41 protein-coding genes and 1 riboswitch are annotated in these 57,671 nt (G+C 71.8%); of the genes, 16 read left to right on the top strand and 25 right to left on the bottom strand.

Annotation, left to right across the window (positions count from 1 at the left end):
• Window positions 1-126 precede the first annotated feature (126 nt).
• The 3 genes from IEZ06_RS13910 (at window position 127) to IEZ06_RS13900 (ending at window position 3,862) form a co-directional block, all read left to right on the top strand.
• On the top strand, window positions 127-2,493 hold the full coding sequence (locus IEZ06_RS13910; RefSeq protein ID WP_189237110.1) for an ExeM/NucH family extracellular endonuclease: 2,367 nt from the start codon (window positions 127-129) through the stop codon (window positions 2,491-2,493).
• Window positions 2,494-2,648: 155 nt separating this feature from the next.
• Complete coding sequence (locus IEZ06_RS13905) at window positions 2,649-3,275, top strand: ClpP family protease (RefSeq protein WP_189237109.1); 627 nt, start codon at window positions 2,649-2,651, stop codon at window positions 3,273-3,275.
• Window positions 3,272-3,862: a ClpP family protease gene (locus tag IEZ06_RS13900; protein ID WP_189237108.1), complete on the top strand. Its 591-nt coding sequence runs from the start codon at window positions 3,272-3,274 to the stop codon at window positions 3,860-3,862. The genes IEZ06_RS13905 and IEZ06_RS13900 overlap by 4 nt, the downstream gene beginning before the upstream one ends.
• 27 nt (window positions 3,863-3,889) lie before the next feature.
• Here IEZ06_RS13900 and IEZ06_RS13895 read toward each other — a convergent pair whose 3' ends face one another.
• Window positions 3,890-4,246, bottom strand: coding sequence for a helix-turn-helix domain-containing protein (locus IEZ06_RS13895; protein WP_189237107.1), 357 nt, complete (start codon window positions 4,244-4,246; stop codon window positions 3,890-3,892).
• 234 nt (window positions 4,247-4,480) lie between these two features.
• On the opposite strand from IEZ06_RS13895, the gene trxA reads away from it, so the two are divergent.
• Window positions 4,481-4,852, top strand: coding sequence for a thioredoxin (gene trxA / locus IEZ06_RS13890; RefSeq protein ID WP_189237106.1), 372 nt, complete (start codon window positions 4,481-4,483; stop codon window positions 4,850-4,852).
• A 303-nt stretch (window positions 4,853-5,155) separates the two neighbouring features.
• On the opposite strand, the gene IEZ06_RS13885 is transcribed toward trxA, so the two are convergent.
• On the bottom strand, window positions 5,156-6,487 hold the full coding sequence (locus IEZ06_RS13885; protein WP_189237105.1) for a class II 3-deoxy-7-phosphoheptulonate synthase: 1,332 nt from the start codon (window positions 6,485-6,487) through the stop codon (window positions 5,156-5,158).
• Window positions 6,488-6,497: 10 nt separating this feature from the next.
• Window positions 6,498-7,766 (bottom strand): FAD-dependent oxidoreductase, encoded by a 1,269-nt coding sequence (locus tag IEZ06_RS13880; RefSeq protein WP_189237104.1) that lies wholly within the window; start codon window positions 7,764-7,766, stop codon window positions 6,498-6,500.
• Between the two features lie 154 nt (window positions 7,767-7,920).
• On the opposite strand from IEZ06_RS13880, the gene IEZ06_RS13875 reads away from it, so the two are divergent.
• Window positions 7,921-8,475 carry a GNAT family N-acetyltransferase gene (locus tag IEZ06_RS13875; protein WP_189237103.1) on the top strand — a complete coding sequence of 185 codons (555 nt, stop codon included), beginning with the start codon at window positions 7,921-7,923 and terminating at the stop codon, window positions 8,473-8,475.
• 55 nt (window positions 8,476-8,530) lie between these two features.
• On the opposite strand, the gene IEZ06_RS13870 is transcribed toward IEZ06_RS13875, so the two are convergent.
• Entirely contained in the window at window positions 8,531-9,505 is a 975-nt protein-coding gene (locus IEZ06_RS13870) for a DMT family transporter (protein WP_189237102.1), read from the bottom strand.
• Window positions 9,506-9,683: 178 nt separating this feature from the next.
• On the opposite strand from IEZ06_RS13870, the gene IEZ06_RS13865 reads away from it, so the two are divergent.
• The gene (locus tag IEZ06_RS13865) at window positions 9,684-9,959 is read left to right on the top strand and encodes a hypothetical protein (protein WP_229798094.1); all 276 of its coding nucleotides are present in this window, start codon (window positions 9,684-9,686) and stop codon (window positions 9,957-9,959) included.
• Between the two features lie 189 nt (window positions 9,960-10,148).
• On the opposite strand, the gene IEZ06_RS13860 is transcribed toward IEZ06_RS13865, so the two are convergent.
• From IEZ06_RS13860 to IEZ06_RS13820, 9 genes are all read right to left on the bottom strand, one after another.
• A complete protein-coding gene (locus IEZ06_RS13860; RefSeq protein WP_189237101.1) occupies window positions 10,149-11,123 on the bottom strand; it encodes a phosphotransferase family protein in 975 nt (324 codons plus the stop codon).
• A 4-nt stretch (window positions 11,124-11,127) separates the two neighbouring features.
• On the bottom strand, window positions 11,128-12,069 hold the full coding sequence (locus tag IEZ06_RS13855) for an aldose 1-epimerase family protein (protein ID WP_189237100.1): 942 nt from the start codon (window positions 12,067-12,069) through the stop codon (window positions 11,128-11,130).
• A 55-nt stretch (window positions 12,070-12,124) separates the two neighbouring features.
• Window positions 12,125-13,132 (bottom strand): LacI family DNA-binding transcriptional regulator, encoded by a 1,008-nt coding sequence (locus IEZ06_RS13850; protein ID WP_189237188.1) that lies wholly within the window; start codon window positions 13,130-13,132, stop codon window positions 12,125-12,127.
• Window positions 13,133-13,163: 31 nt separating this feature from the next.
• A complete protein-coding gene (locus IEZ06_RS13845; RefSeq protein ID WP_189237099.1) occupies window positions 13,164-14,588 on the bottom strand; it encodes a GH1 family beta-glucosidase in 1,425 nt (474 codons plus the stop codon).
• Entirely contained in the window at window positions 14,585-15,466 is an 882-nt protein-coding gene (locus tag IEZ06_RS13840; RefSeq protein WP_189237098.1) for a carbohydrate ABC transporter permease, read from the bottom strand. Before IEZ06_RS13840 ends, IEZ06_RS13845 begins: the two co-directional genes overlap by 4 nt.
• Window positions 15,463-16,443 (bottom strand): carbohydrate ABC transporter permease, encoded by a 981-nt coding sequence (locus IEZ06_RS13835; protein WP_189237097.1) that lies wholly within the window; start codon window positions 16,441-16,443, stop codon window positions 15,463-15,465. The genes IEZ06_RS13840 and IEZ06_RS13835 overlap by 4 nt, the downstream gene beginning before the upstream one ends.
• A gap of 83 nt (window positions 16,444-16,526) precedes the next feature.
• On the bottom strand, window positions 16,527-17,879 hold the full coding sequence (locus tag IEZ06_RS13830; protein WP_189237096.1) for an ABC transporter substrate-binding protein: 1,353 nt from the start codon (window positions 17,877-17,879) through the stop codon (window positions 16,527-16,529).
• A gap of 425 nt (window positions 17,880-18,304) precedes the next feature.
• Window positions 18,305-19,144, bottom strand: a complete 840-nt coding sequence (locus tag IEZ06_RS13825) for a CHAP domain-containing protein (protein ID WP_189237095.1) — start codon at window positions 19,142-19,144, stop codon at window positions 18,305-18,307.
• A 19-nt stretch (window positions 19,145-19,163) separates the two neighbouring features.
• Window positions 19,164-19,299: riboswitch (cyclic di-AMP (ydaO/yuaA leader) on the bottom strand.
• A gap of 195 nt (window positions 19,300-19,494) precedes the next feature.
• Window positions 19,495-20,322, bottom strand: a complete 828-nt coding sequence (locus IEZ06_RS13820) for an aldo/keto reductase (RefSeq protein WP_189237094.1) — start codon at window positions 20,320-20,322, stop codon at window positions 19,495-19,497.
• Window positions 20,323-20,526: 204 nt separating this feature from the next.
• Between IEZ06_RS13820 and IEZ06_RS13815 the strand changes: the two genes are divergently transcribed.
• The 3 genes from IEZ06_RS13815 to IEZ06_RS13800 all read left to right on the top strand — a co-directional run bounded on the left by IEZ06_RS13815 (window position 20,527) and on the right by IEZ06_RS13800 (window position 25,723).
• Complete coding sequence (locus IEZ06_RS13815; RefSeq protein ID WP_229798092.1) at window positions 20,527-21,504, top strand: hypothetical protein; 978 nt, start codon at window positions 20,527-20,529, stop codon at window positions 21,502-21,504.
• 11 nt (window positions 21,505-21,515) lie between these two features.
• Window positions 21,516-22,949, top strand: coding sequence for a DUF6716 putative glycosyltransferase (locus tag IEZ06_RS36275; RefSeq protein WP_229798090.1), 1,434 nt, complete (start codon window positions 21,516-21,518; stop codon window positions 22,947-22,949).
• 101 nt (window positions 22,950-23,050) lie between these two features.
• Window positions 23,051-25,723 carry an ATP-binding protein gene (locus tag IEZ06_RS13800; protein ID WP_189237092.1) on the top strand — a complete coding sequence of 891 codons (2,673 nt, stop codon included), beginning with the start codon at window positions 23,051-23,053 and terminating at the stop codon, window positions 25,721-25,723.
• Window positions 25,724-25,798: 75 nt separating this feature from the next.
• Here IEZ06_RS13800 and IEZ06_RS13795 read toward each other — a convergent pair whose 3' ends face one another.
• From IEZ06_RS13795 to IEZ06_RS13775, 5 genes are all read right to left on the bottom strand, one after another.
• Window positions 25,799-27,148, bottom strand: a complete 1,350-nt coding sequence (locus IEZ06_RS13795) for a polysialyltransferase family glycosyltransferase (RefSeq protein WP_189237091.1) — start codon at window positions 27,146-27,148, stop codon at window positions 25,799-25,801.
• On the bottom strand, window positions 27,145-28,071 hold the full coding sequence (locus IEZ06_RS13790) for a glycosyltransferase family 2 protein (protein WP_189237090.1): 927 nt from the start codon (window positions 28,069-28,071) through the stop codon (window positions 27,145-27,147). The genes IEZ06_RS13795 and IEZ06_RS13790 overlap by 4 nt, the downstream gene beginning before the upstream one ends.
• Window positions 28,072-28,235: 164 nt before the next feature.
• Entirely contained in the window at window positions 28,236-30,305 is a 2,070-nt protein-coding gene (locus tag IEZ06_RS13785; protein ID WP_189237089.1) for an N-acetylneuraminate synthase family protein, read from the bottom strand.
• 350 nt (window positions 30,306-30,655) lie between these two features.
• Complete coding sequence (locus IEZ06_RS13780) at window positions 30,656-30,853, bottom strand: CsbD family protein (protein WP_189237088.1); 198 nt, start codon at window positions 30,851-30,853, stop codon at window positions 30,656-30,658.
• 200 nt (window positions 30,854-31,053) lie between these two features.
• The gene (locus IEZ06_RS13775; protein ID WP_189237087.1) at window positions 31,054-32,025 is read right to left on the bottom strand and encodes an alpha/beta hydrolase; all 972 of its coding nucleotides are present in this window, start codon (window positions 32,023-32,025) and stop codon (window positions 31,054-31,056) included.
• A 125-nt stretch (window positions 32,026-32,150) separates the two neighbouring features.
• Here IEZ06_RS13775 and IEZ06_RS13770 point away from each other — a divergent pair, with 125 nt between their 5' ends.
• Window positions 32,151-32,684 (top strand): SecDF P1 head subdomain-containing protein, encoded by a 534-nt coding sequence (locus tag IEZ06_RS13770; protein ID WP_189237086.1) that lies wholly within the window; start codon window positions 32,151-32,153, stop codon window positions 32,682-32,684.
• A 115-nt stretch (window positions 32,685-32,799) separates the two neighbouring features.
• On the opposite strand, the gene IEZ06_RS13765 is transcribed toward IEZ06_RS13770, so the two are convergent.
• Both IEZ06_RS13765 and IEZ06_RS13760 read right to left on the bottom strand, forming a co-directional pair.
• Window positions 32,800-34,194 (bottom strand): ABC transporter substrate-binding protein, encoded by a 1,395-nt coding sequence (locus IEZ06_RS13765; protein WP_229798088.1) that lies wholly within the window; start codon window positions 34,192-34,194, stop codon window positions 32,800-32,802.
• Complete coding sequence (locus tag IEZ06_RS13760; RefSeq protein ID WP_229798127.1) at window positions 34,191-35,777, bottom strand: methyl-accepting chemotaxis protein; 1,587 nt, start codon at window positions 35,775-35,777, stop codon at window positions 34,191-34,193. Before IEZ06_RS13760 ends, IEZ06_RS13765 begins: the two co-directional genes overlap by 4 nt.
• Before the next feature lie 985 nt (window positions 35,778-36,762).
• Between IEZ06_RS13760 and IEZ06_RS13755 the strand changes: the two genes are divergently transcribed.
• Window positions 36,763-36,948, top strand: coding sequence for a hypothetical protein (locus tag IEZ06_RS13755; RefSeq protein ID WP_189237084.1), 186 nt, complete (start codon window positions 36,763-36,765; stop codon window positions 36,946-36,948).
• Between the two features lie 92 nt (window positions 36,949-37,040).
• Here IEZ06_RS13755 and IEZ06_RS13750 read toward each other — a convergent pair whose 3' ends face one another.
• The 5 genes from IEZ06_RS13750 to pulA form a co-directional block, all read right to left on the bottom strand.
• Window positions 37,041-37,568 (bottom strand): hypothetical protein, encoded by a 528-nt coding sequence (locus IEZ06_RS13750; RefSeq protein ID WP_189237083.1) that lies wholly within the window; start codon window positions 37,566-37,568, stop codon window positions 37,041-37,043.
• Window positions 37,565-43,573 (bottom strand): RHS repeat-associated core domain-containing protein, encoded by a 6,009-nt coding sequence (locus IEZ06_RS13745; RefSeq protein WP_189237082.1) that lies wholly within the window; start codon window positions 43,571-43,573, stop codon window positions 37,565-37,567. The genes IEZ06_RS13750 and IEZ06_RS13745 overlap by 4 nt, the downstream gene beginning before the upstream one ends.
• Window positions 43,549-44,163 carry a hypothetical protein gene (locus IEZ06_RS13740; protein WP_189237081.1) on the bottom strand — a complete coding sequence of 205 codons (615 nt, stop codon included), beginning with the start codon at window positions 44,161-44,163 and terminating at the stop codon, window positions 43,549-43,551. Before IEZ06_RS13740 ends, IEZ06_RS13745 begins: the two co-directional genes overlap by 25 nt.
• Before the next feature lie 418 nt (window positions 44,164-44,581).
• On the bottom strand, window positions 44,582-46,351 hold the full coding sequence (locus IEZ06_RS13735) for a carbohydrate-binding module family 20 domain-containing protein (RefSeq protein WP_189237080.1): 1,770 nt from the start codon (window positions 46,349-46,351) through the stop codon (window positions 44,582-44,584).
• A 101-nt stretch (window positions 46,352-46,452) separates the two neighbouring features.
• A complete protein-coding gene (gene pulA, locus IEZ06_RS13730) occupies window positions 46,453-52,335 on the bottom strand; it encodes a pullulanase-type alpha-1,6-glucosidase (protein ID WP_189237079.1) in 5,883 nt (1,960 codons plus the stop codon).
• 363 nt (window positions 52,336-52,698) lie between these two features.
• Between pulA and IEZ06_RS13725 the strand changes: the two genes are divergently transcribed.
• The 5 genes from IEZ06_RS13725 to IEZ06_RS13705 form a co-directional block, all read left to right on the top strand.
• Window positions 52,699-53,994 carry an extracellular solute-binding protein gene (locus IEZ06_RS13725; protein WP_189237078.1) on the top strand — a complete coding sequence of 432 codons (1,296 nt, stop codon included), beginning with the start codon at window positions 52,699-52,701 and terminating at the stop codon, window positions 53,992-53,994.
• 24 nt (window positions 53,995-54,018) lie between these two features.
• Window positions 54,019-55,014 (top strand): carbohydrate ABC transporter permease, encoded by a 996-nt coding sequence (locus IEZ06_RS13720; RefSeq protein ID WP_229798085.1) that lies wholly within the window; start codon window positions 54,019-54,021, stop codon window positions 55,012-55,014.
• Window positions 55,011-55,877: a sugar ABC transporter permease gene (locus tag IEZ06_RS13715; RefSeq protein ID WP_189237076.1), complete on the top strand. Its 867-nt coding sequence runs from the start codon at window positions 55,011-55,013 to the stop codon at window positions 55,875-55,877. The genes IEZ06_RS13720 and IEZ06_RS13715 overlap by 4 nt, the downstream gene beginning before the upstream one ends.
• A gap of 61 nt (window positions 55,878-55,938) precedes the next feature.
• Window positions 55,939-57,561: a glycoside hydrolase family 13 protein gene (locus IEZ06_RS13710; RefSeq protein ID WP_189237075.1), complete on the top strand. Its 1,623-nt coding sequence runs from the start codon at window positions 55,939-55,941 to the stop codon at window positions 57,559-57,561.
• The coding region (locus IEZ06_RS13705; protein ID WP_189237074.1) for a LacI family DNA-binding transcriptional regulator at window positions 57,551-57,671 on the top strand (121 nt) is incomplete at its 3' end. The genes IEZ06_RS13710 and IEZ06_RS13705, both read left to right, overlap by 11 nt.

Genomic DNA, 57,671 nt, shown 5'->3' with positions numbered 1-57,671 from the left:
TCCAGACCAAGGGCAGCCAGTGTTGCCATGGACTACTCGACACGATCTGCCAACATTTTCCCATTTCATCATCCGTCCACCTATAGAGGGACGTTGAGGAATCAAAAGACCTCTACGCTCCTGCCCATGCGTGCTTTATCCCGGGCGCTCGCCGCCCTCGCGGCCGTCGGCGTCACCGCCGCCGGTGTCGCGACCCTCACCACGACCCCGGCCCTGGCCGCGCCGGGCACCGTCGTCATCAGCCAGGTCTACGGCGGTGGCGGCAACGGCGGCGCGCCGTTCGCCAACGACTTCGTCGAACTGTTCAACCGCAGCGCGGCGCCCGTCTCCCTGGACGGCTGGTCCGTCCAGTACGGCAGCGCCACCGGCACCGGCACCTTCGGTGCGAACCTGGTACCCCTGTCCGGCACGCTCGCGCCCGGTCAGTACCACCTGCTCCAGCTCGCCGGCGGCGCGACCGGCGCCGCGCTGCCCGCCCCCGACGGCACCGGAACCGTCAACATGAGCGGCAGCGCGGGCAAGGTCGTCCTGGCCCGCTCGGCCGACGGCCTGGCCTGCAACGGCGGTTCGGTGCCCTGCACCCCCGAGCAGACGGCGCTCATCGCCGACCTCGTCGGCTACGGCACCGCCAACTACGCCGAGGGCGCCGCGGCCCCCGGCCTGTCCAACACCACGGCGGGGATCCGCAGGGACCACGGCTGCACCGACACCGACGTCAACGCCGCCGACATCGAGGCCGCCGCCCCCGCCCCGCGCAACCGGGCCACCGCCCCCGCCCCCTGCGGCGACGCGGAGCCCACCCCGACCGCGACGCCGACGGTGACGCCGACCGTCACGCCGTCCCCGACGCCGACGACCGCGCCGTGCGAGACCCCCGCCACCCACCAGATCGCCGAGGTGCAGGGGAGCGGCGACGCGAGCCCGCTCGCCGGCCGGACGGTCCGGGTCGAGGGCGTGGTGACCGGGGACTTCCAGGAGACGAACCAGCTCAGCGGGTTCTTCCTGCAGGACCCGACCCCGGACGCCGACCCGGCCACCTCCGAAGGTCTGTTCGCCTTCGCCCGCTCGTCCTTCAAGGACGTCAAGGTCGGCGACCGCGTCCTGGTCACCGGCAGGGCCGTGGAGTTCAACGGCTGGACCGAGCTGTCGCCGGTCACCGCCGTGGACGTCTGCGGCACCGGCACGATCACTCCGGTGAGGCAGAGCCTGCCGCGCCCCGAGGGCGTGACCTTCGAGCGCGTCGAGAACATGCTCGTCGCCTTCCCCGAGCCGCTCACCGTCAGCGACCACTACAACCTGGCCCGCTACGGCGAGATCAACCTCTCCTCCGAGGGCCGGATCTACCAGCCGACCGACCGGCCGGGCGTGAGCGCCGCGCTGAACGCGCGCCGCACCCTGCTCGTGGACGACGGCTCCGGCGCGGAGAACCCGCCGCTCGTCCCGCACACCGACCCGCGCGCGGTCCGGCTCGGCGACACCACGCTCGGCGTCACCGGCGTGATGGGGTACGGCTTCGGCAAGTACCGCCTCCAGCCGACCAAGCCGGTCAAGTTCCTGCGCACCAACCCGCGCCTGCCCAAGCCGTTCCCGGTGCTCGGGAACGTCAGGGTGGCCAGCTTCAACACCCTCAACTGGTTCACCACCCTGGGCTCGCGCGGTGCGAACACCGCCGAGGAGCAGCAGCGGCAGCTGGCCAAGCTGGTCGCCGCGCTGAAGGGCATGGACGCCGACGTCGTGGGCCTCATGGAGGTCGAGAACAACGGCCAGACCGCCGTCCAGGCCCTGGTCGACGCGCTCAACGCCGAGGTCGGCGCGGGCACCTACGCGGCGCTGGCCCACCCCTACCCGGGCACCGACGTGATCCACGTGGCGATGATCTACAAGCCGGCCAGGGTCCGGCCGGTCGGCGCGGCGCAGTCCTCCACCGACCCGGTCTTCCGGCGGCCCCCGCTGATCCAGACCTTCCGCCGACCCCAGGGCGGCCAGCCCTTCACCGTCCTGGTCAACCACTTCAAGTCCAAGGGCTGTGACGAGGACGCCACCGGCGCCGACGCCGACGCCGGCGACGGGCAGAGCTGCTACAACGGTGAGCGCGTCCGCCAGGCCCAGGCCACGCTGGGCCTGATCGACAGCCTGGACCTGCCCGGCCCGCTGGTCCTGGGCGACCTCAACGCCTACGGCGAGGAGGACCCGATCGACACGCTCGAGGCCGGCGGCCTGACCAGCGTGACCAAGAGGTTCGTCCCCGCCCCGCTGCGCTACAGCTACCTGTTCGAGGGCCAGGTCGGCGAGCTCGACCACGCGCTGGTCGGCAGGGAGCTGCTCAAGCGGGTCACCGGTGCGACGATCTGGCACATCAACTCCGACGAGCCCAGGGCGCTCGACTACAACATGGAGTACAACCCGCCCGGCCTCTACCGGCCGGACGCGTTCCGCTCCTCCGACCACGATCCCGTGGTCATCGGCCTGACCCTGCCGGGCGGCAGGGGCTGACCCGGGCGCCCACCGGCGCCGCCGAGGGGGCCCGTCCCGCAGCCGTACCGGCGGGGCGGGCCCTCCGCGTCCAACCGATTTCCCGCTGCTCAGAGCAGATCTGCCCCAGGCGGATCGTGTCGACGCCGGTCCGAACGGCCTCGCATGATGGACGCATGAGCGGAGAATCAAATATTCCACTGTTCGACGCGCGGGTGCGGCGCGAGCTCTACGAGCAGCGCGTTCTCGTCCTCGACGGCCCTCTCGACGACGACAACGGGACACTGCTGGCCACGCAGCTGATAGCGCTCGCCGCGCATGACGCGTCGACGGACATCGCACTGTGGATTCACTCGCCGGGCGGGTCGGTTCCCTCGATGCTCGCCATCCGCGACATCATCCGGCTCATTCCCTGCGACGTGTCGACCCTCGTGCTGGGCATCGCCTACAGCGCCGGGCAGTTCCTGCTGTCATCGGGGGCCCGCGGGAAGCGCCGGGCGCTGCCGCACGCACGTGTCCTGATGCACCAGGGCTCGGCGGGGATCGGCGGCACCGCGGTCGACATCGAACTGCAGGCCGGCGACCTCCGGCACACTCGCGACACGGTGCTCGGTCTCATCGCCGAGGACACGGGGCAGCCCGTCGAGCGCGTATTCGAGGACTCCCTGCACGATCGCTGGTACACGGCGCGAGAGGCATTGGACTACGGCTTCATAGATGCGATCGTGCGAAATTTCGACGAAATCGCGCCGCGCAATCGCCCGCGGCTCGGGTTCGACGTCACCGAAGGAGCCGGCCAGTGACCACGTACACGATTCCGAGCGTCATCACCCAGAATTCTCGGGGCGAGCGGATCATGGATGTCTACTCGCACCTGCTCACCGAGCGGATCATCTATCTGGGGACCGCGATCGACGCGGGCGTCGCGAACGCGCTCATCGCGCAGCTGATTTTCCTGGAGTCGGACAACCCCGATGCCGAAATACAGTTCTACATCAACTGCGAAGGCGGGGATCCGAGCGCGATGCTCGCGATCTATGACACCATGCGCCATATCCGCCCGCGGGTCTCGACGACCTGCGTCGGACAGGCCGTCGCGGTGGGTGCCGTCCTCCTCGCCGCGGGAGCCGAAGGAAAACGTGCCGCCCTCCCGCACGCACGAGTGATCCTGCACCAACCGGCCGCTCAGGGGCGCGGAGCGATCCCCGATCTCATCCTGCAAGCCGACGAGGTCGTCCGTGTCCGGGCGGACATCGAGCGCATACTGTCACGGCACACCGGCCAGACGATCGAGACCCTGCGGGCCGACACCGATCACGACCGCGTGTTCACCGCGACCGCGGCCCTGGAGTACGGACTCCTCGATCAGATCATCGAGGAGCGTCCGTAGGCCGGTGGACGACCCCGGCCGGTCCCGCTACGCGGCCAGGGCGTACGCCGCCGAGCAGGTGGCGCCTCTCGACGTGCTGCTCTGAGCGGACCGCAGGCTCTCGGCGACGGCAAGGGTCAGATCGACCAGGGTCACGTCCAGCGCGCCGGCGACCGCGGCGATCATTTCGCTCGACGGCTCTTTGACGCCCCGTTCCATCTCGGAGAGATACTGCGGCGAGACTCCGGCGCGGCGTGCCGTCTCGCTCAACTTCTCGCCCCGCTCGTGACGGAGGCCTCTGAGGCACTCACCGAGCGCGTGCCGCCACAGCGGCTCGCGGGCCGGAGACGGCTTGGCGGCGGTCCGATCGGTCGCCGGACGTAGCGGCGGGATGGAAGAGGCCATACCTAACCTTAGGTAGACGGCGCGTTCGAGTCCGGCCGGATCCGCGCAGAGCGGAATGTCCCCGTCTCCTCCGGCCCGTCCGGGAGCGGATCACGCGCCCGCCGAGTGGTCACCGCGGCGGAGGCCGCGCAGGTGGCGGCAGACCGGTTTCCCCGGAGCCGGGAGGGATGGAATGCTCAGCGCGGGTACGCAGTTATGCGAGCCGTACAGACGCAGACACAAGAGGAGCCAGTGGTGGCGACCATCGAGGTAACCGAGAAGAACTTCAACGAGATCGCCGACCAGGGGATCGTTCTGCTGGACTTCTGGGCGGCCTGGTGCGGGCCGTGCCGCACGTTCGGCCCGATCTTCGAGAAGGCCTCCGAGAAGCACGGCGACATCACGTTCGGCAAGATCGACACCGAGGCGGAGCAGGCGCTGGCGCAGGGCTTCGACATCACCTCGATCCCCACGATCATGGCCATCCGCGACGGCATCGTCGTCTTCGCCCAGCCCGGTGCGCTGCCCGCGCCGGCGCTGGAGGACCTGATCACCCAGGTCCGGGCGCTGGACATGGACGAGATCCGGGCCGAGCTCGCCAGCGAGCTGGGCGCCCAGAAGAACTGACGGGCGAAAAGCCGGGCGCCCGGCCGTGCCGACAGGGCCGTGCGGCGGGAGCCCGCGGTCACAGGAGGCGGCCGACGCCCGCGTAGCCGGGCGCCGGAGGCCGCTCTCCGAAGGCGGGCGCGTCGGGGTCGACCCCGTCCGCGATCGAAGTCTCGTCTGCCGGCGGCTCTCCCGATCTTTCATGATCTTGCCTCGGGAGATGGTCACATGCCGCTCCCTCGGATTTTCCGGGCTTTCGCCGGAAAATCCGAGGGAGGCTCGGGGACTTCGGACCGGTGACCCGGGCCGGACCGGTGCGCTGTCTCAGAGCGACCGGTAGAGCTCCGCCACGCGGAAGGCGAGGTCGAGCGACTGGCTCCGGTTGAGGCGCGGGTCGCAGGCCGTCTCGTAGCGCAGGGCCAGGTCGCCCTCGGCGATCTCGTGGCCGCCGCCCACGCACTCGGTGACGTCGTCACCGGTGAACTCGATGTGGATGCCGCCGGGGTGCGTGCCGAGCGCGCGGTGCACCTCGAAGAAGCCGACCACCTCGTCCAGCACGTCGTCCAGGCGGCGGGTCTTGTGGCCGCTGGGAGCCTCGAAGGTGTTGCCGTGCATCGGGTCGCAGATCCAGGCCACCTGGGCGCCGCTCGCGGTGACCTTCTCCACCAGCTCGGGCAGGTGCTCGCGGATCTTCGACGCGCCCATCCGGGTGATGAACGTCAGCCGGCCCGGCTCGTTGTCCGGGTTCAGCTTCTCGATCAGGGTGAGGGCCTCCTCGGCCGTGGTGGTCGGGCCCAGCTTCACGCCGATCGGGTTGCGGATGCTCGCGAAGAACGCCACGTGCGCGCTGTCGAGCTGACGGGTGCGCTCGCCGATCCAGACCATGTGCGCCGACACGTCGTACGGCAGGCCGGTCCGGGAGTCGATCCGGGTGAGCGCCTGGTCGTAGTCGAGGATGAGCGCCTCGTGCGAGGAGTAGAACTCGACCGTGTGGAACTCCTCGGGGTCGGCCCCGCAGGCGTGCATGAACGCCAGCGCCTGGTCGATCTCGCGGGCGAGCTGCTCGTAGCGCTTGCCGGCCGGGGACTCCGCCACGAAGTCCTGGTTCCAGGCGTGCACCTGGCGCAGGTCGGCGTAGCCGCCCTTGGTGAAGGCCCGGACCAGGTTCAGCGTCACCGCCGAGGAGTGGTAGGCGCGCAGCAGCCGCCAGGGGTCGGGGGTGCGGGACTCGGGGGTGAAGTCGAGCCCGTTGACCATGTCGCCGCGGTAGGCGGGCAGCTCCACGCCGCCGCGGACCTCGGTGCCCTTGGACCTCGGCTTGGCGAACTGCCCGGCCATGCGGCCGATCTTCACCACGGGCACCTTCGCCGCGTAGGTGAGGACGATGGCCATCTGCAGCAGGGTCTTCAGCTTGTTGCGCACGTCGTCGGCGGTGGCTCCGGCGAAGGTCTCGGCGCAGTCTCCGCCCTGGAGCACGAAGGCCTCGCCCCGCGCCACCGCCGCCAGATGCGCCTTGAGGCTGTCGCACTCCCCGGCGAACACCAGGGGAGGCAGCCCTTCGAGCTCGGCGACGACCTTCTTCAGCTCGTCGCGGTCGGGCCATTCGGGCTGCTGAGCCGCGGGCAGCCGCCGCCAGGAATCCAGGTTGATGCTCACGCCCACCAGGCTATTGCAAGCGGTCGGGCGGACTGGCCGTAATGTCCACGGACTGAGAAGGTCTTTCCTCCTGGTGAGACGCGGCCGGGGTCCTCACGTGCTCGGGAAGCACGCCCAGACCGATGAAGCGGCGGGCCGCGGCACCGGCCAGCGGGATGTCGGCCAGGGCGGGAACCCGTACCGGCCGGGCGGGTCCCGACAGGAGGGGCCGTATCAACCGGTTCTGGACGAGGCGCTGGGCGAACTGGGTGACCGCCGTCGGCGGCGTGCGCCGCCGCTGCACCCGGGCGAGCAGCGACTCGGGGATCTCGCCCCCGGCCAGCAGCGGCCCGGCCAGCAGGTTCGCGGCGGCGACCGCGTCCTGCACGGCCAGGTTGATGCCGACGCCGAAGATCGGGGACATGGCGTGCGCGGCGTCGCCGATGACGAGCAGGCCGGGCCGGTGCCAGCGGCGCAGCCGGTTGAGCGCCACCGACAGCACGCTGACGTCGTCGAAGCCCTCGATCAGTCCGACGCGGCCGGACAGGTGCGGCAGCATCTGGGCCACCGGCCGGCGCAGCGCGTCGATCCCCCGCTCCCGCAGGGCGTCGAAACCGCCCTTGGGGATCACGTAGGCGAGCTGCCAGTAGGTCCCGCGGTCGATCGACACCACCAGGTGGCCGGTGGAGGCCCGCAGGAAGGTCTCGTCGGGATCGGACGGCTCCCGGGGCAGCCGGAACCACAGGACGTCCATCGGCGCGCCGTACTCTGCGGGGACCAGCCCGGCGGCCCGGCGCACGTCGGAGCGGCGGCCGTCGGCGGCGACGGTGAGGGTCGCCCGGAGCTCGTGCTCGCCCCCCGGGTCGCGATAGCGGACCCCGCGCACCGCGTTCCCCTCCCGGATCACGCCGGTGACCTCGGCGTTCATGACGAGCTCGAACCCGGGGTACCGCGCGGCCGCGGAGGTGACCAGGTCGAGGAAGTCCCACTGCGGGACGAACGCGATGTAGCGGTAGGGGCCCTTCAGACGGGACAGGTCGGCGACCGGGATCTCGGCGTCGTCGGTCCTGATCGTCATGCGGTACGCCTTGCGGTGCGGGAGCCGGTGGAACTCCTCCGCCAGGCCGAGCTCGTCGAGGACCTGCAGGGTCGAGGGATGGATGGTGTCGCCCCGGAAGTCGCGCAGGAAGTCGGCGTGCTTCTCCAGCAGCGTCACCCGGACGCCGGAGCGGGCCAGCAGGAGTGCGAGCACCGCCCCCGCCGGGCCGCCCCCGGCGATCACACATGTCGTTCGGCTCATAATTCATCACCCATTGAAATTATGGCACGGGCCGGGTCCGGGGAGAAGGGGGGTCCCCGGCGGCGCGCCGATCATGCGGCACGGGGCCGGGGACCCGGCCGGATCCGCCCGGCGGGTGACGCGGAGGCGGGCGCGCTGCGGGAGAGTGTCCGGCATGACCGTCTACGAGACCGAGCGGCTGGTCGTCCGCCTGTGGACCGGAGCGCAGGACGACCTCGACCGGATGACCGACATCTACACGCGGCAGGAGGTGACCCGCTGGCTGCCGCCCTTCGACGGCTTCGACGCGGCCAAGGCGGTGGAGAACTGGCGGGCCCTCCACGAGAGGGACCGGAGCTACGGCTCCTGGGCCGTGCAGGTCCGCGCCACCGGGGCGGTGGCCGGGACCGTGCTGTTCCGGCCGATCCCCGGAGGCGGGGGAGAGGTGGAGGTGGGCTGGCACCTGCACCCCGACTCCTGGGGGAACGGCTACGCCACCGAGGCCGCCCGCGGGGCCGTACGGCGCGGGTTCGCCGCCGGGCTGCCGGAGGTGTACGCGCTGACGATGCCGGGCAACGAGGCGTCCATGGCCGTGTGCCGCAGGCTGGGCATGAGCCACCTCGGACGGACCCGGCGCTTCTTCGACCTGGAGGCGGAACTGTTCCGCCTGCCCGCGGACGCCCTGGGCGCCCCGGATGCCTCAGACGCCGGAACCGCGCGGGACGCCTGAGGTGCCGGTGTCGGCCGTACGGGACACCTGAGACGCGAGACCTGAGGCGCCGGCGTCATCCGCGCGGGGCACCGGAGGCGCCGGCGTTCCGGAGGTCCCCGCCGGCTGAGACGTCCAGCCCGGCGTCCGGCACCCGGGACCCGGCGGGCGGCACCGGCTCCCCGCCGGGCGTCGGGGCCGCCAGCACCCCCCAGGCCGCCCCCGCGAGCACCACGGCGCCGCCGGCGAGCTGCGGCCACGACAGCGTCCCGCCCAGCAGCAGCCAGGTGGCGACCACCGCGACCAGGGGCTCGAACATGCTGAGCAGCGAGGCGCGCACCGGGCCGAGCGCCGCCGACCCCACGAAGAACAGCGACATCGCGAGCACGGTCGACAGCACGGCCACCGCCGTGACCCAGCCCCACCCCGCGGTCGCGAAGCCGAGGTCCAGCCCGCCGGCCGCCGACCCGAGCAGCAGGAAGGAGCCCGCGGCGAACATCGACAGGTAGCCGGTGGTGACGGCGGGGGACAGCGCGGCGGAGACCCGGCTGCCGACGACGATGTAGAGGGCGTAGGACACGGCGGAGCCGACGGCCGCGAGCACCCCGAGCAGGTCCAGGTCCGCGCCCGGCGGGCCCACGACCAGCGCCAGCCCGGCGAGGGAGACCAGGATGGGCCCGAGGACGGCCAGGCCGGGACGGGCCCGCTCGACCACCGCCGAGACGACGGACACCAGCGCCGGATACAGGTACAGGAGCAGTACGGCCAGGGCCGGGGCGATGCGCTCGACCGCCGTGAAGTACAGCAGCGACTGGACGGCGTACATCACCCCGCCCAGCAGCGCGAGGACGGCCCACTGCCGCGCGGTCGGCCGCTCCAGCCGGCCGCGCGCGCCCAGCCAGGCCAGGAAGACCGCCGCCGCGATCGTGAAGCGCAGCGCCAGGAGCGTCGGCACCGACATGCCCGTGCCGTACGCGTAGGACGCCAGGACGGGCATCAGCCCGAACGCCGCTGCGGATGCCAGCGTCGCCGCGACGCCCCGCCGTGTCATCACCGTCACCTCCGACGGATCATTGTGGCGCATCGCCTCCACGGCTCCCTGCCGGTGACCTGCAGGTCTGCAGAAGTGTCAGATCGCGCCGATAGTCGGTTACACCTCGTTACGAGGGGGTAACGCTAAGAACGAACCGTCATCGGGGGGATGAGAAATGATCAGCATGCTTCACAGGATGGGTGTGAAGTCCGGCATGATGTACACCGCCGGGATAGCGTCGATCGGCCTGTCGTTCGCGACGTGGTGGGCCTCGAAGAACAAGGAGAACGCGGGCCTCGACCGGGCGGACCGCTGGGGCATCTTCGTGGGCGAGTGGGCGCCGACCTTCTTCGCCATGGGCGTCGCGCTCCGCATCGAGGAGACGCACCGCGACCTCTCGCAGGGCGGGGAGCGCGAGATGCTCGACGGCACCTACGCCGAGGGCAGGATGCCCTCGCACGCCAGGGTCTGAACCCCGGCGGCGGATACCGGCGGGCGGGCCGTCCCTTCCTCGGAAGGGGCGGCCCGCCCTTGCCTGTCCGCCCTTGCCTGTCCGCCCTTGTCCGTCCGTGCCCGCCTGTCCGCCCTTGTCCTCCGTGCTCGCCGGTCCGTTCCGGCCGGTCCGTGCCCGGGCCGCCCGGATCTCGGCGGGCCGGGCGGTTCAGCGGGCCGAGACGACGTCCAGGGCGCGGGCGAGATCCGCGACGGCGCCGTCGCGGATCGGGGCGTACTCCTGCTCGGGATACTGCCGGGGCCCGTTCTCGACGAGCAGGATCAGATCCAGGTAGAGGCGGTAGAGCGCCATCCGGACGCGGGCGCCGTCGTCGAAGGGCACGACCCCGCCCGCCTCGCGGTAGCCGGCCACGATCGGAGCGTCCTCGGCCAGCTCGCCGAAGATCGTCGGAGTGACGAAGTCGGCCAGCGGGTCACCCCAGAACGCGCGCTCGTGGTCGATGATCGCCTGGACGCGGGGGCCTCCGCCCTCCGGGGAGACGAAGACGTTGCCCGGCCAGACGTCGAAGTGCACCAGACGGGGCGCGGTCACCTCCTCCAGGGCCTCGGCACCGGCCTCGACCGCCGCGGCGACGGCCGCGGCCGGGACGGGCAGCGGCACGGCGTAGCGGCCGGCGTCCGACAGCACCGCGCCGACCATCGCCAGGAAGGCCTCGCGCCACGTGCGGCCGGTCAGCCCGGCGTGCGGATAGCCGTACGTCTCGCCGGTCACCGTGTGCAGCCGGGCCAGGTGGGCGCCCACCTGGTGCCAGAGCGGCCCGTCGGGCACCTCCCCGGCGCGGTTCCAGGCCGTGCCGTCCAGCACGGACAGGATGAGGTGGTCGCCGCCGAGCACCGGGTCGTCGAACCCGGCGTGCAGCAGCTCGGGACCCGGCAGCGAGCCCGTGCGGTAGACCATCGCCTCGGCGCGCAGCAGGTTGCGCTCGTAGCGCAGTTGCTCCAGCTCGGGCGGGGGCGAGAGCTTGAGCACCACCTCGCGGCCGTCGTCCAGGGTCAGCCGCCACACCGCGTTGGCGAACCCGTCGCTCAGTTCGGCGGAGGAGACGACCCCGGCGCCCAGGGACCGCCGCAGCAGCGCGTCCAGCTCGGCCGGGTCGAGCCGGCGCTTGGTCCTGCTCTCCACCGCCCTACCCTCCCAGCGGGGAGATCGTCCAGGAGGCCTCGGCCTTCTCCCCGGGCTGGAGCACGATCAGGTCGGTGCCGGAGTTGAAGGCGTCGGGCGGGCAGGTCATCGGCTCGACGGCCAGCCCGGCGTGGTCGAGGGCGCTGCCGGTGCACACCTGCACCCACGGCATCTCCGCGGCCTGCCAGCGCATCTCGACTCCGCCGTCCGGCCCGCTCACCCGGACCCGGACGAGGCCGTCGGCGCCGGGCCGGAGCCCGGTGAAGGCGTGGTCGACGGCGGTGCCGCCGACCGGGCGGGGCGCGGTGAAGTCGTACGGGGTGCCGGAGACGTCCTCCAGCGACCGGGGGAGCAGCAGGTCGTCCACGAGCAGCACCCGCCCGGCGGGTAGGTGCAGCTCGTACTCCTCGACGTTCCCGCCGGCCAGCAGCCACGGGTGCGGGCCGCAGCCGTACGGCGCGGCGGTCGCGCCGGTGTTCTCCGCCGTCAGCGTCGTCGTCAGCCCGTCGGGGGTGAGGGAGTGGAGCACCTGCAGGGACAGGGTGAACGGGTAGCCGGGGACGGGGCCGACCGTGTGCGCCAGCCGTACGGAGTCGCGGGGGTCGCCGGGGTCGCCGGGGTCGCCGGGGTCGCCGGGGTCGCCGGGGTCACTGCCGTCCTCCACCGCCTCCCAGGCGGCGTCGGCGACCAGCCCGTGCAGGGCGTGGCCGCGGTCCTCCTCGTTGACCGGGAGCCGGTGGGTCTGGCCGCCGAAGGAGTAGGAGGCGCCGCCGACCCGGTTGGGCCACGGCGCGAGCAGGGAGCCGCTGTAGTAGGGCATCGGCCCGCCGGCGGGCCAGCTCGTCACCAGGTCGCGCCCGCCGTGGCGGAGCAGCCGCAGGGCCGCGCCCCGCTCGGTGATCTCGGCGTGCAGCGTGCCGCTGCGGAGGGTGAACTGCCGGGACAAGGGGGGTCCTTTCGCGTGACCGGGTGGGGGGAGCCGGGAGCGCCCGGCCTGCTCCTCAGGCGGAGGCCCGCTCGACCAGATGGGTGTCGAGTATCACCACGGGCTGCTCCAGGTGCTCGCCGTTGATGCGGGCGACGAGCAGGTGGGCCATCTGGCGGCCCATGGCCTCGGTGGGCTGGTGCACCGTGGTGAGGCTGGGGGAGGAGTGGGCGCCGGCGGGGGAGTCGTCGAAGCCGATCACCGCGACGTCATCGGGGATCTCCCGGCCCTCCTCACGCAGCACCCGCATCGCGCCCAGCGCCATCGGGTCGGAGGCGGTGAAGACCGCGTCGATGTCCGGATTCTCCGCCAGCAGCCCGCGCATGGCGAGGATGCCGCTCTCCTCGCTGAAGTCGCCGTAGGCCACGATCTCCGGCACGCCGGTGGCGAGCAGGGCGTCCCGGTAGCCGGCGAGCCGGTCGACGCCCACGCCCATGTCCTGCGGACCGGCGATGGTGGCGATCCGGCGGCGGCCCTTGGCCAGGAGGTACTTCACCGCCTGCCGGGCGCCGGCCCGGTTGTCGACGTCCACGTAGCTGTAGGGGTTCAGGCCGATGGGGCGGCCGCCGATGACGGTCGGCACGCCCATCGCCTCCAGCCGGCCCGGCAGCGGGTCGGCGCCGTGCAGTGAGATCAGCAGCACGCCGTCGACGTGCTGGCCGGTCAGGTAGAGCTCCAGCCGCTCGTGGTCCTGCTGCGACTGGGCCATCGCCAGGATCAGCTGCAGCCCGGTCTCCGACAGCGCCGAGCCGATGCCGCGGATCGTCCCGGCGAAGTAGGGCTCGTCGAAGACCCGCAGCTCCGACTCCGAGACCACCAGCGCGACGGTGTCGGTCCGCCGGGTGACGAGCGCCCGCGCGGCCCGGTTGGGAACGTAGCCCAGCTCCTGGATCGCCTGGTGCACCGCGTCGCGGGCCTTCTCGCTCACCTTCGGCGAGCCGTTGATGACCCGCGACACCGTGCCGCGGCCGACGCCGGCTAGAGCCGCGACCGCCTCGAGAGTCGGACGACGATCGCCGTTCATGTGCTTCGCCCCCATGGGTAATGTGCTGCCCTTATTCTGCCGGACCGCTCAGGCCTCCGCGCCTGATGGTTTCGGCATACCAAAGAGCGCTCTCCTTGGGAACTCTCACCTGGGTCTCATAGTCGACGTGTACGAGACCGAAGCGCTTGCCGTACCCCCACGCCCACTCGAAGTTGTCCATCAGCGACCAGGCGAAGTATCCCTCGAGCGGGACCCCCGCCTCGATCGCGGCGTGGCAGGTGCGCAGGTGGGCGGCGATGTAGTCGCGCCGCTCGTAGTCCCGCACGGTCCCGTCTCCGGTCATGACGTCGTCGAAGGCGGCGCCGTTCTCGGAGATGACCAGCGGGACCGCCGGGTACTCCCGGGCCAGCCGGACCAGGAGCTCGTAGAGGCCGGAGTCGTCGATCTCCCAGCCCATGGCCGTGACCGGGCGGCCGCCCTGGACGAACGAGACGTGCTCGCTGCCGACCCACGGGGAGCCGCTGTCGGTGGGAGCGGCCGCCGCCGACGCCGCGCCGCCGGGCTTGCCCGAGACGGTGAAGCGGCTGTAGTAGTTGATCAGCAGCATGTCCAGCGGGGCCGAGATCACGTCCAGGTCGCCGTCCTGGGCGAAGTCCGCCATCGCGCCGAAGTCCTCCAGCACGTCGGCGGGGTAGGCGCCCTTGAGCAGGGCGTCCAGGAAGAACCTGTTCTGCAGGCCGTCGATGCGGCGCGCGGCGTCCAGGTCGGCCTCGGCCTCGGACTCCGGAGAGATCGCGTAGAGGTTGACGCAGCCGCCGATCCGGGTGTCGGAGCGCTGGGCCCGCATGGCCTCCACGGCCAGGCCGTGCGCGAGCAGCAGGTGGTGCGCGGCGCGCAGGGCCTGGGCCGGCTCGCGCCGCCCGGGGGCGTGCTCGCCGGAGGCGTAGCCGAGGAACGCGGCGCACCACGGCTCGTTGACCGTGCTCCAGTTGCGGACCCGGTCGCCCAGGGCGTCGTGCACGAGGGCCGCGTAGTCGGCGAAGCGCCGTGCCGTGTCGCGCGAGGGCCAGCCGCCCGCGTTCTCCAGCGCCTGCGGCAGGTCCCAGTGGTAGAGCGTCACCCAGGGGTCGATGCCCCGGGAGAGCAGCTCGTCGACGAGCCTGCTGTAGAAGTCGATGCCCTTGGCGTTGGCCGGGCCGGTGCCGTCCGGCTGGATCCGGGGCCAGGAGATGGAGAACCGGTAGGCGCCGAGGCCGAGGCCGGCCATCGTCTCCACGTCCTCGCGGTAGCGGTGGTAGTGGTCGATGGCCACATCCGCGTTCTCGCCGTTGACCACCCGGCCGGGCTGCCGGACGAAGGTGTCCCAGATGGAGACACCGCGGCCGTCCTCGGAGACGGCCCCCTCGATCTGGTAGGCGGAGGTGGCCGCGCCCCAGACGAAGCCGGTCGGGAACACCAGATCCGGGACCTGAACCTGCGTCTCTTGCGTTGTCACGCCTTGACCGCACCTTCCATGAGGCCGCCGACGATCTGCCGGCCGAACATGACGAAAACGATGACGAGCGGGAGGACCGAGGCCGCCGTGCCGGTGAAGAGCATGACGTAGTCGGTGCCGTGCGCCTGGTTGAGCGCCGCGATCGAGGTCTGGACCACCGGGTTGTCCGGGTTCAGCACGATCGACGGCCACAGGAACTCGTTCCAGTTCTGCATGAAGGTGAGCAGCGCCAGAACCGCCATGCCGGGCCGTACCGCGGGCAGGATCACGTTGGCGTAGATGCGCATGGTGGAGGCGCCGTCGACGCGGGCCGCCTCGACGAGCTCGTCCGGCACGGCCTGGGTGGTGTACTGGGTCATCATGAAGACCCCGAACCCGTTGACCAGGAAGGGCAGGATCACCGCCTGGATCTGGCCGGTCCAGCCGAGGTTCACCATCATCTCGTAGAGCGGGACGATGCCCATCTGCTGGAGCGGGACCATCATGGTCAGCAGGATCGAGCCCAGCAGGATCTTGCTGCCCCGGAACCTCAGCTTGGCGAAGGCGAAGCCGGCCAGGGTGGAGATGATCACCACCGAGAGGGTCACGGTGGTCGAGATGATGATCGAGTTGATCAGGCCGGTGGCGAAGTACGCGTCCTCGGTGGCCAGCAGCCGCTCGACGTTCTCGCCGAGGTGGCCGCCGGGGAGCAGCGGAGGCGGGGTGTCGAGCGCCTCGTCGTTGGTCCGCGTGGCCATGATGAACATGTAGTAGATCGGGAAGGCCGACAGCACGAGGGCGAAGGCGAGGGTCACCTTCGTCAGGGGGCCCGCGTCCCAGATGCGGTTCGCCGCGGATGCGGGACCCGACGAGCGCCGCCGGGCTTGGATCGCCGTCACTTTTTACCCCCGATGCGGCGGGTGAAGGAGTAGTTGATCAGAATGCCGATGAGGATCAGCGCGAACAGCAGCCAGGCGGCCGCCGAGGCGTAGCCCATGTCGAAGTCGCGGAAGGCCTCCTTGACGATGAACATGGCCACCGTCTGGTACTGGCCCGTGGCGCCGCCGGCCATCGTCGGGTTGCCCTCGAACATGACCGGTTCGGCGAACAGGGTCAGGCCGCCGATGGTGGAGACGAACACCACGAAGATGAGCGTCGGGCGGAGCATCGGCACGGTGATCTGCCAGAACTGCCGCCGGGGCGAGGCCCCGTCGAGGGAGGCGGCCTCGTAGAGGTCCTTGGGGATCGTCTGCATGGCGGCCAGCAGGATGATCGCGTTGTAGCCGGTCCAGCGCCAGTCGATCATCGTGGCGATCGCGATCCACGCGCTCCAGCTCTGGTTCTGCCATTCGATGGCCTCGACGCCGAACAGGCTGAGGAACCAGTTGATCATGCCGTAGTCGCGCCCGTAGAGCTGGGTGAAGACCACGGCGACCGCGACGACGGAGGTCACCAGCGGAAGCAGGATGCCGAGGCGGAAGAAGAGCCGGCCCCGGATGCGCTTGTTGAGCGCGTTGGCGAGCATCAGCGCCAGGACGAGCTGCGGGATCGTCGCGATGACGAAGATCCCGACCGTGTTGAGCACCGCGTTCCAGAACGCGCCGTCGGCGATCAGCTCGGTGTAGTTGTCGATTCCGATGAAGGTCTTGTCCCCGGCCAGCTCCCAGTCGTGCAGGGACACCCAGGCGGTGTAGCCGAGCGGGAAGAGGCCGAAGACGGCGAAGAGCAGGAAGTACGGGGAGACGAGGAAGTAGGGGGTCGCCCGGAGGTCGAACCGGGCGAGGCCCTTGCCGCCGCGTCCCTGGTTCCGGGGCCCGGAAGACCGGCGGGGGCCTTCCCGCCGCGCCGGAGCGGGGGTGTCGACGTTGAGGGTCATCGGTCAGCCTTTCAGCTCAAGGGCAGGCGACGGGCCCGGCGGCGGGGTCGCCGCCGCCGGGCCCGTGCCGAACGGGAGGAGGATCAGCCCGCTGCCTTGGTGCCGGCCTCGACGAACTTGGTCCAGGCCTCGGCGTAGGGGATCGAGCCCTTGTCCATGCCCTCGAGGACCTTCTCCGCCGCGGTCTTCACCTGGGCGTGCTTCTCACCCAGGAAGAGGGGGAGCAGGTCCTTGACCGAGGCGCCGAAGATCTGGCCGGTCGGCGCGTCGTTGAAGAACTCGTTCTTCAGGTCGGCGACCGCCGGGTCCTGCTGGGCGGGGATGGAGCTCGGGAAGGCCGCGGCCTCCTTGAAGGCCGCGACGTGGCCCTCCTTGCCGGTGAGGTAGTTCAGGACCTCAGCGGCCTCCTTCTGGTGCTTGCTCTGCGCGGGGATCGCGAGGTAGGAACCGCCCCAGTTGCCGGCGCCGCCGGGGACCGAGGCCACGTCCCACTTGCCCTTGTTCTCGTCACCGGCCGCGCCGGAGACCACGCCCAGCATCCAGGCCGGGCAGCCCATGGTGGCGAAGCCGCCCTTCTTGATGGCGGCGTTCCACTCGGGGGTGAAGGAGGCGAGCTTGGCGGTCAGGCCGGCCTCACTGAAGGACTTCACCGTGTCGAACGCGGTCTTGACGGCCGGGTTCTTGTCGATGACGAGCTGGTTGTTGGTGTCGAAGTAGGCGATGTTGCCGTTCTTCGGCCCCTCCTGCGAGAGCACCACGTTGAAGAGGGTGTTCGGGCCGTCGAGGAACTTGGGGTCGCCCTTGCCGGGGTTGGCGGCCTGGAACTTCTTGCCGGCCTCCATGAAGGCGGCCCAGTCCGGCCAGAGCTTGCCGACTTCCTCGCGGTCGCTCGGCAGGCCGGCCTTCTCGAACAGGTCCTTGCGGTAGCACATGGTCATGCCGCCGATGTCGGTGCCCAGCGCGAAGAGCTTGCCGTCCTTGTTGACGCCGTTCTCCCACTTGGCCGCGGGGAAGTCGGCCTTGCGGTTCTCCAGGCCGAACTGGCCGAGGTCGGCGAAGAACTGCGGGCGGGCCTTCATCAGGCCCATCGCGCCCTCGTCGATGCCGACGATGTCGGCGGCGCCGCTGCCGGCCTGCAGCTTCTGCAGCAGCTGCGGGAGGAAGACGTCCTCGAACCGGTCGGTCAGGTTCTGGTACTTGACCTGGATGTTCGGGTGCTCGGCGTTCCACTTCTTGACGGCCTCGTCGTAGCCGAAGTTCTCGCCGCCGCCGAAGGTGTGGACGGTGATGGTGACCGGCGCGGCCGCGGCCGAGGACGCGCCGTCGCCGCCGGCGGCGGGCGTGGGCTCGCTCGAACCGCAGGACGTGATCGCAAGGGCGGTGGCCGCCATGACCGCTACTGCGGCGAGCTTGCCCTGCCGCTTGGTGTTCAACATTCCGGACCCCTCTCAGGTGGTCGCCCGAATCGGTGGGAGGTGCAGCCGCGGCCGGTCCCCGACAAACCCGGACCGAGGCTGGCTGCTCTGCAACATGCTTTGGGAGCGCTCCCACGAAGAGTGGACGATAGGCAACCGGAACGTCAATATGCCGAAACTCAACCGTTACATCTTGGACTTAAACCTAGGACATATAGCGGTTTATCGGGAGATAAGCCTCAGATAGGCTGTTGGGAGCGCTCCCATCACGTGAGCATGCATCCCGGTTCTTCCGGGGCCGGGAGGAGGGATCCCCCCGTCCGCGGACGGGGGGATCCCGCTCCCGGAGGGCGGAGCCGGCCGCCGGGCGGGGAACCGGTCCCGGAAGCCGGAAGAGGGGTACGGCCCGCCGGGCCGTACCCCTCCGGTGCGCCGTCCGGCGCGGATCAGGACCGGTAGACCGGATAGCCGTAGCCGACGACCTCGGCCTTGGGGCGGACGCGCCGCTCGACCTTGCCGTTGCCGGTGTTGCCCTCGATCGTGGTGATCGTGCCGTCGCCGTTGTCCTCCTCGACCAGGCCGACGTGGTCGATGCCGTACAGGCTGTCGCCCCGCTTCCAGTCGAAGAAGACGACCGCGCCGGGCTTGGCGGTGGTGCCCCAGTGGCCGTTGGCCCGGAACCACTGGGCGTAGGTCACGGTGTAGGCGTCCCAGCCGAAGACCGGCCGGATGCCGGCCTGCTCGCCGACCCAGGAGACGAACATCGCGCACCAGGGCGCGTTGGCGTAGCCGCGGATCGCGCCGCCGTCGCGCTCGACGGTCTCCGCGGCGCGGTGGGAGTCCATGTACCACCGGTGGAACCTGGTGCCGCCGCCCCGGTCGTTCTCCTTCACGCCGATCTGGCTCTCGGCGATGGAGAGCACCTCCTCGGCCGAGACCCGGGGCAGCCCGTCGGCGATGAGCTGCAGGGGGGTCCTGGCCGAGGCGGCGGCGGAGGCGGGCAGGCCCCCGGAGATCCCGGCGGACCCGGTGAGGACGTCGGCCGAAGCCTGGCGGGGGGCCTCGGCGTGGGCCGGAGGGCTCGCCACGGCGCCGCCCGCGAGGGTGACCGACGCGCCCAGCAGGACGTGGGTCAGGCGGCGCCGCCTCGCGGAGGCGGGCGAGGCGGGAGACGCGGTGGGGGTGGGAGACGCGGTGGAGGCGGGAGACGCGGTGGGGGCGCCGCCGGTCTTCGCGGGGGAGGTGCGGCGGTGCTTCACGGGGGAGGTACGGCGGTGCTTGCCCATGCGGGGGTTCGACTCCTTGCTCGGCTTCCGTGCCGCCTACCGGGTTAGCTGACGGGTTCGGGCCAGGAAGTGCCCTACAGCGCGCGGGCGCTGATTCACCCCGAGGGAGGTGGGTCCCCGGTTCCGCGGGGTCGCGGATTCGGCGTCCATGACCTCATCGGGAGGAGGCCGGGCGGGCTGAGTCACGCCGCGGCAAAGTCCGGTCAAGACGGGGTGAGGGTGCGGGCCGGGGGTCAGCGTGGAGTATCGAACAGGCAAAGGATCAATAAATATGAAAAATCGGGCTGGGCTCGCCCGGTGGCGAGCCCGGCCCGAGAACGGTGGTCCCCCGAACGGCCGCCGGGCGGCCCTCAGCTCACCTGGTTGAACGTGGCGGGGTCCGGACCGAGGCGCCGGCCCGCGTCCAGCGAGGCGATCGCCTCCATGTCCTCGTCGTCCAGCTCGAACCCGAACACGTCGAGGTTCTCGGCGATCCGCGACGGCGTGACCGACTTGGGGATCACCACGTTGCCCAGCCGCAGGTGCCAGCGGAGCACCACCTGGGCGGGGGTGACCCCGTGCCGGGCCGCGACCCCGGCCAGGACCGGCTCGTCCAGCAGCCCCCGGCCCTGGCCGAGCGGGCTCCACGCCTCCGTGACGATGCCGTGCGCGGCGTGGTGGCCGCGCAGCTCGGCCTGGGGGAGCTGCGGGTGCAGCTCGATCTGGTTGACGGCCGGCACGACGCTCCCCTCCTGGAGCACGCGCTCCAGGTGCTCCACCGTGAAGTTGCTGACCCCCACGGCCCGCACCCGGCCGTCGGCGTACAGCTTCTCCAGTGCCCGCCACGCCTCCGGGTACAGGTCCTGCGCCGGGACCGGCCAGTGGATCAGGTAGAGGTCGAGGTAGTCCAGGCCGAGCCGTTCCATGGTCGCGTCGAACGCGCGCAGCGCCGCGTCGTAGCCGTGGGCGTCGTTCCAGAGCTTGGACGTGACGAACACCTCCTCGCGCGGCACGCCGGAGGCGCGCAGGGCCCGGCCCACGCCCTCCTCGTTGCGGTACAGCGCGGCGGTGTCGATGCTCCGGTAGCCGGCCTCGAGCGCGGTGGCCACGGCGGTGGCGGCCTCGTCGTCGGGCACCTGCCAGACGCCGAAACCGAGCCGGGGCATGCGGACGCCGTTGTTGAGAGTCACGAGTTCCATGCCTTCATGATCTCCCATCCACACCGGGACGAACCGGCTGGAACAGTGCTTTACCTCTCACAGGGCGTGGTCGGCTGTTCACCCGGGATTCCCGGTCCCGTAAGACCGCCGCGTTACGTTGGGGCGGTCGTGAACGGGTCATCGCCCGGCGTGGAGCAGGACGGTCGAGACCACGCGCGGGATCAGTGTTCGGCCGTAGCCTGGGTGGAGTCCCCGCTGCAGATGCTCTGCGCGGTGGAGGCCCACCACGCGGGACTGCTGGGCACCCGGACCCGGGTCGTGTCCCGGGCGGGGCTGCGCCCGCTCGCCGTCACCCGCCGGGAGCTGCACCGGCTCGGCCTGCCGGGCGGGCTGGAGCTGGCCGGACCGGAGCCGGACATGCCGCGCCCGGCCCGCGCCGCCGCCTGGGTGATGGGCGACGCCTTCTCCGGCCGGATCCAGCTGGCCTGGCTCACCGCCTTCCCGCGCCGCGTCGTGATCGTCGACGACGGGCTGGCCACCGTCCGGCTCCTGGAACTGCTCACTCGGCGGCCGGGCACGCCGCTGCTGCGGGCCCGCGCCACCGGCGGAGCGCTGCGCTCCGCGCTCCGCGCGGCACTGGGGACGGCCGCCGCCCTGAGGCTCCGCGCCGCCGCCCGGTCCGGCCGGTTGACGGTCTTCACCGCGCTGCCCGTCCCGGACGAGCTGGCCGCGGCCGTACGGAGCACCGGGGCGGAACTGGTGACCCACGACTTCGCCTGGCTGCGCGGCCAGCCGCTGCACGGCCCCGGCCCGCGGGAGCGCACCGTCGTGCTGGGCACCTCGCTGGTCCGCAACGGCCTGATCCACCGCGAGCGCTACTTCACCTGGCTGTCCGGGCTCGGCTCGGCCGGGCCCGTCGCCTACTTCCCGCACCGGCGGGAGGACCCCGACGACCTCGCCCGGGTCGGGCGGCAGCCCGGGATCACCGTCTACGACGGCGGGGGTCCCGCCGAGATGACCCTGCGCGGGCTGGCCGCCGAGCAGCGGGTGCTGAGCCTGCCCTCCACCGCGGTCACCTCCCTGCGGGTCCTGCTCTCGGCGCGGGGCGTGACCGTGGAGACGGTGGAGGTCCCCGACGAGTGGTGGACCTCCCGGGCGGCGCCGTCGCTCCGCTCCCATCTTTCGATGTTCGCCCATCACGACACTGGAGCGGTTCGTTGAAGGTCCTGGCCGTGGCCGACTCGGATTCCTACCTGAAGTGGGCCGCCTGCCTGCTCGCGGGCCTGCCCGCAGGCTGCACGACGGAGCTGGCGGTGATCCGCACGCCCATCACGCCGTCCCCCGCCCAGATCCGCGCGGCGGTCTCCGGCGCGGCGCCGGGCCCCGCGTCCGGCGCGGCGTCCGACTCGGCGTCCGACTCGGCGCCCGGTGCGGCGCCCGGTGCGGCGCCCGGTGCGGCGCCCGGCGCGGCGGCCGGCCCGCCGGTGCTGTCGGCCCGGGGGCTGCGCCGTACGGCGGAGCGGTTCCGGCCGGACGCGGTGCTGGTCGCCTGCACCGGGCCCGTGGTGGACGTCCTGACCGCCGAGGTGCTGGCGGGGCTGTCCCCGCGGCCGGTGTTCGTGACCGGCCTGCCGGGGATCTCCGTCCCGGCCACCGAGAAGGCCTGGCTGTTCCGGAGCGGGTGCGACCTGTTCGTGCTGCACAGCGGGCGGGAGGTCGAGGAGTTCTCGGAGGTCGGCCGGAGGCTGGGCGGGGGCGGGCGGGTGGGGCTGGCCCGGCTGCCCTTCCTGCGCGCGGGCGGGTCCGGCGGGCCCGGCGGCCTGGGCGGTTCCGGTGGTCCCGCCGTTTCCGGCGTCCTCGGCGGTTCCGGCGGTTCCGGCGGTCCCGGCGGCCTGGGCGGCCCCGGTGGTCCGGCCGCTTCCGGTGTCCTCGGCGGTTCCGGCGGTCCCGGGGCGCGGGAGGACGCGGCCGCCCCGGTACGGCCGCGTGACCGGGTGGTGTTCGCCACCCAGGCCAAGGTGCCCAGGCGGCGCGAGGACCGCGAGCGCATCCTGCTCGCGCTGGCGGACCTGGCCGAGCGGCGCCCGGACCTGGACGTGGTCGTCAAGCTCCGGGCCCTGGCCGACGAGCGCCAGACGCACAACGAGCGCCACCACTACCAGAGCCTGTGGCAGGAGCTCGGCGGGCGCTCCGGCGCCCTCCGCTTCGAGGCCGGCCCGATGCACGAGCACCTGGCCAGGGCGGCGGGGTTCGTCACGGTCAGCTCGACCGCCGCGCTGGAGGCCATCGCCTGCTCGGTGCCGCTGCTGGTGCTGTCCGATTTCGGGGTCAGCGCCGAGATGATCAACCTCGTCTTCGAGGGGAGCGGGGTCCTCGGCACCCTGGAGGACCTGTCCGAGGGGCGTTTCCGCACCCCGGACGAGGCGTGGTGCAAGGCCAACTACTTCCACGGCGACGGGGAGAGCGACTGGACCGGCCACCTGGTCTCCCTGGTCGGCCAGGCGCGCTCCGGGCGGCTCGCGCCCGCGGTCTCGCTGCTCGACGGGCCCGGGTACGCCGCCGCCCGCCGCCGCGCCCGGCTGCGCGTGGAGGTGCCGCCCAACGTGCTCCGGGTCGGTTACCGGGCCAAGCGGCGGATGCGCCGCTACCTCAGGGCGCTGGGCTGAGGGGGGCGGCGGCCGGCCGCCGGGGGAGGGTGATTGACTCGGTAGTGGCAGGCCCACACACCGGGTGACCTCGGGGGAAGGAACCATGGAGGTGGCGGACCGTGTGCTCGGCGCTCCCGCCAGCCGGTGACGCGCGGCGGCTGGAGGCGCTGCGCGCCGCGGGTCTGCTCGACGCCCCCGAGGTGCCCTCCCTGACCCGGCTGGCGGGCCTGGCGGCCGCGCTGCTGGACGTGCCCGCCGCGCTGGTGGTCCTGGCGGCCGCCGAGGAGCAGGTGGTCCTCGGCGCGGCGGGGCCCGCCGCACGGCCGGGGACGCGGCGGGCCCCGCTGCGGGGCTCCCTGTGCGGGCGCGTCGTGGCGCGGGGCGCGCCGCTGGTCGTGCCCGACGTCCGGGACGACGCCCGGACGGGAGGGCGGTGGCGCGGTGATCCGGCGCTCCCCGGCCTCGAGGCGGGGTCCTGCGCGGGGTTCCCGCTCCGCGCGCCGGACGGCGAGGTCCTCGGGGCGCTGGGGGTGATCGGCGCCGGACCCAGGCGGTGGCCGGCGGCCCAGCTGGACACGGCCGAGGACATCGCGGCGATGGCCGAGGCGGAGATCGCGTCGCGGCTGGCCGGCGGCGAGGCGCTGCTGGCGGAGCGCCGGTTGCGGGCGGTCCTCGACCGGGCCCACGGCGCGTTCGCCTCCACGGGCACCGGGGACGCGGCGGCGAACACCGCGGCCGAGGAGGAACTCGAACGGGAGCGGACCTTCCTGGCGGCGCTGCTCGACAGCCTGGAGGCCGGGGTGGTCGCCTGCGACGCCGACGGCAGGGTGGCGCTGTTCAACCGGGCGCTGCGTGCCGTGCACCGGACCGCCGAGCAGCCGCTGGACGCCCGGGAGTGGGCCGCGACCTACCACCTGATGGCCCCGGACGGGCGCACGCCGCTCCGCCCGGAGGAGGTGCCGCTGGCGCGGGCGTTCGCCGGCGAGCGGGTCGAGGGCGCGCAGGTGGTGGTCTCCGCACCGGGCCTCCCGCCACGCCGGTTCCTGGTCAACGGCCGGCCGATCGACGCCTCCGACGGGAGCCGGCTGGGTGCGGTGGCGGTCATGCACGACATCACCGGCCGGCACCGGACCGAGGTCCTGCGCGACGTCCAGCGGGCCGTCGCGGAGGCGCTGGCCGACGCGTCCTCCGGCGAGGAGGCCGCCGGCTGCGTGGTCGCCGCGGTCGCACGGGGACTGGGCTGGGCCTGCGGCGAATACTGGCACGTCGGCGACGACGGCGGCGCCATCGTCCGCACCGCCTCGTGGACGGCGCCGGGGCGGGACCTGCCGGAGTTCACCGGCGGCGAGCGGGTCGCGTTCCGCTCCGGCGTCGGCCTGCCCGGCCTGGTGTGGGCCACCGGCAGGGAGGTCTGGGTCCGCGACCTGCCGTCCGACCCTCTCGGATTCGTCCGCCGGGAGGCCGCGGCGCGGGCCGGGCTGCACGCGGCCGTCGGCCTGCCGGTGGGCAGCGGCCGGGAACCGCTGGGCGTGCTGGCCTTCTTCGCCGAGACCGTCGAGGAGCCGGACCGGGAACTGGTCGCCCTGCTCGACGGTGTCCGCGCCCACCTCGGGCGCCACCTCGAACGCCGCCGCGCCGAGGAGCTCGCCCTGGCGCTGGAGGCCGGCCGCCGCCACCTCGACCGGATCATCGGCCAGGTCGACGACTACGTGTGGACCCTCGAGATCCTCCCCGACGGCACGTTCCGCGCGGTGTACGCCAGCCCGGACGCCGGCGGGGTCTTCGGCGGCCGGCCGGCCGGGGGCGCCGACGTGCTGGAGACGGCGCTCCCCCGCGTCCACCCGGAGGACCGGGCGGCCGTGGACGCCTACCTGCGGGCGCTCGCGTCCGGCGAGGCGGCGGAGACCGTGTTCCGGTTCCGCGGCCTGGACGACGTCACCCGCTGGCTCTGGTGCCGCGCCCGGCCCCGCCGCGAGGACGGGCGCCTGCTCGTCGACGGCATCTCCAGCGACGTCACCGAGCACTACCGGCTGGACGAGGAGCGCGAGCGCCTGCTGGAGGAGGAGCGGCGGCGGGTCGAGCGCCTCGAGGACCTGGACCGCATGAAGGACGAGCTGGTGGCCGTGGTCAGTCACGAGCTGCGGTCCCCGATCGGGGCCATCCGGGGCTACACCGAGATGCTGCTGGACGACCCCGGTCTGGCCGGCGAACGGCGGTCGTTCGCCGAGGTGATCGACCGCAGGAGCGAGCACCTGCAGCGGCTGGTCGACGACCTGCTGGACCTGGCGCGTTTCGACGCCGGCCGGGTCGGCGTCGACCTCCGGCCGGTCTCCCTGTCCGGCCTGGTCCGCGACGCCGTCGACGACCAGCGGCCCGCGGCCGCCGTCAAGCGGCTCACCGTCACCGCCGACGCGCCCGGCCGCCTGCCCGTGCGGGCCGACCCGGTACGGCTCCGCCAGGTGCTGGACAACCTGCTGTCCAACGCGGTCAGGTACACCCCGGTCGGCGGCTCCGTCGCCGTCACCGCCCGATGCGAGGGCGCCGAGGCGGTCATCGCCGTCGCCGACACCGGCATCGGGATACCCGCCGAGGAGTACCCCCGCCTGTTCGACCGGTTCTTCCGCGCCTCCACCGCCCGGCGGGCCGGGATCACGGGCACCGGCCTGGGCCTGGCCGTCACCAGGGCCGTCGTCGAGGCGCACGGCGGCACCGTCACCGCCGCCCCCCGCCGGGGCGGTGGCACCGTCTTCACCGTCCGCCTGCCCGTCGGGGGACCGACCCCGGAGAGCTGAGCCGGGCCCGGGGAGGGCTGAGCCCGGGAGAGCCGAATCCGGGAGAGCCGAGCCCGGGAGAGCCGGGCCCGCCCGTCAGGAGAGCGCCCGGGACAACCGGCGGCGCAGCCTGCCCAGCGTCCCGGAGCCGGGACCGGGGCGGACCGGGCCGGCGGGCGGCAGGCCCAGGGCGGCCAGCCGCTGCCGCTTGAAGTAGCGGTCCGGGCCGTGGGCGTCCAGGTAGGCGGCGGCCTCCGCGCGCAGCTCCGGGTAGGACTCGCTCTGCATGCAGTAGCCGACCGCGCGGACCAGCGCCCGGACGTCGACCGGCGGAGGCTGCTCCAGCGTCCCGTCCGGCCGCAGCCGGGGCAGGAGGGCGTCGGTGATCGTGACGGGTACGCGGTTGCTGTTCTCGTACGGCGTGAGCCGCTCCAGGACCAGCTCCCCGCCGACGGTGGCCGCCTCCAGGCCGAAGTGGCGCCGGGCGGTGACCAGGGCGGTGGAGAAGCAGCCCACCACCAGCTCCGGGCGGAGCGCCGCGAAGCACGACTCGGCGGGGACGGTCTCGCCGGCCACGGAGAGCCGGACGCCGAGTCCCGCCGCCGCCTCGCGCAGCCGGCGCGCGTGCCGGCGCCCGGCGGCGGGGTGCGGCTTGAACAGCACCGACTCGCAGCCCCGGGCGGCCAGGGCGCGCAGCATGTCCGCGTGCAGCCCGTCCTCCTCCTCGGGGGTGAGGACGCCGAGCGCCGACAGGTACTGCCCGAGGATCATCGCGGGGCCCGTCCCCGCCTCTCCGGCCGCCGGTCCGGCGGATCCGGCGCCCGCCGCGCCGCCCGCCGCGCCGTCCTCCGGCCCGGGGATCCCGCCGAGGACGCGGAGGAAGGCCTCGCCGGAGACGGTCCGGGCCGGCACGCCGTACTCCGAGAGCAGGAGCGGGGCCAGGCCCGGCACCAGGTCGAGGTGGAGCAGGCGGGTGATCCGGCCGGCGATCTCGGCGGGCAGCGGGTCGCGGGTCGGGCCGTAGCTCATCAGCCCGTCGGAGTAGACGGTGACGGGGCAGTCCCGCAGCAGCCCGGCGAGGGTCCGCGCGGGGGGCACCGCGACGGACTCGACGACGAGCTCGTCCGGGCCGTCGCCCAGGGACAGGTGGGAGCGGAGCAGCCGGCCCGTCATCGGGACCTCGATGACGCGGGCCCGCCAGTCCGACGGGTGCATCGGGGCCACGATCTCGTTCCACGACCGCACCTCGTCGAAGCGCGGGCGCAGCGCGGCGAAGCCGGGGGCCTCGTCCAGGGCCGGGGTGATCTCCGGGACGGCCGCGTTGTTGGAGACCAGCAGGATCCGGCGGCCGTCGCGCGGCCCGAACGCGCCCTCGTCCAGCGCGGCGGCCAGGGTCGCCGCGCCGAACAGGGTGGAGGCGTAGAACAGCTGGGTCCTCGCGGTCATCGGGTCTCCAGGAGGCGGCGCAGGATCTCGTCGCGTTCGGGGTCGAGCCCGACGCCGGGCAGGTCCGCCGGGAGCCGCCGCAGGGCCTCGGCGCCGCGCCGTTCGAAGCGGGCGCGCAGCTCGGGCGAGAAGCGCCCGCCCAGCTCCAGGTGGTGGGCGAGCAGCGCGCGGAACTGGCGGACCGCCTTGGGCGCGAACTCCTCGGGAAGGTCGGCGAAGACCAGGTCGAAGGCGTCGAAGAAGTGCAGCTGGCGCTCGTCGCCGACCTGGGTCAGGGAACCGGAGACCATCCGGCGGTAGAACACCCCGGCCAGGGAGACCACCGCGAACGAGGCGGCCTCGCGGTGCAGCCGCCAGATCCACGGCCGGTCCTCGGCCGTGTGCAGCCGGCCGGGGAAGGTCAGCAGGTCGCCGAGGTCGCGCCGGTAGATCCCGGCCCAGGCGTAGGGGTAGTCGACCATGGTCTTCGACCGGGCCGGCAGGATGTGCTCGCGCGGCTTGAGCACCGTGTTCCGTACGGCCAGCGGCGCCCGGTGGATCACCCGCCTGCGGCCCTCCGCCTGGACGTGGTCCACCCGGACGAAGTCGCAGCCGAGGTGCTCGATCGCGCCGACGAGGTCGGCGAGGTAGCCGGGGGCGAGCCAGTCGTCGCCGTCCATGAAGCTCACGTAGCGGCCGGAGGCCAGCGAGAGCCCGAGGTTGCGGGCCTCGGCCAGGCCCACCGGGGTCTCGTTGCGCAGCACGACGAGACCGGGCAGGTCGTCGCGGAAGTCCTCGACGACCTGCCCGGTGCCGTCCACCGATCCGTCGTCCACGACGACGAACTCGAAGTCCGGGCGCGCGTTCCGCACGAGCGAGGTGAGCGCGTCGGAGACGTAGAGCTCGGCGTCCCGCACCGGGACGACGACCGACAGTTTGATCAAGGTCTTCCCTCACGGTTCCGGGCGCGGTCGCCCCGGACTGTAGTGACCATCGCGGTGCCCGGGCTGAACGCGCCGGGACGCGACGGTGAACGCCCGGGGACGGGTCCGTGCCCCGGTCCGCTTCCGGTCCGGCGCGCGGCCGCGCACCGGACCGGAAGCGGGATCTAGACGGTGACGCGGCGCAGCCGGGCCTTGGGGGCCTCCTCGCCGGGGAAGACCCGCTTGACGCCGTCGCCGAGCGCGGTCTCGATGATGCGGATGTCGCGCACCAGGTGCTCCAGACCGGCCGGCTCCAGCGAGGCGGCGTGGTCGGAGCCCCACATCGTGCGGTCCAGGGTGATGTGCCGCTCCACGGTCACCGCGCCCAGCGTGACCGCCGCCAGCGAGATCTGCAGGCCGCGCTCGTGACCGGAGTAGCCGACGGGCACGCCGTACCGCTCCTGGAGGGTGGTGATCGCGCGGAGGTTGGCCTCCTCCGGGGGGAGCGGGTAGGTGGAGGTGGCGTGCATCAGCACCAGCCCGGAGGTGCCGAGGATCTCCACCGCCCGGTCGATCTCCTCCAGCGTGGACATGCCGGTGGACAGGATGACCGGCTTGCCGGTGGCGGCGAGCGCCCGCAGCAGCTCCAGGTCGGTCACGCTCGCCGAGGCGACCTTGTGCGTGACGACGTCCATGGATTCCAGGAACTCCACCGACGGCACGTCCCAGGGGGAGGCGAACCAGTGCAGGCCGCGCTCGGCGGAGTACTTCGCGATCTCGGCGTACTCGGCGTGCCCGAACTCGGTCCGGACCTTGTACTCCATGTAGGTCATCGCGCCCCACGGCGTCTGCCGGATCTGGTCGCGCTGCTCCAGCGGGACGCAGATCTCCGGCGTGCGCTTCTGGAACTTGACGGCCTGGCAGCCCGCCTCCGCGGCCACGTCGATCAGCCGGCGGGCGATGTCCAGGTCGCCGTTGTGGTTGATGCCGATCTCCGCGATCACGTAGACCGGCTGCCCGGCGCCGACCAGCGCGTCGCCGATCGGGACCGGCCGGGGGGAGGCGGTCAGGCGGAGCTCCGCCCGCGGGGCCGGGGCGGTCACGGCGGCCGGTGCCGCCGCGCCCTCGGGGCGGGCGGCCAGCACCCGGTCGCACAGCTCCCGTACGGCTCCCGCCCCGCCCGGCCGGGTGAGCACGACCCGCGCCGCGGCGCGCACCCTCGGGTGGGCGTCGGGGACCGCGACGGGCCATCCGACGTCGCTCATCGGGCCCAGGTCGTTGACGTCGTTGCCGACGTAGGCGACGCGCGCCGGGTCCAGGCCCTCGATGGCCAGCCAGTCGCGCAGCACGGTCCGCTTGTCGGTCAGGCCCTGCAGGACGGGGACGCCGAGCTTGCGGGCGCGGGCCGAGACCACCGGGTTCTGCTCGGTGGACATGATCATGATCTTGACGCCCGACCGGCGGAGCAGGGAGACGCCCATGCCGTCGGAGCGGTTCACCGCGACCATCTCGCGGCCGTCCTCGCCGACGTAGGCGCGGTCGTCGGTGTGCACCCCGTCGAAGTCGGTGATCACCGCGTCCACGTCGATCGGCTCGGGCAGGTCCGTGAAGGGGGCCAGCGCCCGGACGATCTCCAGGTCCTCGGGGGTGTCCACCTCGACGGCGTGCCGCGGCGGCACCGGCTGCACGGCCACCCGGCCGAAGAAGCGGTGCCCGTGCTCGCGCAGGCCGCCGGCGCGCATCACGTAGAACGCGCCGGTCTCGCGGTAGTGCGGTTCGCGGTCCTGCCGGCGGGGGCGGAACGACGGGTCGTGGTTCACCCCGGCGCCCGCGGCGTCCCACAGGAACTCGTGGGTCTCCAGCCCGGAGAAGACCACGTCGGCCTCGCCGCCGAGGACCTTCGCGATCGCGGCGTCCAGGTCGGCCGGGTCGATGAACGCGCTGGTGCACTGGACGAGGAGGACCACCTCGGGGGCCTCGGGCAGCCGGTCGAGCGCGTGCAGCACGGCGGACTCGCTGGTGGCCTCCGCGCCGCTCAGCTCGCCGGGCCGGTCGACGACCTCGGCCCCGGCGGTGCGGGCGGCCTCGGCGATCCCCGGGTGGTCGGTGCTGACCACGACCCGGTCGACGAGCTCGGCCCGGACGCAGGCCCGCACCGCGCGGGCGACCAGCGGGGTGCCGCCCACGGGGGCCAGGTTCTTCAGCGGCACGCCCGCCGAACCTCCGCGGGCGGGGATGACGGCCAGGACTCGCAAGGTGACTCCTCTTACCTCCGACAAGCACCCCTGAGCCGGGGGCTTTCCGGAACGCTAGCCACGGGGGTGACCGGCGAGGGGTGTCCGAGCTGAACGTCCAGAGTCGTCCGGCTTAACTTTCCGGACGACGCGGGACCACGCAGGGGGACCGCGCCGGGGGTGCGGTGCGGGTGCGAATCCTCCCCTGGATGGAAATGAAATTTCCGATTTATCCGGAAAGGGGGGATTTGTGAAGAAGGGGGGTGCGGGAAATGCGGAGAAGGGGGCTCCGGCGAAAGGCCGGAGAACACGGAAAGGCGCCGCGGCCGGTGTGAGTCCGGTCCGCGGCGCCGGTGATCCGACGCGGGTTCCTACTGGTTGTAGCTGTCCCGCGCGCGGTCGGTGACGTCCCGCGCGGTCTCGCGAGCGGTCTCCTTGGCCTTCTTGGCGGTCTCCTTCGCCTTGCCCTTGGACTGCTCGGCGCGGCCCTTGTTGGCCATGCTGTCGTTGCCGGTCATCTTGCCGGCGGCCTCCTTGGCCTTGCCCCGCATCTGATCGAAGTTAGTCATTTTGTGCCTTCCCCCGTTGAAATGACAGGTTGTCGATGGAAGTCATAACCGGACAATCGAGGTACTAATCGTGATCTAAGGATCTTTAGGGCGAGGAACACCGCACGCATATGACCGATTGCCCGCCTCAAGGGGGAGAGCCGACCGAATCCAGGGAAAAGGGCGGCGCGTCGTCCGTGCCCCCGTGAACGCGGCCCGGCTCAGCGGGAGGCGCCGACCGCGTCCATGAGCAGGGGCAGCGAGCGCTCCAGCGCGCGCCGCCAGTACGGCCAGCTGTGGGTGCCGGGCCCGTAGAAGTCCGTGGTGACCTCCAGACCGGCCTTCCCGGCCCGCCGGGCGAACTCCTGCGACTGGGCGAGCAGGGTGGCCTCGCCGTCGTCCCGGGCCGCGGACGGGTCGTCCAGCGGACCGGGGGTGCCGTCCCCGCAGGAGACGTAGAGCCGCACGCCCGCGAGCTTCGAGGTGAGGGCGACCGGGTTGTGCGCCGCCTGCTCGGAGCCGCCCGGCGGGCCCCACAGGTCGCGGGGGTCCTCGCCGTGGCGCTCCAGCAGCCAGGGCGCGCTCTCGGTGGTGTCCAGCACGCCGGAGAAGGAGGCCGCCGCCCGGAACATGCCCGGATGGCGGGCCGCGTAGGAGACCGCGCCGAATCCCCCCATGGACAGCCCGGCCACCGCCCGGCGGTCCCCGGCGCCGTAGTCGCGCTCCAGGATCGCGCGGACCTCGGTCAGGTGGAAGGTCTCCCACTTCGGGCCCCTGCGCCAGTCGGAGTAGAAGCCGACCGCGCCGCCCTCCGGCATGACCGTGATCACCGGGTAGGGCGAGGTGAGCCGGGCGGCGTCCCCCTCCGTCACCCAGGAGTCGGGGGCGGGCTGGCAGCAGCCGTTCAGCAGGTACAGCACCGGCCACGGGCCCGAGCCCGGCTTCCATCCCGCAGGGAGCAGCACCCGGACCCGGCCCTCACGGCCGAGTGCGGCCGAGGCGAAGGTGAGCACGTGGTCCCGCTCGCCCAGTCGCTCCACCCGCACGCCGGACGGGGCCCGGCCGCGTTCCCCGCCGGGGGAGGCGCTGTGGGAGGAGCCGGGGGAGAAGGGCGTCAGCAGGGTCAGCGAGACGGCGGCCACCGCCAGCGCCGCCAGCAGGATCACGCCCAGGCGCACGGCCTTACGGTTCATACCGCCCCATCCTGGCGCGCCGTCAGGATCACGGGAAGCCCGTCACCCCGGAGGAGGACTCGTCCGGTTCCGCTTTTCTGCCCCTTCGCGGTGCCGTACCGCCCTTTTGGCTGGATCATGGGCGGATGACTCCGGACACCTCCCCCTCCCGGCCTCGGCGCGCACGACCGCTGGCCGTGGTGATCGCCTCTCTGGCGGCGCTCGCAGCCGTCGCCGTCGTGATCCCCATCGCCCTGCAGTACGCCAACCGGGGCGAGTCCCTGCCGCTCTTCCGGCTCCAGCCCGTCCTCGCCGTGGCGGCGGCGCCCTGCTCGGGCACGGACCTGCCGGACCCCGGGGGGACGGAGTGCCTCCGGCTGGCCAACGGGGTGACGGTGAAGGAGGTCGCCGAGGCCGAGGCCGTGGAAGGACAGGGCACGGGCGGATGGACGGTCGAGGTCGTCCTGGGGTCCGAGGACGCCGCGGCCTTCGCAGAGGTGACACGGAAGATCGCCGCCGAACCCGAGCCCCGCAACCGGCTCGCCGTCGTCGTGGACGGCGAGGTGCTCTCCGCCCCGTCCGTGCGGGAGGCGATCACCGCCGGGCGGATGCAGATCGCGGGCTCCTTCACCCGCGACGAGGCCGCCGACCTCGCCCGGCGGCTCAGCGCGGGCCGGTAGGCCCGTACCGGGTCACCCGGCCGCCGCGGGCGGGACGGCCGGGCGTCGCAGGCGTCGCAGGCGGGGACGGCCGGGCGGCCGTCCCCGCGGTGACCCGGAGCGCGGCGGCGCCGCGTCAGGGCCAGGACCTCTCGATCTCCGCGAGCACCTGCTCCGTGCCCCTGCCCCCGACCCACTCCGTCATCCCGGTCCAGAAGGACCCGGCGCCGACCGCGGCCGGCATCATGTCCGAGGCGTCGAAGCGCACGACGGTGCCGGGGTCGCGCATGATCTCCGCGGAGAGCTTGTCGATGTCGCCGGTGTAGAGGTCCAGGTCCACCTTGTTGTTCGCCGTGGTCCAGCTGCCGGCGGCGACCCGCTTGCCGGCGAAGTCCTCCGACGCCAGGTACTCCTGGACGGCGACGACCTCGGGGCGGTCGCCGAACGCTCCGACGAAGGTCGAGGCGACGAGCGCGGGCTTGCCCTTCGCCGGGTCGACGGCCGGCATCTGGAAGGCGAACACGTCGCCGTCGGCGGCCACCTTCGTGCCGCGCGGCCAGTTGCCGGCGTAGAAGGACGCCATCCGGTAGAACGTGCACCGGTTCTCCAGGACCGGCTGCCCGGCCTTGGTGAAGGAGGTCTTGGCGATGCCGGCGGTCCCGCCCCTGACGTATCTGTCGTTCTTGAGCACCTTCGCCGCCAGGTCCGCCGCCTCGACGACCTTCGGGTCGTCGAAGGGGATGGCGTGGGCCACCCACTGGTCGTAGACCTCGGGGCCGTGCACGCGCAGCATCACGTCCTCCAGCCAGTCGGTGCCGGGCCAGCCGGTCGCGCCGCCGGACTCGAATCCCACGCACCAGGGGGTGCCCCCGGAGGCCGCGATCTTCTCGCTGACGGCCATCATCTCGTCCCAGGTCTCCGGGACCGCGTGCCCGCCCTTCTTCAGCGCGGCGGGGGAGTACCAGACGAAGGACTTCACACTGGAGTCGTAGGGGACCGCGTAGAGGGTGCCGTCGACGGAGCCGTACTCCAGCCAGCCGGGGGCCCAGTTCTCCTTCGCGAGCTTCGCCACCGAATCGGGCGCCGGCTTGAAATCGCCGCTCCCGACCAGCTCCGCGATGAGACCCGGCTGCGCGATGATGGCCAGATCCGGTGCGTCCCCCGTCCCGGCCCGCTTCCTCACCTCGTCCTCGACGGAGGTGTTGCCCTCGATGTCGATCCGGATCGAGGTGCAGTCGGAGAACCGGCGCAGCGCCTGAGCCAGCCTGACGTTGTCGAGGTTGCCGGTCATGAGGACGCTGACGGTGGTCCCCTCGTGCCCCCGGTAGGCGGCGTACGGCGCGCACGCGGCCGCCCGGCCCGCCTCCGTCTCCTGCGCGGCGTCCGCGGTGCCGCAGGCGGCCAGCAGCAGGCAGGACAGGGCGCCGAGGGCGCCGGCGGCGGCCGTCCGGCCGGAACGCGACTTGCTCTTCATCGGTTTCCTCTCCCGGGAGGCGGGCTGGGGTGCGGTCGTGGTGTCGCGCGGGCTCATGCCTGGAACCTCCGCACCACCGTGCGGAGCCGCTCGGCGGTGGCCGAGAGGTCCTGGGCCGCGGCCTGGGCGGCCCGGCCGTCCTCGGCCGTGGTGCGGGTCGCGCCGGCGAGCTCGTCGATGGTCCCGGCGATGTCGCGCGTCCCGAGCGCCGCCTTGCTGATGCTGCCGCTCATCTCACCGGTGGTGGCGCTCTGCTCCTCCACGGCGGCGGCGATGGCGAGCTGGTGCTCGTTGATCCTGGCGATGATGCCGTTGATGTCGGCGATGGCGTTCGCCGCGCCGACGCTGGTGCCCTGGATCGACTCCACCCTGCGCGAGATGTCCTCGGTCGCCTTGGCCGTCTCCTGGGCGAGCTCCTTGACCTCGCTCGCGACCACTGCGAAGCCGCGGCCCGCGGCCCCCGCCCGGGAGGCCTCGATGGTGGCGTTCAGCGCGAGCAGGTTGGTCTGCTTGGCGATTGCGGTGATCACCTTGACGACGTCGCCGATCTCGGCCGACGAGGTGCCCAGCTCCGCGACGGTGCTCGTGGTGCTCTCCACCACCGCGATGGCCTGGGAGACGGTCTGCGCCGCCTGGTTCGCGCTCTGGGCGATGGACCGCATGGCGATGTCCGTCTCCTCGGCCCCGGCCGCCAGCGCCTCGACGTTCTGCGAGACCATGCTCGCGGAGTCGGTGGCGGAGGACGCCTGCCCGGCGGCGGTCGCGGCGGAGGTGTCGATCCTGGCGGCGGAGGCCGAGACGCGCCCCGAGGCGTCGTCCAGCGACTCGGCGGCCTCGACGAGCGCCGCCACGGTGTCGCGTACGGCCTGGCGGGCGCTCTCGTAGCCGGCCGCCATCCGGCCGACCTCGTCGGCGGAGTCCACCTCCGCGGCGACGGTCAGGTCACCGCCCGCCATCGCGGCGAGCGCGGCCTGCACGCGCCGGACGGGCCGGACGATGGCCCCGGCGACGACGAGGGCGATGGCGGCGGTCAGCAGCAGACCGGTGACGAGCACCACCAGCACGAGTCGGATCGCTCCCGTCTTGCCGTCCTGGATCTCCTTGCCGCCCGCGATCACCGCGGCGGTCTCGGCGGCCGTCAGCTCGTCGAGGTTCGCCTTCGCCATGGCGAGCGCGGTCCCCTGGGCCAGGCGGGTGTCGCGGAAGGCCGTCTCGTCCCCGGCCTTGCTCGCCGGCAGCATGGTGTCGTCGCGGAAGACGCGGTACTGCGCGATCGCGGCGTCGGTGGCCTCGATGGTGCCGATCGCCCCGCGGTCGCCGGCGGTCTCCTTGTAGCGCTCCCAGGCCTGGTCGAAGACGGCGTCGTTCTTCTGGATGTCCGCCTCGGCCTGGCGCCGTGAGACGTCGTCCGTCAGTGCGATGTGCTCCAGCAGGATGGTGTCCTCCTGGAGGAGGGAGGTGCGCGCCTCGTTGAGGCTGAGCGCCTGGGCCATCCGGTAGTCGGAGATGGACCCGGCCGTGGAGGCGACCGCGCTCAGCTGGACGATGCCGACCGCGCCGACACCGGCCATGGCCAGGCCGGCGACGGCCGTCGTCAACAGGAGTTTCGGCCGTACGCCGAGATCTCGCCAGAGTCGCATGGTCACAGGTCCGTCCTTCTCCACCGCGCCGGCCTTCGGCGCCTCTCAGCGGTCTGATCGGCGCGCGCCGGGGAAAGGCGAGGGATTCGGGCCGGGACGGCGGGGAGATCTCTTCCCCGCTCCCGTCGCGGAGACGCCCGCGCGGGGCGGCCACGGAGCGGACCCGCAGGTGGGAGGGCCCCGGAGGGGATCCCGCGCCCGCCGGGACCGGAGCCCTCCAGGAAGATCGTCACAGGAACGTGTTTGGAGGGCGGTTCCCCGGGGAGTGGCACTCACCGAGGGGAGAGGAGGCACCCGGGCGCCGGTACGGATCCGGGTGTTTCAGTGGACGCGGTCGCGTGGTGGCGCGGCCGCGTCCGCGGTTTCCACCCGGACACTGACGGCCTCTCCGGTGCGGCGGAACCCGGCCTCACCCACCCCGGTGGCGATGGAGAGCCGGAATCACGGGACGATCAGGCGAGGGAGAGCTCGGCCCATACGGCGTGGCCGATGGTCTGGGTGCCGCGGCGGCCGACCCGGGTGGCCAGGAGCGAGACCAGGGCGAGGCCCCGGCCGCGTGCTCGGCGAGCGCGGCGACGTCGGCGGTGCTCAGCGAGATGGGGGCACTTTGCTGGAAGCGGTGCCAGTCTTCGGTCAGTTGCCGTTGAGCGGCCATGGCCGACTCCCGGTCGGCCTCCAGTTGACCACCGGCCGGTCCTCCGGTTCGGCCAGCCGGTAGCGGCGGCGGGCCCGGTCCGCCTGCTGCTGGGCTCGCTCCAGCTTCTGCGACCAGATCGCCTTCCGGCACCAAGACGATATGGATCAGCAGGTTCCGCCACGGGTACGCGTCGGCCTCTCACAGGTGCGGCGGAACCCGGACCGGTGAAAACGGTCACCCAGCCACCGGGCCGGGTGCTGCTGGAGGTGCTGCGCGACTGTGAGGACAGCATCCTGCGTTTCACCCGTGACCTTATGATTCCCCCACGACGACCAGGCCGAACGTGATGTGCGCCCGGCCAAGACCCAGCAGAAGATCTTCGGTCGGCTCCGCTCGGAAACCGCCACCGAGCACCGCTACGCCATCCGCGGCTACGTCTCCACCGTCGCCGAGCACGGGGCCGATGTCATGGCGGCGATCCGTGACGCACTGCGCGGCTGCGCGTGGATGGCTCCGGATCCGGTATCGGCCTGATCCCGGCTCCGGCCCATGGCGACTCACACCCGAAGACGATCGCACACTGCGATCACGCGATACCGGAACGCGCCGGATGTGAATGCTTGCGATCAATCCCGGTGGGTCACACTCCACCACCAGATGGACAGTTTATGCTTGATCAAATAGCGATATGCCCATAAATGCATCCATATCGGCAATTTATGGTGCGGGACGAATATCCATATATCGGCAGCGCAATCCTCGGCGATCTCTCTCGACTCGGGATTCCGGAGCAGTTCGCGGAGGCGTTCTAGCAGTGCTTGATTTATTTCCTGCGTCAACCTCACCATATGCGATAGGGCGGTTACCCCCTGACCGCGCCTTTCGGTTTCCTCCGAGTGGATCAGGCGCATTATCCGAAGGGCTACGACTTCGGCATCCGGACAGTTCAATGACAATCCGATCACGGCGACACCGACATGCGGCTCGCCTCGGTCGAATGCGGCGTCAACCTCTTCAGGGTCGTCGCATCCGATAAGACCCTCACCTGTAGCCCAGTTCATTTTCCTTCGCCTGTCGAGTCGACTCGGGTCTCGTGAACGGAGACCGAAATGCATATCATCCATCAGGGCTCTGCCGGAAAATACGGCTTTCATCGAGCTTTCCCTCGCTTGTTGAAGATGCCGGCCCTGATGAACGCGTTCTTCGATTTCTGATCCAGAAGGCTCCAGGTAACCACATAGCCGTGCCATGTGGCCCCCTCCGTCCGGGCGAACACTATTATCTCCCCGGTGGCCGCATCATATGCGATTCGCCGCCTCTCGCTGATGTTCAGCGACCTTGCGAGCATGGCCTTGGCGTTTGTGGGCTCCGGCCCCACTTTGGATCCGAGCTTGCCGTTCGCGTGCTTCGGGTTGGCTTCATAATTAAGCTTCGGGCCGAAGGGGACCTCGCCGCATGGATCCTCGTTGTGCACGAGGGCGTCATGTGTCCCGACGGCAATGTAGTAAGTGTGAAGATCATCGATCGTCAGGTTGTGGACACGCTGGCCGATGGTCACCTGGTCGGTGACGGCGATGACCTGAATTTGGACACCGGCACTGGTCCGCAGCCGATTCCCCGGCCGGAGTCCTCCGGCGGTTCGCCATTCACGCAGCTCCGGTAGCCAGAACCGGTGGTTGGCGGTCGCGACTACCACACCGATCGACTCACCCTTGACACCGTCGGTGTCGACGGTAAGCCGTACTAGGTGCTTGTCGCCCTTACTGGTGATCAGGGCGATGACAGACTTGGCCTCAACCTTCCCGCTTTTGGGGTCGGAAGCCAGAACCGTATCGCCGATCTTTACCTGTTCGATGGGCTTACGGGAACCGTCGGCCATGACCACGGGTGTTCCTGGGACGAAACTACTCGTCGCCTTTTTCGCCAGTCCACAGGATTTCGCCAGATCCGCCTTGCTCTGGGTCAGTTCCTGTCGGCGTTTACCCAAGACCTTTCGAGCGTCCAGCAGGCCGTCGAGCGCTTTGAACGCCCGTCCGCCCAGGTTCCACAGGTCGTCGACGAGTTTCTTGAGCTTGTGCCATTTCCAGGGCGCGCCGTACTTGGCCGCGAGCTTGCCCACCGCTCCGCCGACCAGTGAGGCGAGGGCGTCGATCGCGGCGTCGGTGCACGCGTTCGCGTCCCCGGTGGTGAAGCAGTTGACGGCGTTGGTGACGCCGAGTGCGTCCATGAGGAGCTTGCCGAGTTGCTTGCCCACGGCGATCAGTTCCTGCAGGTACCTGTTGACGTCGGCCTCGGCGTTCTTGGCGAGGGTCTCGGCCAGCTTCTTCTTGACGGCCTTGCAGGCGACGGTGTGGTCCTTGCCCGGACCGCAGGCGCTCTTCGGCTCCTTCGGTGGCGGGCGCAGACCGGTCGGGTCGGACATGCCGATCGGGTCACCGACGGCATAGCTGTAGGGGTTGGTCCACTGGGGCTTGTCGAGGCTGAGCAGCGGGTCGGGGGAGATGAAGCGGGCGGTGGCCGGGTCGTAGTAGCGGGCCGACAGATACGTCAGGCCGGTGGAGGCGTCCTCGGTCTTGCCGAGGAAGCCGTGGTCGGTGAAGGGCAGGTCGTCGATGCCTCGCCGCTGGCCGTACGGCAGGTAGCGCTCACGGGACACCTGGCCGGTGGAGTCGTCGATGGCCAGTTGCGCCGAGCCGTGCAGGCCCGAGGCCAGCCACTTGATCCCTGAGGCGTCGCGCATCGCGACCGTGGAACCGTCGGGTCCGGTGTAGTAGCGGGTGGCCTTCACCTGCCCGCCGGCGGACCTCAGCTCCATTCCGCCCAGATACAGGGTGCGGGTGCCGTCGGGGTCGCGGCGGATGAGGCGTTCGCCGTCGGCGTCGTAGACCATGGAGGTCTCGGCGCCGTCGATGACGGCTTTGTCCAGCTGGCCGAGCGGGTTCCAGGTGAAGACGGCCTGCTTGCCGTCGACGGTGCGGCTGGTCAATCGTCCGGCGTCGTCGTAGCCGTAGGTGTCGGTGCGGCCGGGACGGGTGATGGAGGTGACCGCGTTCGGCCGGGCGGTTCCGGTGGGGTAGGTGTAGGTGGCGGTGGTGCCGCCGTCGGTCAGGGAAGTGAGGTTGCCAACCGCGTCGTAGGTGAAGCGCTGATCGTAGGGATCGGGTCCCCGGTTGTCGGCGCCCGCCTCGCAGGAGGAGCCGGTGGTGGTGAACGCTGCTGTCAGCCGGTCCAGGCCGTCGTAGGCGAAGCACTCGGACTGGCCGGGCGAGCCGTCGGTCGCTGCCGCGGCGTCCAGGATGCGGGTGATCTGGCCGGCGGTGTTGTAGGTGACCCGGTCGTCCTGGGCGACGGCCGGGCTGGAGGTGTCGGCCTTGGCGGTGGTGGTCAGCCGCTCCAGCCAGCCGGTCGCCTCGTCCCAGGTGAAGGCCCGCTTGACCTGGCCGCTGGCGCCGTAGGAGCGTTCGGCCGGACGTGCGGTCTTGGAATAGGACATCTCCTTGACATAAGTGGTACCGCCGCCGAAGTCGGAGGTCAGCGCCTGAGGCAGGCCGAGGCCGGTGTAGGAGAAGGTGAGTTGTTCGGCGGCCAGGTCGCCGGCGGCGGGCATGCCCTGGCCGGTCATGTTCCCGGCCCGGTCGTAGGCGGCGGTGAAGACGTACTCGCCCGCCAGGTCGCTCTCGGCCGCCGGAATGGTGAGTTTGGTGCCCGTCGGCCGGTAGGCGTGATCGTAGGCGGTGACCGCGTCGGTGTAGGCGTGGCCGCCGACATAGCGGACCGACGAAGTGAGCTGGCCCTTTGCGACGGTGTCGTAGGTCCATTCGGCCAGCTTGGTGCCGGTGCTCGCCTCGCCCGTCCACTGGCTGGTCGGCCTGCCCAGGGCGTCGTAGACGAGGGACACCTTGGTGCCGTTGCCGTCGACGCTCCAGGCCAGCCTGCCTGCGGCGTCGTAGCCGGCGGTGGTGGACCCGGAGTCGGGGTCGGTGCCGGCGGTGCGGCGGCCCAGCCAGTCGTAGGTGAAGGTGCGCACACCGCCGTTGGCATCGGTGATCTTCTTCAGGTTGCCCAGGCGGTCGTAGCCGTAGGCGGTGTCGTGGTGGGTGGAGGCGTCCTTCCACTCCTCCACCCTGGTCGTTCGGTCGGCGACATCGCTGATCGTGACGGTCTTGCCGCCGACCGGCGGGGTGACCTCCATACGGTCGGCGCCGGGGTAGGCGGTGATGGTCCGGCGCAGTTCGTCGCCCAGGTGGTGGTCGATGACCGCGGTCGGCCGCTCCAGGCCGTCGTAGACGGTCTTGGTCCACTGCGGCAGCGAGGCCAGGGCCGGATTGAGCAGTCCACTGCCGGGTTCACCGGTGTTGTGCACCGGCGCCGAGGCGGCCGCAGCCAGGCCGCGACCGTCGTAGGTGGTGACGGCGACGACCCGGCCACCGGCAGGGGAGGCCGTCTGGCTCTCCCGCGTACGGCCCAGACCGTCGTCGTAGCTGAACGTGGAGGTGTACGTCGCGTCGTCTCCGGTGCCCGACAGCAGCCGGCGCATGGTGGTCCTGGCAGGCCCGGTCGGCTGGCCGAGGTTCCCGTCGAAGGGGATGTCGTAGGAGACCGTCACGGTCGGCGTGCCTCCGCTGCGCGGCTCGCCGGGACGCCACAGTGCGGTGGTGCGGCCCAGTGCGTCGTAGTCGATCTCGATGCGCTTGCCGTTGGCGTCGGTGAGCACCACCGGCAGACCGGTGCGGTGCGAGGAGACGACGGTGGATGTGTGGCCGAGCGGGTTGGTGACCGTCACCCCGGTTCGGGGCCAGCCGGTGGCCGGGCTGTAGGCCGTGGTGGTGGTCTTGCCCAGCGGGTCGGTGGAGGTCAGCAGGCGGCCGTAATCGTCGAAGGTCGACTTGGTGACCGAGGCCGTGGACGCGTCGGCGTAGGTGCGGGTCTCGGTGACGTTGCCGTCGCTGGGGGCGTTGACGGCAGGATCGGTGCCGCCGTCGTACAGGGCGACGGTCCGCCCGAGCACCTGTCCGGCCGCGCAGTCGTCGCCGGCGCGCCGTTCGACGACCGAGGGCAGGCCGGTGAGCCACTGCCCGGAGGCGGTGTTGCGGGCGTAGGTCGTGGTGGTGCAGGTGTTGTCGGTGGCCGTGGAGGTGTCGCCGTAGTCGTTGAGCCGGACCGGCAGGCCGTCGGCGTTGTAGGCGGTGCGCTGCTCGCTCCAACGCCAGCCGCCCCCGGACACCTGCTCACGGGTGCGCTCCTTCGTGCGGTGGACGAACGCCGGGTCCTGCACGCCGGGCCCGGTGCCGGTGGACACGACCGCGTACTCGTACCGTGTGGACTCCATCTCGGCGTGGGTGCGCGGGCTCAGGGAGGTGAGCTTCCACGCCTGTTCCTGCAGCACCTGTCCCTGCAGTGCGAGGGTGTCGGTGACGGTGTTGCCTTCGAAGTCGGTGACGGGCGCGCCGGTGCCGCGGAAGAACGTCTGCGACGTCACCGTGTAGCCGTTCGGGTCGGAGCCGGAGCCGCGCGTGGTGCGCACGGTGCCGTAGCCGCGCCAGTCGGAGGCCGGCGGCTTCCACTGCGGCTCGGCGTACTCGACCGGGTTCGTCCAGCGGGGCCCGTCGGTGTACTCATAGCTGTGCACTACGTCCGGGGAGCCGCCCACCAGGTCGCGTTCGGTGACCTTCGTGGCGAGCTGCTTGAAGTAGCGGGTCCAGGCCTCGTTGCCGCCGTCGTACATGTCGACCCGGTAGCAGTCGCCGCTCTGGTCGGCGAAGTAGTCGGTGCCGTCGCGGCCCTTGCCGCCCGAGCACGGGTCCGCCTGGCCGTAGGCGACCTCGATGCGGCCGCCCAGCCCGTTGCCGATCCCGGCGATGCGCGGCACCATCCGCCACGACAGGAAGTCCGTCCAGTCGGACATGTCGTCGTAGACCATCTTCCCGGCCACCATCGCCGCGTCGAAGTCGGTCGGCGGCAGCTTGGCCGGCGTTCCGGCCAGGCCCGTCTGCTGGACGGTGTCCAGCCACAGCACAGGGTCGTACGGCGCGCCGAAATCGGTGCGCGTGTACACCCACTCGTGGCGCAGGTCCAGCCGGGTGACCGGCTCCCACGCCGCCGAGGCGGTGTCGAGCGTCTCGGTCAGCACCGAGGTGAGCTTGCGGGTGGAGTAGAACGCCAGCGCGTCGTTGGCGCAGCCCTGCGCGGTCGTGCACAGCAGGTCGCCCGGCACGTCCACGCCGCCGCGGTCGGCGGTGGTGAAGACCGTCCGCGCGGTCGGCGTGCTCCCGGCCACCTGGGTGTTGTGGCCCCACTGCACGCTCTTGAGGACCCCGCCCCGGTCGTACGGCATCACCCGGTACGTCTCGTGGTGGCAGGAGGGCAGGCAGAAGTAGTTGGTCTCCCGCTCGTAGGTGTAGTCGACGACGTTCTCGTTGCGGTCGAGTTCCTGGTCGAGGTTCCAGCGCCACACGCCGGTGCAGGTCGGCGGGTCGGCGTCGGTGAAGTAGCGCTCCCAGCACGGCTCGCCCCGCTGGTTGGCGATGTAGGGCAGCTGCCACTGGGCGTCCTTGGTGTAGCCGAACCGGTACACCTGCCCCTCCGACGAGGTCACCTTCCAGTACGGCTGGCCGTCCGCGCCACCGGAGACCTGCTCGATCTTCCAGCCGAAGTCCGGCACCGTCTTCCACGCACCCGAGGTGCGGTCCTTGACGATCGAAGCGGACCGGCCACCGACGTTGAGCACCAGATCAGACTGGGTGTAGTCGTTGGTCGCCGCGTCACCGTCGTTCTCGTCCGGCGACTCCCAGCACACCGCCCGCCCGGCCGTCCCGAGCTCCTCGGCGTACCAGGTCAGCTCGGCGGTCTCCCAGTCGTAGTAGTTGTCGACCGTGCAGCGCCGGTATTTGCGCTCGATGAATCCGGTGTTCAGCTCCCAGCCGACGCCGACCGCGCCGGACTGGTTGTTGGTCCAGTCGCCCTGGCCGTCGACCGAGGAGGCGTCGTAGGTGAGCGACAGATCCGGCCCGTTGCCGACCGGCGAGGGCGGCTCCGGCAGCGGGTAGCTGTAGCTGAACGATCCGCCGGAGGTGCCGGCCTGCCAGGTGCCGGACGGCTTGAGGTCGGTGGCGCCGAAGTTGCCGTCCGGGCCGGTCATCCCGCCGGCCAGTACGAACACCGACCCGGCCGCCAGCTGCTCGGCCGCGGCCTGCTGCGCCTCGGCGCGGGCGGCGGCCTTGGCGTCGTCAGCGCGCAGACGGGCAGCCGAAGCAGGCGCAGCCGGGAGGCGAAGTTGCCGCCGAAGGCGTCCCGGAAGCCCGCGTAGGAGAACTCCGCCCGCACCCTGCCCGGCGCGGCCGAGCCGTCGGCCCGCTCGATGCGGGCCGCCACCCCGACGCCGCCCAGTTTGCGGACCGCCTCCGGGGCCAGTGTCTCCACCTTCACTGTGCCGACGGCCGCGGCCTTGTCCGCGGCGGCGATCCGGACCGGCAGGTCCGCGGCCCGCTCCAGACCGGCGTCGGCCCGCACCTCGGCACTACCGACCTTCGGCCAGACCGGCGGTTTTAACTTGACCACCGGGTCCTTCTCCTCGGCACCCTTGTCCGCCTCGGCGTCCGGGACGGCGCGGCCCTCGACCGACGGCTCGGGGGCCGACTCGTCCGGGGCCGCGGCGGCAGCCCGCCGCACCAACCCGTCGGGCACTCCCACCCCGGAGACCAGCAATGACATCACCACCGCGATCACCGCAGCCGTCAGCCACACACGCATGCGCCGGATCCGCATCCCGAGCCCTTCTCCGAGGCACGCTGACGCAGACCCCGGCGGCAGGGTCAGGACACGTCAGAGAGCAGAGACAAATAACGATCACCCGGGATGCTGATCGAGATGACAAAACGGGTCAACCCAGCGGAACATCACTTGTCGGATGCTCTGTGCTCCTCGGGGGCGGGCTGAGATCGTGAACTCCAAGGCCGGATATGCGGCCGCGCCTTGCTGTGAACGCTACGTTTACCCTGAATTTCTCTATGTGATGTGCATCACATATCGTTTGGAACGATTCTTCTATCATTTATGTAAGGGAACAAGGGTGTGATCGGGAAGGCAAAAAACATGCCCGCCTTCATCCGTCTGAATGGAGGGATCCGTCCGGTGCCGCCGGCCCGGTCGGGCCGGCGGCACCGGGTGGTCAGCGCCAGGTGTCGTTCCGGGTGGCGGTGCCGCCCGCCGGGGTGGTGAAGGACCGGTTCGGGTCGCTCTCCCAGGTCACCGAGCCGTCCGGGTTCTTCTTGATGTACTTGTAGGAGATCGTCCGGCCGGCCGGCAGGTTCACCGTGGCCTTCCAGACCGGGTAGGCGGCCGAGGAGAGCGCCACCGCGTCCGCCGGGTTCCACGAGCCCAGCTCGGCGGCGTCGCCGACGACGAAGACGTTCTGCCCCCAGGTGGTCGTCACGTTCGCGTTGAAGGAGGCTGCGACCTTGTCCGAGGTGGCCGTGGGCGAGGGGCTGGGCGTCGGGGTCGGGGTGGGGCCGTTCCCGGTGCGGATCGCGACCGCGGCCCTGGCGGGCACGGTCACCGAGGCGGTGCCGTCCGCGGCCACGGTCACCGAGCCGCTCCCGGCGACGTTGGCGTACGTGCCGGCGGGCAGGCCGGTGGTGAAGGTGCGGGTGACGGAGCCGGTCCCGTTGTTGATCGCGACCCAGCCCTTGCTCCCGCGGCTGAAGGCGATCAGGTTGTCGCCGTCGTCGTACCAGTGGGCCACCGGGGTGCCCGCCACGGCGTTGTGGAAGCCGACCATCCCCGTCATCCGCCGGTGGAAGCAGGTCCAGCGGCCGTCGCCGCAGTCGGTGTCGGTGACGAAGCCCCCGTTCGCCGACGGCGGGCCCGCCTCCTTGTCGCTCCAGGTGAAGCCGGAGTAGACCCGCGGCGTGCCGTACGGCCAGGCCAGCATGAAGACGTTGGCCAGCCGGTAGGCGTCGCCGTACTTGTAGTTGAGGGTGGAGCCGTTGCGCTCGGTGTCGTGGTTGTCGACGAACGTCACGGCCCTGTCGCCCGGCACCGACAGGCCCCAGCTCTGCCCGAACGTCTCCAGCCAGTGGATCCGCCCGGTGAACTGCTCCTTCATCTTCCGGCCGAAGACGAACTCGTGCACGTCGCCGATCCCGGTGTACTGGCCCGGCTGGACCGCCTCGCCGTCGCCGTGGATGACCTCCAGGTGCAGGTACGGCGAGCCGGTCAGCCTCGCCTTGATCGCCGCCAGGTCGCCCGGCGGGATGTGCTTGGCCGCGTCGACGCGGAAGCCGTCCACGCCGAGGGAGGTCAGCCGGTTGAGGTAGCCGGCGATCCGGTCACGGACGTACTCGGAGCCGGTGTCCAGGTCGGCCAGGCCGACCAGCTCGCAGTTCTGCACCCGCCAGCCGTCGTTCCTGTAGTCGGAGTCGTTGATCGTGCAGGCGGGGGAGGTGTGGAAGTCGGCGGCGGAGTAGAGGCCGGGATAGCTGTACTTGCCGAAGGAGTGGCCGCCGTAGCTGGTGCTGCCCTGGCCGGTCATGTGGTTGATCACCGCGTCGGCGTGGACCTTGACGCCCGCGTCGTGGCAGGCCCGGATCATGTTCCTGAACGCGTTCTCGTCGCCGAACTTGCTGGTGAGCGTGTAGCGGGCGGGCTGGTAGACGTCCCACCAGACCGAGCCGCCCTTGCTCATCGAGTCGTGCGGCGGGGAGACCGGGACGGTCCCGTACCCGGCGGGGCCGAGCACGTCGGTGCACTCGCGCGCCACCGAGTTCCAGTTCCAGCTCCACAGCTTGGCGATGGGGCCGGTGCCGGCCGGGGGAGCGGCCTGGGCCGCGGCGGCGGTGGAGGAGGCGGAGCCGAGCGCGACGGGCGCGAGCAGGGCCGCGCCCGCCAGCACGCCCAGCGCGGCCGCGGTCAGGGGGGTGGGGGGTTTGTAGGATCGCATGGCGGGGGGCCTCCAGGAGAGTTGGACGGGTTCCCGTGCCGGGCCGGGTGCTGCAACACCCGGCCCGGCGGCTTCTTCGCAGGTCCGCCGGGCGGCGGCTTTCAGGACTGCACGAAGACGGCGACCGTGCGGGCCGGGACCGTCAGCGTGCCGGTGCCCGCGTCGAAGCGGGACTGCTTGACGACGGCGTCGTCGCCGCTCGACTGGACGGGGTGGAGGGCGACCTGGCCGCCGGAGAGCGCGGCCACGGTCTGCGGCTGCTCCTGCGGGGTCGCGTTGAGGACGACGGTGATCGACTTCCACTTCGGGTCGAGCCCCGAGGCGTCCAGGTGCATGGTGACGACACCCGGGGTCTCCGCGGTGCCGCCGGTCGGGAAGGAGAGCCGCTTCTGCACCTCGGCCAGGGAGCCGAGCCCGAAGACCGGGGAGGAGGAGCGGATCCTCAGCAGCTCGCCGTACCGGGCCCGGGCCGCGCCGATCGCGGCGCAGTCGGGCCGGAGCGCCGGGTCGGCGAGCAGCGGCCTGGCGTACGGCCACTTGTCCTCGTTGTCGGCCCTGGGCGGCAGTCCCGCGCCGAAGCCGTTGCCCTGCGCGCAGTCCCACAGCAGGCGGTTGAACCAGTCGCCGGAGTCGTAGGAATTGCGGTCGAGGGACTTGGAGCGGAGCCGCTCACTGCCCGCGTGGACGAACGCGGTGCCCTGCGCGAGCACGCTCGCCGCCAGCGAGAGCGACTGCATGCGCACCCGGTCGGCCATGGTCGTGGCCTGCGGCAGCTTGTAGGCCAGCGCGTCGAACAGCGTCTCGTTGTCGTGCGCGTCCACGTAGGTCACGGTCTCCCCCGGCGCGGCGGCGTACCCGGCGGGGGAGCCGTTGTAGTCCACCTCCGAGCCCTTGACCTCCCTGCCGGAGGTGGCCGTGAAGCGGTAGTCGCGCAGGTTGCCGGCCAGGCCGAGCTTGACGAGGTCCTGGTAGGCCAGCAGGCGCGCCCGCTGCTGCTCGGCGCTCCCGTTGGCGGGCGAGCCGTTGGGGGCGCCGGCCAGGCCCGAGCCGAAGCCCTGGACCCGGGGGTCGGCGTCGAACGGGCCGCCGCCGCGCACCGCGTCGCGGAGCCGGTCGCTGAACGTGCCGATCCCGGTCCCGGCCATGTTCGCCTGGGTGGCCTGCTCGAAGCGGGCGCCGTCGGCGACCTCGCCGAAGTTCCAGCCCTCGCCGTACAGGATGACCGACTTGCCGTCCACGCCGTCCTTCTCCACGGTCAGCGCGTCGAGGGCCGCGCGGACGGCGAGGATGTTCGCCTTCGGGTGGTGGCCCATCAGGTCGAACCGGAAGCCGTCCACCTTGTACTGCTTCGCCCAGGTGACGATGGAGTCGACGACCAGTCTGCCCATCATCGTGTGCTCGGGCGCGGTGTTCGCGCAGCAGGTGGAGGTGGCCACCGCGCCGTCGTCGAGCAGCCGGTGGTAGTAGCCGGGCACGATCCGGTCGAGCACCGAGGTCGGGTCCTGCCCGGCGGCGTGGGTGTGGTTGTAGACCACGTCCATGACCACCCGCAGGCCCGCGCCGTTCAGGCCGGCGACCATGCCGCGGAACTCCCTGATCCGCGCGGAGCCGTCCGGTTCGGAGGCGTAGGAGCCCTCCGGCACGGTGTAGTGCCGCGGGTCGTAGCCCCAGTTGAAGCCGTCCTTCGCCGCGGTCTTCGCCACGCACTCCTGCTGCCGCTCGGAGTCGGCGGGCAGCGCGGCCAGGTCGCAGTCAGGTTCGATCCGGTCGGACTTCCGCTCCGGGACGGTCGCGATGTCGAAGACCGGGAGCAGGTGCACGTGGGTCAGGCCGTCGGCGGCCAGCGAGCGCAGCTCCCTCATCCCGGCCGAGTCGCCGCCGAACGCCGCGTAGGTGCCGCGCCGCCCGGCCGGGACGGTCGCGTCCGAGGCGGAGAAGTCGCGCACGTGCAGCTCGTAGACCGACGCCTTCTCCTGCGGTACGGCGGGCGGCTTGGCCGGCGAGGTCCACCCGTCGGGCCGCAGCGAGCGGTCGGACAGGTCGACGAGCTGGCTGCGGACCGAGTCGGCGGCCAGCGAGACGCTGTAGGGGTCGGTCACCTCGTTGGTGACGACCTTCCCCGCTGCGGGGGAGAAGACCGTGACCAGGAAGGTGTAGTAGCGGCCCTTCCAGGACGGCAGCCCCCGCACCGACCAGACGCCTGTGTCGTCGTCGCGCCGCATCGCGTGCACGGTCCGGCTCTTCCCGGCGGAGTCGCGGTAGAGCGCCAGCTCCACCTTCCGCGCGGTCGGCGCCCACACCGACAGCCGGGGCAGCGCGCCGGAGGCGTCCGGGCCGAGCTCGGCAGCGGCCGCCTTCGCGTAGACGTCGTCGAGGACGCCGGGGAGCTGCACGCCGGTCGCGGCGAGCAGCGCGCCGGAGGCGTCCCGTTCGACGGCGACGACCTGGCCGCGCAGCGCCTCGGTGACCAGGTCGGCGTCGCGCGGGTCCACCGTGAACGCGGCGTGCCCGGCCAGGTGCGGCCACTTCGCCTGCTGCGCGTCGGTGAGCGTGCCGGGGTTCAGCCGGACGACCCGGTGGGAACCGGTCAGCTCGCCCTTGGCGACGGCGATGTCCCCGGTGGCGGAGAAGGCCAGCGAGTGGCGGAGCGAGGCCGACGGCTGGACCTTCCAGGCGACGGTGGACCGGTCGATCCAGTGCGCGGCGGCCTTGGACAGGTCGGCGTCGGCCCCGCGCGCCGCGGACTGCGGGAGGAGGTGGCCCTCGGCCGCCGCGACCCGCCACACCTCGTGGCCGGAGGCGGTCAGGTCGAGCGCCTGGTCGGAGGGGAGGTCCTTCTCGTCGCCCTTGTGGATGATGTAGCTCACGTTCTTCGCCCCCTCGGCGAGGGGGACGCGGAAGAAGACGCCGAAGCCGTCCTTCCCGGCGGGCGTCAGCGGCGCGGCCCACTCGGTGGGGGCCGCCACGTCCCCCCACAGGTGCAGGCCCCAGCCGTCGTAGTTCCCGTCGGGCCGGTGGTAATGCAGGATCGCGACGTTCTCCGCCTCGGCGCGGGTGGCGTGCACTTCGGCCACGCCCGAGGCGATGTGGGCCTCCGGCCGGGCGGCCGGGGTGAAGGACTGGTCGGGTCCGGGGTCCTTGGTGTCGCCCTTGTGCACGATGAGGTTGACCGGGACGGAGGCGTTCTTCAGCGGGACCTTCCAGAACACGCCGGAGGAGTCGGTGCCGTCCGGCGGGCGCGGCGCGGCCCACTCGGTGGCCGCGCCGTCGGCCAGCCCGTCGCCCCACAGGTGCAGGCCCCAGCCGTCGTAGTTCCCGTCGGGCCGGTTGTAGTGCACGGTCGCGTAGCCCTGGGCGGCGGCGCGGGAGGCGTGCGTCACCGGGCTGCCCTCGGCCAGCCACACCTCGCCGGTCCTGGCCGGGTCCACGGTCCGGTCGCCGCCGTCCTTCTCGTCGCCCCTGTGGGCGATGATCCCGACCTCGCGGGCGCCGGGCTTCAGCTTGATCCAGGCGAACCGGCCGTAGGCGTCCTGGCCGGTCAGCGGGAGCGGCTGCGCCCAGTCGGTCGGGTGCTCGACGTCGCCCCAGACGTGCAGGCCCCAGCCGTCGTAGTCGGCGCGCTGGTAGTGCACGACGAGCCAGTCGCGCCTGACCGCGCCGGGCTCGGCGGGCTCGGGCTCGGCGCCGGCGACCGCCTCGGCCGCCGCCGAGGCGAAGCGGCCCGCGGAGTCCTTCACCACGGCCTTGTAGGCGACCTTCGTGCCCGCCGGGACGTCCTTCAGGTCGTGGAAGACCCGGAACACGCGGCTCCCGCCGGAGGTGTTGGGCGCGTCGTCGGTGCCGATCACCCGCCACTTGCCTCCGCCGATCCTGGCGGCGAAGGTGACCTGGTCGAAGCCGGTGCCGGGCACGGTCGCGGTGACCGGGATCCGGCCGTCCTCGGCGGTGCCCCGGATCTCGGTCCCGGGCAGCGCGATCGAGACGGCCGGGGCCGCCGCCGGGGCGGCGAGCCTCGCCGAGGCCCGGTAGACCACCGCCGACAGCGCCGGGACGGTCACCGCGAGCCTCGTGTCCGCGTCCGAGGCCGCGGCGTCGGGCGCCGAGCCGTACACCCGGGTGAAGGCCATGCCCGGTGAGAAGGTCGGCACCTGCACGGTCGCCGCCTGCTCGGCGTTGTTGACCGCCACGACGTACTCGACCTGGGCGCGCGCGTCGATCCGGGAGAAGGCGTAGACGCCGCCCGCGGCCAGCCGCTCGATCTGGGCGCCGTCGGCCAGCGCGGGGTGGGCGTCGCGCAGCTTCGCCAGCACGGAGATGCCCCGGTAGAGGGGGTGCGTGGGGGTGAAGTTGTGCTGCGCGTGGGTGGCGTCGGTGCCGATGAGATCGTCCGAAAGGTAGCTCGCGGTCGTGGAGGCGAACATGGGCTGGCGGGCGTCCTGATCGCCGCCCTTTCCTTGGAATCCCTGCTCGTCGCCGTAGTAGACGACCGGCTGGCCGCGGGTGAGGTACATCAGCTCGTGGGCGAGCAGGTCGCGCCTGAGCAGTTCGGCGTCGGGCGCCCCGGGGTTGTCCTGGGCGAGGAACCTGCCGATGCGGCCCATGTCGTGGTTGCCGAGGAAGGTCGGCAGCGAGGAGGCGTTGGAGTCGGCGTCGGTGTGGTGGTCGTCGCCGGCGTACAGCGCGGCCAGGCGCGCCGCGCCGGCCGTGCCGCCGCTGAAGGAGCGGGCCGCCTCCTGGAACGGGAAGTCCAGGGTGGCGTTCATCCCGCCGCGGGTGGAGTAGCGGCTGGTGAAGGACGGTTCGCTGGAGTAGACCTCGCCGAACATGAAGAAGCGCTCGTTGCCCAGCTTGGCGGCGTAGCCGCGCAGGGCCGGGGAGAACCTCTCCCAGAACTCCATGTTGACGTGCTTGGCGGTGTCGATGCGGAAACCGTCGATGCCGGTCTCGCGCACCCACGTCCGGTAGATGTCGGTCATGCCCTCGACGACCTCGGGACGCTCGGTCCACAGGTCGTCCAGGCCGAAGAAGTCGCCGTACTCGGAGTTCTCGCCGCTGAAGGTGGAGTCGCCCCGGTTGTGGTACATCGTCGGGTCGTTCAGCCAGGACGGCGTCTTGGCCTTCTTCGGCGCGACCGGCGTGTAGGGGAAGGAGTCGGCCGTGACCTTGGGGAAGGACTTCCCGGCGGCGTACTCGCGGTCGTCGAACGGGGCGCCCGAGGCGTCGACGTAGGGGTGGGCGCCCTTGGACCGGTAGGCGTAGGTCTTCTCCGCGTAGTCGATCACGTCGGCCGTGTGGTTGGTGATGATGTCGAAGAAGACCTTCATCCCGCGCCGGTGGGCCTCGCGGACCAGCTTCTTCATGTCGGCGTTCGTGCCCAGGTGCGGGTCGATCCGGGTGAAGTCGGTGATCCAGTAGCCGTGGTAGCCGGCCGAGACGTTCTCGCCGGTGCCCTGCACCGGGCGGTTGGCGAACGCCGGGGTGATCCAGATCGCGGTGCTGCCGAGGTTCTTGACGTAGTCGAGCCTGCCGATCAGGCCCTTGAGGTCCCCGCCCTGGTAGAAGCCCTTGTGAGCGGGGTCGAAGCCGGTGGCGAGCCGGTCGCCGGACAGGCCGCCGGTGTCGTTGCCGGGGTCGCCGTTGGCGAACCGGTCGGTCATCGCGAAGTAGAAGCGCTCACGGCTCAGGTCGGTGCGCAGCGCGTCGCGGGCGAGTTCCCGGTCGGCGGGCCCGGCCGTACGGCTCAGCGCCGAGACGACCGGCCCGGCCGCGGTCGTACCGGTCGTACCGGTCGCGGCCGGTGCCGGGGCCGGGGCCGGGGAGATCGTGAGCGGGGCCGTACGGGCCGCGGCGCGGGGGGCGGGTCCCGCCGACGCGGCGGCGGGCGGGGCGACGACGGCGAGGGGGGCGGCGACCAGGACGGCCGCGAGGGCGGCGCCTGTCAGGGGAGCCGATCTCGCACGCCGTGGGGGGAGGGGCCAGACCACCGGGGCCTCCACGGAGTTGTTTCGGGGGTGTTGCCCGGAAGTTACTCACTGGACATGATCTGTGCAATCCCTTGCCGCAACTTTCTGAATCGTGATGACCGAGGCGGCTCCCGCGTGGGCCGCGCGACCTCGATGATGAGGGTCTCGGTGCTGCGAAACCCTCATGAACTGCGGATATCCTTCGTTTCGCATGCGGTGGACGGGTTGTCAGGGTTCGCGAGGTTGGCTGCGGATGTAACAAGTTTGCAGACTCTTGCAGCAAGTTCTTCCACTGGGCTTCACGTCGGCGTAACGTCCGGCGTACTCCACACCGGTCGGCGGCCCACGGGCCCGGACCGGCCCCCTGAGCTATGAGGAGAAATCATGCGGCGAGCCTTCTCGGCCGCGACTATCGTCGCGGCCCTCGCCCTGGCGGTTTCCGCCTGTGGCGGCGGCGACAGCGGTTCGACGGCGGCCCCCGCCCAGTCCGCGCCCGCCGACCCGTCGAAGATCAGCGGCGAGATCACCTGGTGGGACACGGTCCGCCCGGACAGCGAGGGCCCGACGTTCCAGGCCCTGATCAAGGACTTCCAGGCGAAGTACCCGAACATCAAGGTCAACTACGTCAACGTCCCCTCGGACCAGGCGCAGAACAAGTTCCAGACCGCGGCGCAGGCCGGCAGCGGCGCGCCCGACGTGATCCGCTCCGAGGTCGCCTGGACCTCCCAGTTCGCCTCGCTCGGCTACCTGCAGCCGCTGGACGGCACCCGCGCCGTCGAGAACGAGTCCGACTTCCTGCCCGGGCCGCTGAGCAGCACCAAGTACAACGGCAAGACCTACGCCGTGCCGCAGGTCACCGACACCCTGGCGCTGATCTACAACAAGAGGCTGCTCAAGGAGGCCGGCTGGGAGAAGGCTCCCACCACGGTGGAGGAGCTCAAGCAGGCCGCGCTCGACGTCAAGGAGAAGACCGGCGCGGCCGGCCTCGCGCTCAACGTCGACGCCTACTTCCTGCTGCCCTTCATGTACGGCGAGGGCGGTGACATGCTCGACGTGCAGAACAAGAAGATCACCGTCAACTCCCCGGCCAACGTCAAGGCCATGGGCGTCGTCTCCGACCTGATCACCTCGGGCGCCGCGTCCAAGCCCGCCATCCAGGACAGCTACGCCAACGCGATGACCGTCCTCAAGGACGGCAAGGCCGCGATGATCTACAACGGCCCGTGGGCGCTGGCCGAGCTCTACCAGGGCAAGGAGTTCAAGGACAAGGAGAACCTGGGCATCGCCCCGGTCCCGGCGGGCTCGGTCAAGGCCGGCGCCCCGACCGGCGGGTGGAACTACGCCATCTACGCCGGTTCCAAGAACATCGACGCCTCCTACGAGTTCATCCGCTTCATGAGCACCCCCGAGGCCCAGGCCAAGGTCGCCAAGGAGATCAGCCTCCTGCCGACCCGCGCCTCCGCCTACGAGAACGCCGACGTCCAGGGCAACCCCGACGTCGCCGTCTTCAAGCCGATCATGGACACCGCCACCCCGCGTCCGTGGATCCCGGAGGGCGGCCAGCTCTTCCAGCCGCTCCTGGAGGGCTACCAGTCCCTGGTCGGCGGCAAGACCTCGCCCGAGGACATGCTCAAGACGGTGGACCAGAAGTACCGCGGCATCTTCAAGGACTGGAGCTGATCCGTGGCGACCTCCACTGGACGTGTGACCGGCACGACCAGGGACCGGGCTGCGGGCGCCGCTGACGGCGCCCGCGGCCGGGGCCGCCCCGAGCAGCCCGGCCCCGTCCGGCGGGCGGTCTCGCAGTACTGGTACGCCTGGGCCATGGTGGCCCCGGTCGTCGTGGTCACCGCCGCGCTGGTCGGCTGGCCGCTGGTGCGCGGCGTCTACCTCTCCCTGACCGACGCCACCGAGGCCACGATGGGCCGCACCATCGGCGTCAACGTGATCCCCTCGACCTACGAGTTCACCGGGCTGGACAACTACGTCGGCATCCTGACCGGCGGCCTGTTCTGGGAGAAGCTGACCTGGACGGTGCTGTGGACCGTCGCCTGCGTCGCGCTCCACTACGGCCTCGGCCTCGGCCTGGCCCTGATGCTCAACCGCAGGCTGCGCTTCCGCTCGGCCTACCGGCTGATGCTGGTCCTGCCCTGGGCGATCCCGCCGTTCGTCGCCGCGTTCATCTGGCGCTACCTCTACAACAGCGACTTCGGCGTGATCAACGCGATGCTGCGCTCCGCCGGCCTGGGCACGGTGGGCTGGCTCGACGACCCGACCACGGCGAAGATCGCCGTCATCGCGGTCAACGTCTGGATCGGCGTCCCCTTCATGATGCTGGCCATGCTGGGCGGCCTGCAGTCGATCCCCAGGGAGCTCTACGAGGCGGCCGAGGTGGACGGCGCGTCGCCGTGGCAGCGCTTCCGCTTCGTCACCGTCCCGGGCCTGCGGACCGTCTCCAGCACCGTCCTGCTGCTGGGCACGATCTGGACGTTCAACATGTTCCCGCTGATCTTCCTGATCACCGGGGGAGGCCCGGGCAGCTCCACCGAGATCCTGGTGACCTACGCCTACCGCGAGGCCTTCACCGGAATCCGCAACTACTCGGGCTCGGCGGCCTGGGGCGTGCTCATCCTGCTGCTCCTCGTCGTGATGGCCGTCGTCTACCGCCGCGCGCTGCGCAAGCAAGGGGAGGTCTGGTGAGCGCCGTCACCACCCGCAGGAGGGTCCGCGGCCGCGACGAGCGCAGTCTCGCCGGCTCGGTCCTGCTGCACGGGACGCTGATCGTCGCGTCCCTCATCTCGCTGTTCCCCATCGTCTGGCTCGTCCTGACCTCGCTCAAGCCGCGCGACGGCTGGCTCTCCACCGAGCTGAAGTTCTTCGACGGCGCGTCGCTGGACAACTACACCCGGGTGCTGACCGAGACCCAGTTCCCGAGCTGGCTGCTCAACTCCGTGATCATCGCGGGGCTGACCACGGTCATCGGCGTCTTCCTGGCCTCGACGACCGGGTACGCGATCAGCCGCTTCCGGTTCCCGGGCTACCGCGGGATCATGTGGATGCTGCTGGTCACTCAGATGTTCCCGGTGGCGATCCTGATCGTGCCGCTGTACAACCTGATGGCGGGCCTGGGGCTGCTCAACCAGATCCCGGGCCTGGTCATCGCCTACATGACCGTGGCGGTGCCGTTCTGCGCGTGGATGATGAAGGGCTACTTCGACTCCATCCCGCGCGAGATCGACCAGGCCGGCATGATCGACGGGCTCTCGCCGTTCGGCACCTTCTGGCGGGTCATCCTGCCGCTGGCCCGGCCGAGCCTCGCGGTCACCGCGTTCTACTCCTTCATGACCGCCTGGGGCGAGGTCGCCTACGCCACGGTCTTCATGACAGGGGACGACACGCGGACGCTGGCCGCGGGCCTGCAGCAGTTCGTCGGCCAGTACTGGGCCGACTGGGGCCTGCTGACGGCCGCGGCCGTGCTCATCGCGGTGCCCGCGGCGGTCGTCTTCCTGCTGGTCCAGCGCAACCTCGTGGCCGGCCTCACCGCCGGCGCCACGAAGCTGTGACACCACTGCTGTACAACAACTGTGATCACGTCCTGACATGTCATTTGATCGGGGGACAAATATGACCGAGCTCGTCCACGCGGACCGTGCCACCGAGACCGAGGCCACGGGCCGCTGGTGGCGGGACGCGGTGATCTACCAGGTCTACGTGCGCAGCTTCGCCGACGGCAACGGCGACGGCATCGGCGACCTGCTGGGCGTGCGGAGCCGGCTGCGCTACCTCGCCGACCTGGGGGTCGACGCGATCTGGCTGAACCCGTTCTACACCTCGCCGATGGCCGACTTCGGCTACGACGTGGCGGACTACCGGGACGTGGACCCGATCTTCGGCTCGCTGGCCGACGCCAAGGCCCTGATCGACGACGCGCACCGGCACGGCCTGCGGGTGATCGTCGACGTGGTGCCCAACCACACCTCCGACCAGCACGCCTGGTTCGCCGAGGCGCTGGCCGCCGGACCGGGCGGCGCCGCGCGGGAGCGCTACATCTTCCGCGAGGGCAAGGGCGCGGACGGGGAGCTCCCGCCGAACGACTGGGAGTCGGTCTTCGGCGGGCCGGCGTGGACCCGGCTGCCCGACGGGCAGTGGTACCTGCACCTGTTCGCCTCTGAGCAGCCGGACCTCAACTGGGAGAACCTCGAGGTCCACGCCGAGTTCGAGTCGATCCTGCGGTTCTGGCTGGACCTGGGCGTGGACGGCTTCCGCATCGACGTCTCGCACGGCATGGTCAAGGCCGAGGGGCTGCCGGACGTCGGTCACGCCGACCAGGTCAAGATGATCGGCACCGAGGTGGTGCCGTTCTTCGACCAGGACGGCGTGCACGAGATCCACCGCGCCTGGCGCCGGCTGCTCGACTCCTACCCCGGCATGCGCATCGGCGTCGCCGAGGCGTGGGTGCCGTCCCTGGACCGGCTGGCCAACTACGTCCGCCCGGACGAGATGCACCAGGCGTTCAACTTCCACTTCCTGACCACCCCGTGGGACGCCGCCCGGTTCCGCACGGTGATCGACGAGTCGCTGGCGTCCTCCGGCGCGGTCGGCGCGCCCGCGACCTGGGTGCTGTCCAACCACGACGTCAAGCGGCACGTCACCCGCTACGGCCACGGTGAGCTCGGCCTGCGCCGGGCCCGCGCGGCGGCCCTGCTGACGCTGGCCCTGCCCGGCTCGGCCTACGTCTACCAGGGCGAGGAGCTCGGCCTGCCGGAGGTGCTCGACCTGCCGGAGGAGTATCTGACCGACCCGCAGCGGCTGCGCAACCCCGAGGACGGGCGCGACGGCTGCCGGGTGCCGATCCCGTGGGCCGACGTGGAGCCCCACTTCGGCTTCAGCATGCCCGGCATCGAGGAGACGTGGCTGCCCATGCCCGCCTCCTGGGGGCCGCTCAGCGTCGAGTCCCAGCTGCGCGACCCCGCCTCCACGCTGCGCCTCTACCGCGAGGCGCTGCGGATCCGACGGGACCTGACCTCCTTCGGGGACGAGTCGCTGACCTGGCTCGACTCCCCGGCGGGCACCCTCGCCTTCACCCGGGGCGACGGCTTCACCGTCACGGTCAACCTGACCGGCGAGCCGGTCGAGCTGCCCGCGCCCGGCCGGGTGCTGCTGGCCAGTGCCGAGGTGGAGATCACCGGCGGCACCGTGCGGCTGGCGCCGGACTCAGCCGTCTGGTGGGGACGCGATGACGCATAACGGTGCCTCCTTCGGCACCGGTACGGCCCGGCTGACCGACATCGCCGCCCAGGCGGGGGTGAGCGAGGCGACGGTCAGCCGGGTGCTCAACGGCAAGCCGGGGGTCTCGG

The organism is Planomonospora antibiotica, assembly GCF_014647955.1.
Classification (GTDB): Bacteria; Actinomycetota; Actinomycetes; order Streptosporangiales; family Streptosporangiaceae; genus Planomonospora; species Planomonospora parontospora.
The sequence above is the reverse complement of the archived record's forward strand: the minus strand, read 5'-3'. Positions and strand labels throughout refer to the sequence as shown.

Excerpts from the sequence above, each read along its gene's own strand:
- IEZ06_RS13910 (WP_189237110.1), top strand. The coding sequence starts at position 127 with ATGCGTGCTTTATCCCGGGCGCTCGCCGCCCTCGCGGCCGTCGGCGTC.
- IEZ06_RS13905 (WP_189237109.1), top strand. The coding sequence starts at position 2,649 with ATGAGCGGAGAATCAAATATTCCACTGTTCGACGCGCGGGTGCGGCGC.
- IEZ06_RS13895 (WP_189237107.1), bottom strand. The coding sequence starts at position 4,246 with ATGGCCTCTTCCATCCCGCCGCTACGTCCGGCGACCGATCGGACCGCC.
- IEZ06_RS13880 (WP_189237104.1), bottom strand. The coding sequence starts at position 7,766 with ATGAGCCGAACGACATGTGTGATCGCCGGGGGCGGCCCGGCGGGGGCG.
- IEZ06_RS13875 (WP_189237103.1), top strand. The coding sequence starts at position 7,921 with ATGACCGTCTACGAGACCGAGCGGCTGGTCGTCCGCCTGTGGACCGGA.
- IEZ06_RS13870 (WP_189237102.1), bottom strand. The coding sequence starts at position 9,505 with ATGACACGGCGGGGCGTCGCGGCGACGCTGGCATCCGCAGCGGCGTTC.
- IEZ06_RS13865 (WP_229798094.1), top strand. The coding sequence starts at position 9,684 with ATGGGTGTGAAGTCCGGCATGATGTACACCGCCGGGATAGCGTCGATC.
- IEZ06_RS13850 (WP_189237188.1), bottom strand. The coding sequence starts at position 13,132 with ATGAACGGCGATCGTCGTCCGACTCTCGAGGCGGTCGCGGCTCTAGCC.
- IEZ06_RS13835 (WP_189237097.1), bottom strand. The coding sequence starts at position 16,443 with ATGACCCTCAACGTCGACACCCCCGCTCCGGCGCGGCGGGAAGGCCCC.
- IEZ06_RS13830 (WP_189237096.1), bottom strand. The coding sequence starts at position 17,879 with ATGTTGAACACCAAGCGGCAGGGCAAGCTCGCCGCAGTAGCGGTCATG.
- IEZ06_RS13825 (WP_189237095.1), bottom strand. The coding sequence starts at position 19,144 with ATGGGCAAGCACCGCCGTACCTCCCCCGTGAAGCACCGCCGCACCTCC.
- IEZ06_RS13820 (WP_189237094.1), bottom strand. The coding sequence starts at position 20,322 with ATGGAACTCGTGACTCTCAACAACGGCGTCCGCATGCCCCGGCTCGGT.
- IEZ06_RS13795 (WP_189237091.1), bottom strand. The coding sequence starts at position 27,148 with ATGACCGCGAGGACCCAGCTGTTCTACGCCTCCACCCTGTTCGGCGCG.
- IEZ06_RS13780 (WP_189237088.1), bottom strand. The coding sequence starts at position 30,853 with ATGACTAACTTCGATCAGATGCGGGGCAAGGCCAAGGAGGCCGCCGGC.
- IEZ06_RS13775 (WP_189237087.1), bottom strand. The coding sequence starts at position 32,025 with ATGAACCGTAAGGCCGTGCGCCTGGGCGTGATCCTGCTGGCGGCGCTG.
- IEZ06_RS13770 (WP_189237086.1), top strand. The coding sequence starts at position 32,151 with ATGACTCCGGACACCTCCCCCTCCCGGCCTCGGCGCGCACGACCGCTG.
- IEZ06_RS13765 (WP_229798088.1), bottom strand. The coding sequence starts at position 34,194 with ATGAGCCCGCGCGACACCACGACCGCACCCCAGCCCGCCTCCCGGGAG.
- IEZ06_RS13760 (WP_229798127.1), bottom strand. The coding sequence starts at position 35,777 with ATGCGACTCTGGCGAGATCTCGGCGTACGGCCGAAACTCCTGTTGACG.
- IEZ06_RS13750 (WP_189237083.1), bottom strand. The coding sequence starts at position 37,568 with ATGAAAGCCGTATTTTCCGGCAGAGCCCTGATGGATGATATGCATTTC.
- IEZ06_RS13740 (WP_189237081.1), bottom strand. The coding sequence starts at position 44,163 with ATGCGTGTGTGGCTGACGGCTGCGGTGATCGCGGTGGTGATGTCATTG.
- IEZ06_RS13735 (WP_189237080.1), bottom strand. The coding sequence starts at position 46,351 with ATGCGATCCTACAAACCCCCCACCCCCCTGACCGCGGCCGCGCTGGGC.
- IEZ06_RS13725 (WP_189237078.1), top strand. The coding sequence starts at position 52,699 with ATGCGGCGAGCCTTCTCGGCCGCGACTATCGTCGCGGCCCTCGCCCTG.
- IEZ06_RS13710 (WP_189237075.1), top strand. The coding sequence starts at position 55,939 with ATGACCGAGCTCGTCCACGCGGACCGTGCCACCGAGACCGAGGCCACG.